Annotated in this window: 55 protein-coding genes, 1 tRNA gene, 2 pseudogenes and 1 riboswitch (2 of these 59 only partly in view); of the genes and pseudogenes, 31 read left to right on the top strand and 27 right to left on the bottom strand. The window is 71.8% G+C overall.

Annotation, left to right across the window (positions count from 1 at the left end; all coding sequences use genetic code 11):
• The 3 genes in view from ACF1GV_RS25050 to ACF1GV_RS25060 are tightly spaced (at most 26 nt apart) and all read left to right on the top strand, a layout consistent with a single transcriptional unit that may run on beyond the window.
• Positions 1-306, top strand: the 3' portion of a protein-coding gene (locus ACF1GV_RS25050; RefSeq protein WP_391684819.1) for a DUF2771 domain-containing protein. It extends 162 nt beyond the left edge of the window; the window shows 306 of its 468 coding nt (coding positions 163-468); its start codon lies beyond the left edge, outside the window; it ends in the stop codon at positions 304-306.
• A gap of 26 nt (positions 307-332) precedes the next feature.
• Positions 333-1,043: a futalosine hydrolase gene (locus ACF1GV_RS25055; RefSeq protein ID WP_391685102.1), complete on the top strand. Its 711-nt coding sequence runs from the start codon at positions 333-335 to the stop codon at positions 1,041-1,043.
• Positions 1,033-1,893, top strand: coding sequence for a 1,4-dihydroxy-6-naphthoate synthase (locus ACF1GV_RS25060; protein ID WP_391684821.1), 861 nt, complete (start codon positions 1,033-1,035; stop codon positions 1,891-1,893). The genes ACF1GV_RS25055 and ACF1GV_RS25060 overlap by 11 nt, the downstream gene beginning before the upstream one ends.
• A gap of 14 nt (positions 1,894-1,907) precedes the next feature.
• Here ACF1GV_RS25060 and ACF1GV_RS25065 read toward each other — a convergent pair whose 3' ends face one another.
• Complete coding sequence (locus ACF1GV_RS25065) at positions 1,908-2,291, bottom strand: cold-shock protein (protein WP_361631474.1); 384 nt, start codon at positions 2,289-2,291, stop codon at positions 1,908-1,910.
• A 151-nt stretch (positions 2,292-2,442) separates the two neighbouring features.
• Between ACF1GV_RS25065 and ACF1GV_RS25070 the strand changes: the two genes are divergently transcribed.
• The gene (locus ACF1GV_RS25070; RefSeq protein WP_363263545.1) at positions 2,443-2,706 is read left to right on the top strand and encodes a hypothetical protein; all 264 of its coding nucleotides are present in this window, start codon (positions 2,443-2,445) and stop codon (positions 2,704-2,706) included.
• Here ACF1GV_RS25070 and ACF1GV_RS25075 read toward each other — a convergent pair.
• Together ACF1GV_RS25075 and ACF1GV_RS25080 are read right to left on the bottom strand one after the other, a co-directional pair.
• Positions 2,670-3,317: an HAD family hydrolase gene (locus ACF1GV_RS25075; protein WP_391684824.1), complete on the bottom strand. Its 648-nt coding sequence runs from the start codon at positions 3,315-3,317 to the stop codon at positions 2,670-2,672. The two genes, ACF1GV_RS25070 and ACF1GV_RS25075, sit on opposite strands and share 37 nt — an antisense overlap.
• A 37-nt stretch (positions 3,318-3,354) precedes the next feature.
• Positions 3,355-4,323 carry a hypothetical protein gene (locus tag ACF1GV_RS25080; protein WP_391684826.1) on the bottom strand — a complete coding sequence of 323 codons (969 nt, stop codon included), beginning with the start codon at positions 4,321-4,323 and terminating at the stop codon, positions 3,355-3,357.
• Between the two features lie 212 nt (positions 4,324-4,535).
• On the opposite strand from ACF1GV_RS25080, the gene ACF1GV_RS25085 reads away from it, so the two are divergent.
• Positions 4,536-7,049, top strand: a complete 2,514-nt coding sequence (locus ACF1GV_RS25085; RefSeq protein WP_391684828.1) for a helicase-associated domain-containing protein — start codon at positions 4,536-4,538, stop codon at positions 7,047-7,049.
• Between the two features lie 70 nt (positions 7,050-7,119).
• Entirely contained in the window at positions 7,120-8,763 is a 1,644-nt protein-coding gene (locus tag ACF1GV_RS25090) for a DNA repair helicase XPB (protein ID WP_391684830.1), read from the top strand.
• A 117-nt stretch (positions 8,764-8,880) separates the two neighbouring features.
• Here ACF1GV_RS25090 and ACF1GV_RS25095 read toward each other — a convergent pair whose 3' ends face one another.
• A complete protein-coding gene (locus ACF1GV_RS25095; protein ID WP_391684832.1) occupies positions 8,881-9,099 on the bottom strand; it encodes a hypothetical protein in 219 nt (72 codons plus the stop codon).
• A gap of 339 nt (positions 9,100-9,438) precedes the next feature.
• Here ACF1GV_RS25095 and ACF1GV_RS25100 point away from each other — a divergent pair, with 339 nt between their 5' ends.
• On the top strand, positions 9,439-11,412 hold the full coding sequence (locus ACF1GV_RS25100; protein WP_391685104.1) for a HelD family protein: 1,974 nt from the start codon (positions 9,439-9,441) through the stop codon (positions 11,410-11,412).
• 132 nt (positions 11,413-11,544) lie between these two features.
• Here the strand turns inward: ACF1GV_RS25100 and ACF1GV_RS25105 are convergent, their stop codons facing one another.
• Both ACF1GV_RS25105 and ACF1GV_RS25110 read right to left on the bottom strand, forming a co-directional pair.
• Positions 11,545-12,222, bottom strand: coding sequence for a copper homeostasis protein CutC (locus ACF1GV_RS25105; protein WP_391684834.1), 678 nt, complete (start codon positions 12,220-12,222; stop codon positions 11,545-11,547).
• Between the two features lie 128 nt (positions 12,223-12,350).
• Positions 12,351-13,013: a maleylpyruvate isomerase family mycothiol-dependent enzyme gene (locus tag ACF1GV_RS25110; RefSeq protein ID WP_391684836.1), complete on the bottom strand. Its 663-nt coding sequence runs from the start codon at positions 13,011-13,013 to the stop codon at positions 12,351-12,353.
• Positions 13,014-13,060: 47 nt separating this feature from the next.
• Between ACF1GV_RS25110 and ACF1GV_RS25115 the strand changes: the two genes are divergently transcribed.
• Entirely contained in the window at positions 13,061-13,726 is a 666-nt protein-coding gene (locus ACF1GV_RS25115) for a hypothetical protein (RefSeq protein WP_391684838.1), read from the top strand.
• Positions 13,727-13,736: 10 nt separating this feature from the next.
• Positions 13,737-14,804 (top strand): GNAT family N-acetyltransferase, encoded by a 1,068-nt coding sequence (locus ACF1GV_RS25120; RefSeq protein WP_391684840.1) that lies wholly within the window; start codon positions 13,737-13,739, stop codon positions 14,802-14,804.
• 18 nt (positions 14,805-14,822) lie between these two features.
• Here ACF1GV_RS25120 and ACF1GV_RS25125 read toward each other — a convergent pair whose 3' ends face one another.
• Entirely contained in the window at positions 14,823-15,092 is a 270-nt protein-coding gene (locus ACF1GV_RS25125; protein WP_391684842.1) for a DUF4031 domain-containing protein, read from the bottom strand.
• The gene (locus ACF1GV_RS25130; protein WP_391684844.1) at positions 15,089-15,469 is read right to left on the bottom strand and encodes a hypothetical protein; all 381 of its coding nucleotides are present in this window, start codon (positions 15,467-15,469) and stop codon (positions 15,089-15,091) included. The genes ACF1GV_RS25125 and ACF1GV_RS25130 overlap by 4 nt, the downstream gene beginning before the upstream one ends.
• A gap of 55 nt (positions 15,470-15,524) precedes the next feature.
• Between ACF1GV_RS25130 and ACF1GV_RS25135 the strand changes: the two genes are divergently transcribed.
• The 3 genes from ACF1GV_RS25135 to ACF1GV_RS25145 all read left to right on the top strand — a co-directional run bounded on the left by ACF1GV_RS25135 (position 15,525) and on the right by ACF1GV_RS25145 (position 18,185).
• On the top strand, positions 15,525-16,412 hold the full coding sequence (locus ACF1GV_RS25135) for a MurR/RpiR family transcriptional regulator (RefSeq protein WP_363263558.1): 888 nt from the start codon (positions 15,525-15,527) through the stop codon (positions 16,410-16,412).
• Positions 16,413-16,538: 126 nt separating this feature from the next.
• Positions 16,539-17,477: an N-acetylmuramic acid 6-phosphate etherase gene (gene murQ, locus ACF1GV_RS25140; RefSeq protein WP_391684846.1), complete on the top strand. Its 939-nt coding sequence runs from the start codon at positions 16,539-16,541 to the stop codon at positions 17,475-17,477.
• 129 nt (positions 17,478-17,606) lie between these two features.
• Positions 17,607-18,185 carry a hypothetical protein gene (locus ACF1GV_RS25145; RefSeq protein WP_363263560.1) on the top strand — a complete coding sequence of 193 codons (579 nt, stop codon included), beginning with the start codon at positions 17,607-17,609 and terminating at the stop codon, positions 18,183-18,185.
• Positions 18,186-18,413: 228 nt separating this feature from the next.
• Here ACF1GV_RS25145 and ACF1GV_RS25150 read toward each other — a convergent pair whose 3' ends face one another.
• The 5 genes from ACF1GV_RS25150 to thrC form a co-directional block, all read right to left on the bottom strand.
• A complete protein-coding gene (locus tag ACF1GV_RS25150; protein WP_391684849.1) occupies positions 18,414-19,541 on the bottom strand; it encodes an NADH:flavin oxidoreductase in 1,128 nt (375 codons plus the stop codon).
• Between the two features lie 213 nt (positions 19,542-19,754).
• Positions 19,755-21,377, bottom strand: coding sequence for a chaperonin GroEL (gene groL, locus ACF1GV_RS25155; RefSeq protein WP_361631511.1), 1,623 nt, complete (start codon positions 21,375-21,377; stop codon positions 19,755-19,757).
• Between the two features lie 309 nt (positions 21,378-21,686).
• Entirely contained in the window at positions 21,687-21,890 is a 204-nt protein-coding gene (locus ACF1GV_RS25160; protein ID WP_004986573.1) for a cold-shock protein, read from the bottom strand.
• A 407-nt stretch (positions 21,891-22,297) separates the two neighbouring features.
• Entirely contained in the window at positions 22,298-22,576 is a 279-nt protein-coding gene (locus ACF1GV_RS25165; RefSeq protein ID WP_363263563.1) for a MoaD/ThiS family protein, read from the bottom strand.
• Positions 22,577-22,661: 85 nt separating this feature from the next.
• A complete protein-coding gene (thrC, locus tag ACF1GV_RS25170) occupies positions 22,662-23,939 on the bottom strand; it encodes a threonine synthase (protein WP_391684851.1) in 1,278 nt (425 codons plus the stop codon).
• An 18-nt stretch (positions 23,940-23,957) separates the two neighbouring features.
• Positions 23,958-24,099: riboswitch (SAM riboswitch) on the bottom strand.
• Positions 24,100-24,267: 168 nt separating this feature from the next.
• Here thrC and ACF1GV_RS25175 point away from each other — a divergent pair.
• Positions 24,268-25,212, top strand: a complete 945-nt coding sequence (locus ACF1GV_RS25175) for a glucosyl-3-phosphoglycerate synthase (protein ID WP_391684853.1) — start codon at positions 24,268-24,270, stop codon at positions 25,210-25,212.
• A gap of 40 nt (positions 25,213-25,252) precedes the next feature.
• On the opposite strand, the gene ACF1GV_RS25180 is transcribed toward ACF1GV_RS25175, so the two are convergent.
• Entirely contained in the window at positions 25,253-25,963 is a 711-nt protein-coding gene (locus tag ACF1GV_RS25180) for a hypothetical protein (protein ID WP_391684855.1), read from the bottom strand.
• Positions 25,964-26,144: 181 nt separating this feature from the next.
• Between ACF1GV_RS25180 and ACF1GV_RS25185 the strand changes: the two genes are divergently transcribed.
• Positions 26,145-27,542: a trehalose-6-phosphate synthase gene (locus tag ACF1GV_RS25185; RefSeq protein WP_391684857.1), complete on the top strand. Its 1,398-nt coding sequence runs from the start codon at positions 26,145-26,147 to the stop codon at positions 27,540-27,542.
• Positions 27,543-27,551: 9 nt separating this feature from the next.
• Here ACF1GV_RS25185 and otsB read toward each other — a convergent pair whose 3' ends face one another.
• From otsB to ACF1GV_RS25200, 3 genes are all read right to left on the bottom strand, one after another.
• Complete coding sequence (gene otsB, locus ACF1GV_RS25190) at positions 27,552-28,412, bottom strand: trehalose-phosphatase (RefSeq protein WP_391684859.1); 861 nt, start codon at positions 28,410-28,412, stop codon at positions 27,552-27,554.
• An 83-nt stretch (positions 28,413-28,495) separates the two neighbouring features.
• Entirely contained in the window at positions 28,496-28,744 is a 249-nt protein-coding gene (locus ACF1GV_RS25195) for a DUF3263 domain-containing protein (RefSeq protein WP_391684861.1), read from the bottom strand.
• A gap of 35 nt (positions 28,745-28,779) precedes the next feature.
• Positions 28,780-30,048 carry an ABC transporter substrate-binding protein gene (locus ACF1GV_RS25200; RefSeq protein ID WP_391684863.1) on the bottom strand — a complete coding sequence of 423 codons (1,269 nt, stop codon included), beginning with the start codon at positions 30,046-30,048 and terminating at the stop codon, positions 28,780-28,782.
• Between the two features lie 114 nt (positions 30,049-30,162).
• Here ACF1GV_RS25200 and ACF1GV_RS25205 point away from each other — a divergent pair, with 114 nt between their 5' ends.
• From ACF1GV_RS25205 to ACF1GV_RS25215, 3 genes are all read left to right on the top strand, one after another.
• Positions 30,163-31,131: an ROK family protein gene (locus tag ACF1GV_RS25205; RefSeq protein WP_391684865.1), complete on the top strand. Its 969-nt coding sequence runs from the start codon at positions 30,163-30,165 to the stop codon at positions 31,129-31,131.
• Positions 31,131-32,342: an N-acetylglucosamine-6-phosphate deacetylase gene (gene nagA, locus ACF1GV_RS25210; protein ID WP_391684867.1), complete on the top strand. Its 1,212-nt coding sequence runs from the start codon at positions 31,131-31,133 to the stop codon at positions 32,340-32,342. Before ACF1GV_RS25205 ends, nagA begins: the two co-directional genes overlap by 1 nt.
• A gap of 121 nt (positions 32,343-32,463) precedes the next feature.
• Entirely contained in the window at positions 32,464-33,393 is a 930-nt protein-coding gene (locus tag ACF1GV_RS25215) for a 1-phosphofructokinase family hexose kinase (protein WP_391684869.1), read from the top strand.
• Between the two features lie 5 nt (positions 33,394-33,398).
• Here the strand turns inward: ACF1GV_RS25215 and ACF1GV_RS25220 are convergent, their stop codons facing one another.
• Together ACF1GV_RS25220 and cdgB are read right to left on the bottom strand one after the other, a co-directional pair.
• Entirely contained in the window at positions 33,399-34,355 is a 957-nt protein-coding gene (locus tag ACF1GV_RS25220; RefSeq protein ID WP_391684871.1) for a carbohydrate-binding protein, read from the bottom strand.
• A 140-nt stretch (positions 34,356-34,495) separates the two neighbouring features.
• On the bottom strand, positions 34,496-36,172 hold the full coding sequence (gene cdgB, locus ACF1GV_RS25225; protein WP_391684873.1) for a diguanylate cyclase CdgB: 1,677 nt from the start codon (positions 36,170-36,172) through the stop codon (positions 34,496-34,498).
• 439 nt (positions 36,173-36,611) lie between these two features.
• On the opposite strand from cdgB, the gene ACF1GV_RS25230 reads away from it, so the two are divergent.
• Both ACF1GV_RS25230 and ACF1GV_RS25235 read left to right on the top strand, forming a co-directional pair.
• A complete protein-coding gene (locus ACF1GV_RS25230) occupies positions 36,612-37,103 on the top strand; it encodes a flavin reductase family protein (protein WP_363263727.1) in 492 nt (163 codons plus the stop codon).
• 53 nt (positions 37,104-37,156) lie between these two features.
• Positions 37,157-37,417 (top strand): annotated as a pseudogene (locus ACF1GV_RS25235) (GNAT family N-acetyltransferase); the annotation flags it as partial.
• A gap of 61 nt (positions 37,418-37,478) precedes the next feature.
• Here the strand turns inward: ACF1GV_RS25235 and arfB are convergent.
• Entirely contained in the window at positions 37,479-37,919 is a 441-nt protein-coding gene (gene arfB / locus ACF1GV_RS25240) for an alternative ribosome rescue aminoacyl-tRNA hydrolase ArfB (RefSeq protein ID WP_391684875.1), read from the bottom strand.
• Positions 37,920-38,136: 217 nt separating this feature from the next.
• Between arfB and ACF1GV_RS25245 the strand changes: the two genes are divergently transcribed.
• The 3 genes from ACF1GV_RS25245 (at position 38,137) to ACF1GV_RS25255 (ending at position 41,142) form a co-directional block, all read left to right on the top strand.
• On the top strand, positions 38,137-38,712 hold the full coding sequence (locus ACF1GV_RS25245; protein ID WP_031170907.1) for a TerD family protein: 576 nt from the start codon (positions 38,137-38,139) through the stop codon (positions 38,710-38,712).
• A 66-nt stretch (positions 38,713-38,778) separates the two neighbouring features.
• Entirely contained in the window at positions 38,779-39,297 is a 519-nt protein-coding gene (locus ACF1GV_RS25250; protein WP_391684877.1) for a GNAT family N-acetyltransferase, read from the top strand.
• 288 nt (positions 39,298-39,585) lie between these two features.
• Entirely contained in the window at positions 39,586-41,142 is a 1,557-nt protein-coding gene (locus ACF1GV_RS25255) for a M4 family metallopeptidase (protein WP_391685107.1), read from the top strand.
• A gap of 81 nt (positions 41,143-41,223) precedes the next feature.
• On the opposite strand, the gene ACF1GV_RS25260 is transcribed toward ACF1GV_RS25255, so the two are convergent.
• Complete coding sequence (locus tag ACF1GV_RS25260) at positions 41,224-42,624, bottom strand: M1 family metallopeptidase (RefSeq protein WP_391684879.1); 1,401 nt, start codon at positions 42,622-42,624, stop codon at positions 41,224-41,226.
• A gap of 159 nt (positions 42,625-42,783) precedes the next feature.
• On the opposite strand from ACF1GV_RS25260, the gene ACF1GV_RS25265 reads away from it, so the two are divergent.
• Both ACF1GV_RS25265 and ACF1GV_RS25270 read left to right on the top strand, forming a co-directional pair.
• Positions 42,784-43,284 (top strand): hypothetical protein, encoded by a 501-nt coding sequence (locus ACF1GV_RS25265; protein ID WP_363263579.1) that lies wholly within the window; start codon positions 42,784-42,786, stop codon positions 43,282-43,284.
• Between the two features lie 56 nt (positions 43,285-43,340).
• Entirely contained in the window at positions 43,341-43,787 is a 447-nt protein-coding gene (locus ACF1GV_RS25270; protein WP_391684882.1) for a hypothetical protein, read from the top strand.
• A gap of 209 nt (positions 43,788-43,996) precedes the next feature.
• Here ACF1GV_RS25270 and ACF1GV_RS25275 read toward each other — a convergent pair whose 3' ends face one another.
• Positions 43,997-44,662, bottom strand: a complete 666-nt coding sequence (locus tag ACF1GV_RS25275) for a pentapeptide repeat-containing protein (protein WP_391684884.1) — start codon at positions 44,660-44,662, stop codon at positions 43,997-43,999.
• 127 nt (positions 44,663-44,789) lie between these two features.
• On the opposite strand from ACF1GV_RS25275, the gene ACF1GV_RS25280 reads away from it, so the two are divergent.
• From ACF1GV_RS25280 to ACF1GV_RS25290, 3 genes are read left to right on the top strand one after another with little or no spacing between them, the layout of a single operon-like run.
• On the top strand, positions 44,790-45,953 hold the full coding sequence (locus ACF1GV_RS25280) for an FAD-dependent oxidoreductase (RefSeq protein ID WP_391684886.1): 1,164 nt from the start codon (positions 44,790-44,792) through the stop codon (positions 45,951-45,953).
• Between the two features lie 48 nt (positions 45,954-46,001).
• The gene (locus ACF1GV_RS25285) at positions 46,002-46,985 is read left to right on the top strand and encodes a zinc-binding dehydrogenase (protein ID WP_391684888.1); all 984 of its coding nucleotides are present in this window, start codon (positions 46,002-46,004) and stop codon (positions 46,983-46,985) included.
• Between the two features lie 56 nt (positions 46,986-47,041).
• A complete protein-coding gene (locus ACF1GV_RS25290) occupies positions 47,042-48,538 on the top strand; it encodes an MFS transporter (protein WP_391684890.1) in 1,497 nt (498 codons plus the stop codon).
• 63 nt (positions 48,539-48,601) lie between these two features.
• Here the strand turns inward: ACF1GV_RS25290 and ACF1GV_RS25295 are convergent, their stop codons facing one another.
• Positions 48,602-49,999 (bottom strand): NAD(P)/FAD-dependent oxidoreductase, encoded by a 1,398-nt coding sequence (locus tag ACF1GV_RS25295; protein ID WP_391684892.1) that lies wholly within the window; start codon positions 49,997-49,999, stop codon positions 48,602-48,604.
• An 11-nt stretch (positions 50,000-50,010) separates the two neighbouring features.
• Positions 50,011-50,664: a rhomboid-like protein gene (locus ACF1GV_RS25300; RefSeq protein WP_391684894.1), complete on the bottom strand. Its 654-nt coding sequence runs from the start codon at positions 50,662-50,664 to the stop codon at positions 50,011-50,013.
• Here ACF1GV_RS25300 and ACF1GV_RS25305 point away from each other — a divergent pair.
• The gene (locus ACF1GV_RS25305; RefSeq protein WP_391684896.1) at positions 50,663-51,607 is read left to right on the top strand and encodes an aminoglycoside phosphotransferase family protein; all 945 of its coding nucleotides are present in this window, start codon (positions 50,663-50,665) and stop codon (positions 51,605-51,607) included. The genes ACF1GV_RS25300 and ACF1GV_RS25305 overlap by 2 nt on opposite strands.
• Positions 51,604-52,080: a GNAT family N-acetyltransferase gene (locus ACF1GV_RS25310; protein WP_391684898.1), complete on the top strand. Its 477-nt coding sequence runs from the start codon at positions 51,604-51,606 to the stop codon at positions 52,078-52,080. Before ACF1GV_RS25305 ends, ACF1GV_RS25310 begins: the two co-directional genes overlap by 4 nt.
• 370 nt (positions 52,081-52,450) lie before the next feature.
• On the opposite strand, the gene ACF1GV_RS25315 is transcribed toward ACF1GV_RS25310, so the two are convergent.
• Positions 52,451-52,768: a hypothetical protein gene (locus tag ACF1GV_RS25315; protein ID WP_391684900.1), complete on the bottom strand. Its 318-nt coding sequence runs from the start codon at positions 52,766-52,768 to the stop codon at positions 52,451-52,453.
• Positions 52,769-53,083: 315 nt separating this feature from the next.
• Between ACF1GV_RS25315 and ACF1GV_RS25320 the strand changes: the two genes are divergently transcribed.
• Positions 53,084-53,641 (top strand): hypothetical protein, encoded by a 558-nt coding sequence (locus tag ACF1GV_RS25320; protein ID WP_391684902.1) that lies wholly within the window; start codon positions 53,084-53,086, stop codon positions 53,639-53,641.
• Between the two features lie 414 nt (positions 53,642-54,055).
• Here the strand turns inward: ACF1GV_RS25320 and ACF1GV_RS25325 are convergent.
• Together ACF1GV_RS25325 and ACF1GV_RS25330 are read right to left on the bottom strand one after the other, a co-directional pair.
• Positions 54,056-54,232, bottom strand: a pseudogene (locus ACF1GV_RS25325) (NUDIX hydrolase); the annotation flags it as partial.
• A 120-nt stretch (positions 54,233-54,352) separates the two neighbouring features.
• Positions 54,353-54,426, bottom strand: a tRNA-Thr gene (locus tag ACF1GV_RS25330).
• 218 nt (positions 54,427-54,644) lie between these two features.
• Here ACF1GV_RS25330 and ACF1GV_RS25335 point away from each other — a divergent pair.
• Positions 54,645-55,160 carry the beginning of an ABC transporter ATP-binding protein gene (locus tag ACF1GV_RS25335; RefSeq protein WP_391684904.1) on the top strand. Its footprint extends 573 nt past the window's final position, so 516 of the gene's 1,089 nt are visible here — the first part of the coding sequence; the start codon lies at positions 54,645-54,647; the stop codon falls past the right edge of the window.

Consider the following 55,160-nt stretch of genomic DNA (forward strand, 5'->3'; position numbering starts at 1 on the left):
GACGGCAAGGCGATCAAGACCTCCGAGCTCGCCAAGTGCCTGAAGGCGGACAAGTCGATCACCGTCGACCCGGACGAGACCGTGCGCTTCGGCGTCGATCCGGAGATCGCGGACAAGAGCTGGACGATCCTCATGAACGGTCAGCCGCTGACCGACGCCAGCAAGAAGACCTACCGCACCATCCCGGGCAGCGTCTTCTTCAACGCCCAGTACGGCGCCAGCGGCAACACCACGTTCGTCTCCATCAAGGCGGGCGAGAAGGACGTCGAGGGCATCTGGTCCTTCAAGCTCAAGAAGGGCGCCTGATCACGTCCTCGCCCACCCCGGCACGACTGCTCGTGGCCACCGCCGTCCCCGTGGAGCGGGACGCGGTGGCACGGGCGTTTCCCGGCCCGAGTGAGGAGCTGCGCCTGCCCGGCGTGACGCTGCACCGGGCCGCCTCCCCCGGGCTGGAACTCGACCTCGTCGCCGCCGGCGTCGGCCCGGCGCTCGCCGCCGCGTCCACGGCCGCCGCGCTGACCGCCGCCGCCCTCGCGGGCACCCCGTACGACCTGGTCGTCTCCGCCGGCATCGGCGGCGGTTTCGCGCCGCTCGCCCCCGTCGGCTCCCTCGTCGTCGCCGACGAGATCACCGCCGCCGACCTGGGCGCCGACACGCCCGACGGTTTCCTGGCCGTCACCGACCTCGGCTTCGGCACCGTCACCCACCACCCGCCCGCCGGACTGGTCCGGCAGGCCGCGGACGCCCTCGGCGCCCCCGCGGGGCCCGTGCTGACCGTGTCCACGGTCACCGGCACCGCCGCCCGCGCCGCCGCGCTGCGCGAGCGGCACCCCCGCGCCCTCGCCGAGGCGATGGAGGGCTTCGGCGTCGCCGAGGCCGCCGCCGCGCACGGCGTGCCCGTCCTGGAGATCCGCGCCGTCTCCAACCCCGTCGGCCCGCGCGACCGCGCCGCGTGGCGCATCGGCGACGCGCTCACCGCGCTGGCCGAAGGGTTCGGGAAGCTGGCGCCCGTCCTGGAGAGTTGGAACCCACATGACCGGTGAGCCCCTGCCCACGGCGTGGCAGATCGCCTACTCGCCCTGCCCGAACGACACCTTCGTCTTCGACGCCCTCGCCCACGGCCGCGTCCCAGGCGCCCCCGCCCTGGACGTGACCTTCGCGGACATCGACGTCACCAACGGCATGGCCGAGCGCGGTGAACTGGACGTACTGAAGGTGTCGTACGCCGTCCTGCCGTATGTGCTCGGCGACTACGCGCTGCTGCCGTGCGGGGGTGCGCTGGGCCGGGGCTGCGGACCGCTGGTGCTCAGCCGGGAGGCCGGCCTGGACCTCGCCGGCCGCACCGTCGCCGTGCCCAGCGAGAAGTCGACGGCGTATCTGCTGTTCCGGCTGTGGGCCGCGGATGTGGTGCCGGGCGGGGTGGGCGAGATCGTCGTCATGCCGTTCCACGAGATCATGCCGGCCGTGCGGGACGGCAAGGTGGACGCGGGGCTCGTCATCCACGAGGCGCGGTTCACGTACCAGCACTACGGGCTGCACAAGCTCGCCGACATGGGCGAGCACTGGGAGAACACCACGGGGCTGCCCATCCCGCTGGGCGCGATCATCGCCAAACGCTCGCTCGGCGCGGACGCGCTGAAGCTGATCGCCGAGTCGATTCGCACATCCGTCCACATGGCGTGGGACGACCCGAAGGCGTCGCGGCCCTACGTCATGGAGCACGCCCAGGAGATGGACCCGGCCGTCGCCGACCAGCACATCGGGCTGTACGTCAACGAGTTCACCGCCGACCTCGGCGAGGACGGCTACGCGGCCGTGCGCGGGCTGCTCACACGTGCGGCGGCCGAGGGGCTGGTGCCGCCCCTCGGCCCGGATGCGCTGGCTTTTCCCTGACCGCTGCCAGGGGTTCAGACGTCGAGCTGGTCCGCCACGGCGCGCAGCAGACCGGCGACCTTCTTTCCGGCGGTCTTCTCGGGGTAGCGGCCACGCTCCAGGGTCTGGGTGACGTTCTCCAGCAGGGTCGTCAGGTCCTGGACGATGGAGGCCAGTTCGTCCGGCTTCTTGCGGGTCGCGGCCGCGACCGACGGGGTCGGGTCCAGCACGGTCAGGGAGAGCGCCTGGTCGCCGCGCTGCCCGGCGACCACGCCGAACTCCACGCGCTGGCCGGGCTTGAGGGTCTCGACTCCGGCGGGGAGGACCGAGGAATGAACGAAGACGTCACCGCCGTCGTCGCGGGAGAGAAAGCCGAAGCCCTTCTCGCTGTTGAACCACTTGACCTTGCCGGTAGGCACGTCTGTCCTCGTCCTCGTACTCGTCGGAAAGCTGCTCAATAACAACCCAGGCGGGTCGACCTTGACCCGCCGGTTCCAAGGCTAATGGTCTTCGACCGGGTGACAAGACGTCGCCCGGCTGTTCCTTCGCGCTGGGAACTACCCTGGTCCGGTGCGTGACAAAACCCAACCGAATTCCGCCGCGCCCGGTGATCGGCTGATCCGTGCCGGTGCGATCGTCTTCTTCATCGGCGCTGTGGCCACACTGGTCACGGTCGCCCCGTTGTTCTTCGGAACGTCGCCTTTTCCGACGTACATGTTCGGATTGAGCATGCTCATGGCCGTCGGGTTCCTTCTCGCGGGGGCCGGCGTGCTGCGCTCGGTCGCGGCGGGACGGCGTCAGGCGCGGGCCGCCTCCGGCGCGTCGTCGAGGTAGGCCGAAAGCCACCGCGGGAACTCCGTGAGATCGGCGAGGACCACGTCCGCACCGGCCGCGCGGAGTTCCTCCGGGGCGTACGGGCCCGTCGCCACCGCCACCGACAGCGCCCCGGCCGTGCGGGCACCGCGCACGTCGCCGAGGTGGTCGCCGACGTACACGCTCGCGCCGTGCGCGCGCAGCGCCTCGGCCTTGCGCTCCGCCCACAGGTCGCCGATCACCGCGTCGGGGTCCAGGCCGAGATGACCGACGTGCAGTTTCGCGTTCGCCTCGTACTTCGCCGTGACGACGATCGCGCGTCCGCCGGCCTCCCGCACCGCGGCTATCGCCTCGCGGGCGCCGGGCAGGGCGGTGGTGGCGGCCACGGCGTACGTCGGATACATCGCGCGGTACAGGTCGGCGACCTCGGCCACCTCGTCCGCCGGGAACCAGTTCGCCAGCTCCTCCACGAGCGGCGGGCCCAGGCGGGTCACCGCGAGATCGGCGTCCACATAGGTGCCGGTCCGCTCCGACAGCGCCTGATAGCAGGCGCGGATGCCGGGGCGTGAGTCGATCAGCGTCATGTCGAGATCGAAACCGACGGTGGGCGCGGCGGAGGCCTGGGCAGTCATGGGGGACATTGTGACGGGTGGGGGCCGCGGCCCCGGATCACCGTTCTTTCTGTGAGCGCCACAGCAGGAACAGGGCCGACGCCACCGCCGCGCCGCGGACGACCCACGGCCAGGTCCCGGCGATCGCCTCGCTCATGTGTCCGTCGGCGACGGGGGTACCCCAGCGGCCCTCGGTGCGGCCCCACAGCCACACCAGGCCCGCGGCCACGGCCGCGCCGGGCAGGCCCATCACCGCCCACTTCGCCTCCGCCCGGGTCAGACGGCGGGAGGCGTAGGCGATCAGCCAGCCCAGCAGCAGCGCGAACCAGTTTCCGAGCACGGCGCCGGTGAGCAGGCCGGCCGCGGCGAGGAGAAGCAGGGGGTTCCTCCAGCGGCGGGAGGGCAGCGCGAGGAGGCGGCGGCGCCCGGGCGCGTCCGGATCGTCCTCCGCTTCCGTCTCCGGCGCCGGCACGGCCGGCTCCTGCTGGGCGTCCTCCTTCTCCTGCTTCGGCCGTGGGGGCGGCTTGAGCAGGTCGGGGATCTCCACACCGCCGGTGAAGCCGGGGACTTCGTCGCTGAAATCCGTGCGCCACCAGTCCAGGGGCACGGCCGGGCCGCCCAGCTCGGCGGCGCTCGCCAGGTGGGGCGGGGAGGCGGCGGAGGCGGAGGCCGCCGGCGGGGTGACGGGGCGCGGGCGGGGGACGAGACGGCTGCGGAGCGTGGACGGCTTGGCCTCGGCGGCACCCAGGTCGCCTTCGCGCTGCTCCGGTACGGCCGTGGGTGGCGGGGTGGGGCCGGCGGTGCCGCCGGCGGCCGTGACGATCTCGTCCGGGTCCCCGAGGCGTTCGATGATGCGGCGTACGGCGGCCGGGCTGTCGACCACGGCCTTGGCGCGGCGCTTGTCGATCTCGTCGCGCAGGGTGGCGACGAGGCGCATGCGGGTGGTGGACGGCAGCTGCCGCTGCTGCGCCACGTCGCCGACGCGGCTCAAGTACTCGTAGACGACCTTGTCGCTCTCGATCCCCACGAAGCCCCTCCGGGGGGTGCGCGTGTTTCTGGTATCCCGTTGGACGAAGGTATCGCGTCCCGCGGGGGTGGTCGTTCGTCCGCGGGTGGTGGGTGGTTGCTCGCTCAGTTCCCCGCGCCCTTGAGGCACCGGGTGCGGGCACCCGGTGCCTCAAGGCGCCGACGGCCACAGCAACCGGCTGCCGTCGGAGGGGACCCGCTAACGTGGTTCGGATGAGCATCGAGGACACTCCGGCCCCCCGCTCCCTCGCGGAAGCGCTCCGTGGGCGTGAGGACGCCTCCCTGGCCGCCCTCCTGCGCAGCCGTCCCGATCTGATCACCCCCGTCCCGACGGACCTCACGCAGCTCGCGACCCGCGCCGGTACCCGGGCGAGCGTGGTGCGGGCACTGGAGCGGCTGGACCGGTTCGCACTGCAGACCGCGCAGGCGCTGGCCGTCGCGGGTGACCCGGCGACGTACGAGGAGCTGCTGGGGCTGATGGCCGGTGACGAGCGGGACGCGGCCGTCGTCGCCGCGTTGCCGCACGCCCTCGGTGTGCTGCGCGAGCAGGCGCTGGTGTGGGGCGGTGACGACCGGCTGCGGCTGGTGCGCACCGCCCGTGAACTGCTCTCCCCCTCGCCGCAGCATCCGTCGCCGACCGGTCTGGGGCCGACCGTGCAGGAGGCGACAGCCGGGATGTCGCCGGGGCGGATCCAGGAGATCGTCGCCACCGCCGGGTTGCCGTCCACGCACGATTCGGTGTCCGCCGTGGCCGCGCTGACCGGATTGTTCACGGACCGCAAGCGGATGACCCGCCTGCTGTCGCAGGCCCCCGTTCAGGCGCGCGAGGTGCTGGAGCGGCTGCTGTGGGGGCCGCCGTACGGGCAGGTCACGGCCGAACCCGCGGCGCATCTGCGGTGGCTGCTGGACCGGGGACTGCTGCTGCCGACGGCGCCGGGGACCGTCGTACTGCCCCGGGAGGTGGCCCTGCACTTGCGCGGCGGGCGGGCGCACCGGGAGCCGGAGCCGGTGCCGCCGGTGGTGGCCGCCGACGCGGCCCACCGTCCACAGGTTGTGGACAGTACGGCCGCGGGGCAGGCGCTGAGCGCCCTGGCGACCGTCGAGGAGCTGCTGAAGGAGTGGGACGAGGGCGGGCCCGCCGTGCTGCGGGCCGGTGGGCTCAGCGTGCGCGACCTCAAGCGGACCGCCGTCGCCCTGGACGTCGCGGAGCCCGTGGCCGCGTTCTGGGTGGAGCTGGCGTACGCCGCCGGCCTGATCGCCTCCGACGGTGAGGCCGACGAGCGGTACGCGGCCACACCGGCGTACGACGAGTGGCGGGAGCTGCCGCCCGCCGAGCGGTGGGGGCGGCTCGCCGAGGCGTGGCTGGCGGCCACACGGACGGCCGGGCTGGTCGGCGGCCGTGATGCCAAGGAACGGACCCTCGCCGCGCTCGGGCCGGGGCTCGACCGGTCCGCGGCCCCCGAGGTACGGCACCGGGTGCTGACGCTGCTCGCCGCCCTGTCGGAGGGCGCGGCTCCGGTCGCCGGGTCGGTGCTGGAGCGACTGCGCTGGGAGCGCCCGCAGCGGCGGGAGGAGGATCTGCGGGCGCGGCTCGCCCAGTGGACGCTGAACGAGGCCGAGCTGATCGGGGTGACCGGGCGCGGGGCGCTGTCGGCTCACGGGCGGGCCTTGCTGGCGGTGCCCGCGGCGGAGGGGGCACGGGAGGAGCCCGAGGGGCCGGGGGACAAGCTGCCCGTCCACCATCACCGTCCGCGGTTCGTCGCTCCCCTCACGCCGGGTGAGCAGGCCGCCGCCACCGCCGCTGCCGCGCGCGTGCTCGCGCCGCTGCTGCCCGAGCCGCTGGATCACGTGCTGCTGCAGGCCGATCTGACGGCCGTGGCGCCCGGGCCGTTGCAGCGGCCGCTCGCGGACATGCTGGGCGTGCTCGCGGACGTGGAGTCGAAGGGTGGTGCGACCGTGTACCGGTTCACGCCCGCCTCGGTGCGGCGGGCGCTGGACGCCGGGCAGACCGCGGCCGACCTGCACGCCTTCCTCACCGCGCACTCGCGTACGCCGGTGCCGCAGCCGCTGGCGTATCTGATCGACGACGTGGCCCGCAAGCACGGGCATCTGCGGGTGGGGGCCGCCTCGGCGTATGTGCGCTGCGACGACGACGCCCTGCTGAACGAGATCCTCGCCGACCGGCGGGCCGCCGCGCTGCGGCTGCGCCGCCTCGCGCCGACCGTGCTGGCCACGCAGGCCGATCCGGCGGCGCTGCTGGAGGGGCTGCGCGCGATGGGGTTCGCGCCGGCCGCCGAGTCCGCGGAGGGGGATGTGCTGATCGCGCGGGCCGACGTCCACCGCACCCCGCCGCGCACCGCTCCGGAGCCGGTGCCGGACGGGCCGCCCGTGCCGGACGCCACGCTGCTGGCGGCGGCGGTCCGCGCCATCCGGGCCGGTGACCTCGCCTCCACGGCACCCCGCAAGCCGAGCGAGGGCACGGTGGTGCCGGGTGAGCTGCCGCGCACCTCTTCCGCCGAGACCCTCGCCACCATGCAGGCCGCCTGCCTGACCGGCGAGTCCGTGTGGATCGGCTTCGTCAACGCCGAGGGCGCCGCCAGCCAGCGGGTCATCGCCCCGGTCAGGGTCGAGGGCGGTTTCGTGACGGCGTACGACCACACCGCGGACGAAGTACGCACGTTCCCCCTGCACCGGATCACGGGCGTGGCGGAGCTCGCGGACGACTGACACGCCGGTGGGGCACACTGGACGTTTGGGCCGTTGCTTTCGGCCGTTGTGGAAAGGGTGTGTGCCGCGCGTGAACGGACCGCTGATCGTCCAGTCCGACAAGACGCTGCTCCTGGAGGTCGACCATGAGCAGGCCGACGAGTGCCGTCGGGCCATCGCGCCGTTCGCCGAGCTGGAGCGGGCGCCGGAGCACATCCACACCTACCGGCTGACGCCGCTGGGCCTGTGGAACGCGCGCGCCGCCGGGCACGACGCCGAGCAGGTCGTGGACGCGCTCGTGCAGTACAGCCGGTATCCGGTGCCGCACGCGCTGCTCGTCGACATCGCCGAGACCATGGACCGCTACGGGCGGCTGACCCTGCACAAGCACCCGGCGCACGGACTGGTGCTCACCAGCACCGACCGGCCGGTGCTGGAGGAGGTGCTGCGCTCCAAGCGGATCGCGCCGCTGGTGGGGGACCGGATCGATCCGGACACCGTCATCGTGCACCCCTCCGAGCGCGGGCAGATCAAGCAGACGCTGCTGAAGCTGGGCTGGCCGGCCGAGGACCTCGCCGGGTACGTCGACGGTGAGGCGCACCCCATCGAACTGCACGAGGACGGGTGGGCGCTGCGGCCCTACCAGAAGCAGGCCGTGGAGAACTTCTGGCACGGCGGCAGCGGAGTCGTGGTGCTGCCGTGCGGCGCCGGGAAGACCCTGGTGGGGGCCGGGGCGATGTCCCAGGCCAAGTCGACGACGCTGATCCTGGTCACCAACACCGTCTCGGCCCGGCAGTGGAAGCACGAGCTGGTGAAGCGGACCTCGCTGACCGAGGACGAGGTCGGCGAGTACAGCGGGACGAAGAAGGAGATCCGGCCCGTCACCATCGCCACCTACCAGGTGCTGACGACCAAGCGGAAGGGCGTCTACCCGCATCTGGAGCTGTTCGACTCCCGGGACTGGGGTCTGATCGTCTACGACGAGGTGCACCTGCTGCCCGCGCCGGTGTTCAAGTTCACCGCCGATCTGCAGGCGCGGCGCCGGCTCGGGCTGACGGCGACGCTGGTCCGCGAGGACGGCCGGGAGTCGGACGTGTTCTCCCTCATCGGGCCGAAGCGGTTCGACGCGCCGTGGAAGGAGATCGAGGCGCAGGGCTACATCGCGCCCGCCGACTGCGTCGAGGTCCGGGTGAACCTGACCGACTCCGAGCGCCTCGCGTACGCGACCGCGGAGGCGGAGGAGAAGTACCGGTTCTGCGCGACGACGGACACCAAGCGGAAGGTGACCGAGGCGATCGTGCGGCGCTTCGCCGGGCAGCAGATCCTCGTCATCGGGCAGTACATCGACCAGCTCGACGAGCTGGGCGAGCACCTGGGTGCGCCGGTCATCAAGGGTGAGACGTCCAACGCGCAGCGCGAGAAGCTCTTCGACGCCTTCCGGGCCGGGGAGATCAACGTGCTGGTGGTCTCCAAGGTCGCGAACTTCTCCATCGACCTGCCGGAGGCGACGGTCGCCGTCCAGGTGTCCGGCACGTTCGGGTCGCGGCAGGAGGAGGCGCAGCGGCTGGGACGCGTACTGCGGCCGAAGGCGGACGGCCACCAGGCCCACTTCTACTCGGTCGTCGCCCGCGACACCCTCGACCAGGACTTCGCCGCCCACCGCCAGCGCTTCCTGGCGGAACAGGGCTACGCGTACCGGATCATGGACGCGGACGAGCTGCTGGCGGAGGACTGAGCGGACGGCTGGTCAGCCGCGCAGGGCCGACCAGCGGCGCCGCCCGGGCAACACCCCGGCGGTGAGCCAGGCGCCGAAGGTGAGCGGGCTGCCCGCCCCGGACACCGGGTCGGGTACTCAGCCCGGCGGCGGTGTCCGCACACTCACTCGTGGTCCGTACCGGCGGCGTACGCCCGCCTCCTCTCCGTACTCGCCGAGGATGACTACGTCGAAGGCGGCTCGGGCGTAGACCCGTACCGCGCGCAGGGCGTCGCCGAGGGGGTGGCGGTGGCCGGTGGCTATCGGGGTGGCGCCCGGGGGGCGTCCGGGGGCTGGGCTGAACGTCGCAGTGGTCATGTCTCCATGGTGCGATTACGGACATAAAGGTGTCATCGGTCTCCGGGCTGCCGTTTCCCCTAGGCCGGGCGGGTCGCGGCCCCTAGGGGATCGGGCGCAGCGGAAATCCGCTGGCCCGGCCCACGCCCCCTCGCCTAGAATCTCCGCTCTTGCCCGCCTCCCCTCATCCGGGAGTGCCGCCGGCCGGTCGGCAACCGGCCGGAGAAGTCCAGGAGTCACCCCCGCGCAGGTCCTTCCGGAGGCACCCCCTTGTCCACGCCCGTGTCCCTGTCCGCCGACGCCGACCCCCTGGCCCGGGAACGTGCCCATCTCGCCTCCTCCCGTGCCGCATTGCGCGCGATGCGTGAGGACGTCGAGGCCCTCGACATCACCGACGTCGCCGCGAACTGGGTCAACGCCCAGGTCCTCGCCCGCCAGATCGACGACCGCATCAAGGCGCTTGCCGACCTAAGCGACACCCCGCTGTTCTTCGGCCGCCTCGACTACCAGCACGCGCCGGGCGCCGAGCAGGCCGAAGGAGCCGACGGGGAACGCTTCTACATCGGGCGGCGGCATGTGCACGACGCGGCCGGCGACCCCATGGTCATCGACTGGCGCGCACCCGTCTCGCAGCCGTTCTACCGGGCCTCCAAGAAGGACCCGATGGACATCGCGCTGCGCCGCCGCTTCGGCTACACCGGCGGCGAGCTGACCGCGTACGAGGACGAGCACCTGTCGGACCCGGCGGAGGCGGCGCAGACCAGCCGGCTGCTCCAGCAGGAGATCGAGCGGCCGCGTGTCGGCCCGATGCGGGACATCGTCGCCACCATCCAGCCCGAACAGGACGAGATCGTCCGCAGCGGGCTGAGCGGCACGGTGTGCGTGCAGGGCGGCCCCGGCACCGGGAAGACCGCCGTCGGCCTGCACCGCGTCGCCTATCTGCTGTACGCCCACCGGGAACGCCTCGCCCGCACCGGCACCCTCGTCATCGGGCCGAACAAGAGCTTCCTGCACTACATCGAGCAGGTGCTGCCCGCGCTGGGCGAGCTGACCGTGCAGCAGGCCACGGTCGACGACCTGGTCGCCGTCGTGGACGTCCGGGGCGTGGACGACGCGGACGCCGCGGTGGTCAAGGGCGACGCCCGGATGGCCGAGGTGCTGCGGCGCGCCCTGTACTCCCACGTCACCATGCCCACCGAGCCGGTCGTCGTGGTGCGCGGATCGCGCCGCTGGCGCGTGGCGGCGTACGAGATCGAGGAACTGGTACGGCAGTTGCTGGAGCGCGGCATCCGCTACGGCGCCGCCCGCGAGGCGCTGCCGCAGCGGATCGCGCACGCGGTGCTGGTGCAGATGGAACGCGCCGGGGAGGCCCCCGACGACCGGGTGCAGGACGCGGTGGCCCGCAACACGGCGGTGAAGGCGGCCGTGAAGGCGATCTGGCCGGCCGTCGACCCGGCGAAGCTGGTGCTGCGGCTGCTGTTCGACGCGGAGTTCCTCGCCGAGCACGCGGCCGGCGTCCTCACCGACGAGGAGCAGAAGACGATCCTGTGGGCGAAGCCGGCCCGCAGCGTGAAGTCGGCCAAGTGGTCGGCCGCCGACGCCGTACTGATCGACGAGGCGTCCGATCTGATCCTGCGCACGCACTCCCTCGGGCACGTGGTCCTGGACGAGGCGCAGGATCTGTCCCCCATGCAGTACCGGGCGGTGGGCCGGCGCTGCACCACCGGCTCGGCGACCGTCCTCGGCGACCTGGCGCAGGGCACCACGCCGTGGGCGACCCGGAGTTGGGCCGAGGCCCTGGCGCACCTGGGCAAGTCCGACGCCGTCGTGGAGGAGCTGACCGCCGGGTTCCGCGTGCCGACGGACGTCATCGCCTACGCCTCCCGGCTGCTGCCGCACATCGCGCCGGGCCTGACCCCGGTGGCGTCGGTCCGCGAGAACCCGGGCTTCTTCGAGGTCCGGGAGATCGACGGTGCCGACGGGGACACCGGCGTCGTCGCCGCCTGCGGGGAGCTGCTGCGCCACGAGGGCTCCATCGGCCTCATCGCCGCCGACGCGCGCGTCCCCGCGCTGGCCGAGGCACTGACGGCGGCGGGCCTGACGTATCTCGCCCCGGGCGAGGAGACCACCCCCGACACCCGCCTGACCCTGGTCCCGGCCTCCCTGGCCAAGGGCCTCGAATACGACTACGTGGTCCTGGACGAGCCCCAGGCGGTGGTCGACGGTGAACCGGACGAACGCACGGGCCTGCGCCGCCTGTACGTGGCGCTGACGAGGGCGGTCTCAGGCCTGATCGTCACGCACGCGGCGCCGCTGCCCGACCAGTTGGGGTGAGCTGGGGCGCACCGAGGGGCGCGGGGCCCGCGTCGCGGCCAACGGCTCTGCGGCCGACCTCAGGGGCGCGGGGAACTGCGCGACCGGCCACGACCGGCCCGCACCCGGCGATGAGACAGGACCCCCACCGCGCTACCCCGCGTCCAGCACCCTTCGCCACTCACGAACGGCCCCCTCCGACACCGGCCCCTCCCACCCCCCGGAGCGAGCCGCGCCGCCGATGTGAAACGCGTCGATCCCCGCGGCGCGCAACGCCGGGACGTGGTCGAGCCGTAGCCCCCCGCCCACCAGGATCTGCTGCTCGTACCGCCCCGCCTCCGCGAGCAGCGTCGGCAGACCCGCGTCGACGCCGGAGGCGGACCCGGCCGTGAGAAACGCGTCCAGCCCCGGCGACCCGTCGAGCGCCTTGCGCAGAGCGTCCCGGTCGGCGCAGTGATCAATGGCCCGGTGGAAGGTCCAGGGACAGCCGTCGAGCACGGCCACCACCCGCTCGACGGCCGCCAGGTCCACCCCGCCGTGCGCCTCGAGGAAACCGAGCACGAACTGGTCGGCGCCGGCCGCGCGCAGCTCCCCCGCCGTGTCCACCAGCCGCCGCGGGTCCCCCGCCGCGAAGCCGCCCGCGAGCCGCAGCATGACCCTCAGATCGATGTCGACGGCGGCGCGGATCGCGCGGAAGGTGTCCACGGACGGGGTGAGCCCGTCGGCGGCCATGTCGGTGACCAGCTCGAGGCGGTCCGCGCCTCCGGCCTGGGCGGCGACGGCGTCCGCGGTGTCGAGGGCGATCACCTCCAGGACTGCGCGCTTGCTCATGGGACCCCATTCGTCGGCTCGGACGGGCTGCTACAGGTCTAGTCCAATTTTACGATACGCCCCGCAGCTCCCGCGCAGCCCGTCGCACCCGCCGCCCGCCCGGCCGAAAAATTTCGCGGGACGGCGCGTCAGCCGAAGACGTTCAGCTCCTCCTCCCGCGCCCCCGCCAGCTCGTACCCGCCCGCCTTCACCGGCCGGCCCGCGTACAGCCGGACCAGGGTCGCGGAGTCACCGATGTAGCGGGCCGGCGGCCGCTGCGGCACGATCGCACCCAGCCGCAGCGGCTCGTCGACGTCGTCCAGGTCCGCGTGCAGCGGCAGATGCTCCCGCTCCTGCGTCCGTCGCACCAGCAGCGCGAGGGCGTACGGCAGCCCGGGCCCGCCGTACGCGCCGGGCTCCCCGAAGGCGTCCCGCACGTCACCGGCGTGCACCCACTCCCCCAGCGCGAGCCCGTCCAGCTTCCCGCCCGCCTCGGCGATCAGCGGCCCCGCCTCGGTCATGCCGCGCTCCAGCTCGTCCACCACCTGGGCGTTCGTCCACTCGGCGCGCTCGGCGATGTCGCGGTCGTTGGACTCCGGCGAGAACACGCCCTCTTCCAGGCGGCCCTCCACCACCCGCGTCAGGGCGGCCGAACAGTGCGCCAGCACATCCCGCACCGACCAGCCGGGACAGGCCGCCGCCGGCAGCGCGAAGTCGGCGTCGGGGCGGGAACGCAGCAGGGGGATCAGCACATCGCGCTCGGCGGTCAGCAGCCGTCCGGGCAGTTCCGGGTCATGTACGTCAGTCGTCATGTCGTCCACGCTAGGGGGCGGGCGGCGCGTGGCGGGAGAATGAACGCATGGCCGATCTCGATGATCTGCGTTCCCGCTGGTTGCGCGCCTTCCTCGCGGCACGCGACGACGACTCCTGCGTCATCGCTCCGTACCGTTACGCCGACGCCCTGCTGAGCCGCTGGCAGGAGCCCCAGCGGCACTACCACACGCTCACCCACCTCACCGCGGTCCTCGACCACGTCGACGTACTGGAGAAGTACGCCGACGACCCCGACCTGGTCCGCCTCGCCGCCTGGTTCCACGACGCCGTCTATCTGCCCGAGCGGTCGACGAACGAGGAACGCTCCGCCCGGCTCGCCGAGCGCGCCCTGTCCGAGGCCGGTCTCACCGCGGCGAAGACCGCCGAGGTGGCCCGGCTGGTGCGGCTCACCGCCGGGCACGACCCGGCCGACGGCGACCGCAACGGGCAGGTGCTGTGCGACGCCGACCTGGCGATCCTGGCCGCGCCGCCGTCGGCGTACGCCGCCTACACCGCGGCCGTCCGCGAGGAGTACCACTTCGTGCCGAACGACGCCTTCCGCGCCGGGCGGTCGGACGTCCTGCGGCACCTTCTGGCGCTGCCGCGGCTGTTCAGCACGCCGTACGGCCGGGAGCACTGGGAGGCGACCGCCCGCTACAACCTCCGCTCCGAGCTGGAAATGCTGTCGCCCTCCACGCAGCCGGATGCCTAGGGTGCCGTTCATGGAGACATGGGGCGGGGATCAGGTGGACGCGGCCGTGGCGAGCTGTCTCGCGGCGCTGCGGCCGGTGGCGGACCAGGACTGGACGGCGGTGAAGGCGGGCCGGCTGGAGTGGAGCTGTCACACCACGGCGTTCCACATCGCCGAGGATCTCTTCTCCTACGCCGGGCAGTTGGCGGGCCGCGCCCAGGAGGACTACGTACCCGTCGAGCTCGTCCTCGAGGGCGACCCGGGCAACTTCGGGCTGCTCCAGGTCATCGAGACGATGGGCGTGCTGCTGGCCACCACCGTGCGTGCGACACCGCCCGGGGTGCGCGCCTTCCACCCGTACCCGTTCCGCAGCGCCGACCGGGAGGGGTTCGCCGCGATGGGCGTGGCCGAGGTGCTGCTGCACACCCATGACATCGCCGAGGGCCTGGGTTTCGCCTACGAGCCGCCCGCCGAGCTGTGCGAGGACCTGCTCACACGCCTGTTCCCGCACGTCAAGCCGGGCCCGGCACCCTGGCCGACCCTGCTGTGGGCGACCGGCCGCGGTGAGCTTCCGGACCGTGCGCCGGTCACCGAGTGGCGCTGGCGCAACAACCTGGTCATCGAGACCGAGCGCCTGACGCTGACCGGCGTCCGCCCCGCCGCCGCGCGGGATCTGAACCTGGGCGGCGACGGCGGCTTCACCTGGAGCGAGGACGGGCCGTACGAGGGCACCCGCCGGGCGGCCGGGATGCTGGCGCAGGCGTACGAGGCGGGTGTGCACCGGCCGGAGTTCGGGATGTTCGCCCTCGTACGGCGCCAGGACGGCCGCGCGATCGGCGGCATGGGTTTCCACGGCGCGCCGGACGAGGAGGGCCGGGTGGAGGTCGGTTACGACCTCGTCCCCTCCGCCCGCGGCCAGGGCTATGCCACGGAGGCGCTGCGGACGCTGGCCCACTGGGCGCTGGAACGGGACGACGTACGGGTGGTCTTCGCCACCGTCGACCGGGGCAACGAGCCGTCCCATGCTGTGGTCACCCGGGCCGGCTTCACCCAGGTCGGCGACGACGGCACGCACGTCGCCTACGCGCTGCGCCGCTAGCCCGCGCTCCAGCCGCCGCTAGGCCCGCGCCCGCCCCTTGCGCCGGCGCAGGCCGGAGGCGATCAGCAGGCGTACCACCTCGCGGCTGCCGACCTCGACCGCCCCCGCGGCGACCGCGTCCGCATACCGGTGGGACGGGACGTCGTAGTGGTCGCGTTCGAACGCCCGCCGCGGTACGCCCAACGCGTCGGCGAACGCGTGCAGTTCGTCGTAAGACACATCGCTCACCAGATGCGACCACAGGCGGCCGTGGCCGGGCCAGGTCGGCGGGTCGATGTACACCGTCACGAGGAGTGCGCTCCGCCCATGGCCCCTAGGCGGCCCACCGCGGCGACCTTCACCCCCGCCTTGTGGCACACCCAGTGCGGATCGGGCCCCAGTTCGGGCTCGACGTCCAGGGCGTGCGGGTCACCTGAGCCGCACACCGGGCACAGCGGCCACCGGCCGTACCGCTCCAGCAGCGCGTCCTGCACGTCCTGCGCGACCAGCCCGGCGATGTAGGCCACTCCCTCCGGCCACTGCTCCACCCACCAGCGCCGCTGGGCGATCGAGTTCTCGACCAGCGACACCACGTCCGCTTCGGCGACCTCACGCGCGATCAGGTCGGCCATCACACGCGCACGCGCCGCGTGCAGGGCCTGCTCCAGGGGGCTGACGGGATTCATGTCCCCATTGTGCGCACTCTTGCCCCGGGCACCGAGCCGGAAATATCTTTCAGGGGTGAGCCAGGATGTGAAGGAAATTTTCGGTGGCGCGCTGGCCGCCAAGGTGCGCACGCTCGCCCCTTCGATGACCCGTTCCATGCAGCGCGTCGCCGAGGCCGTCGCGAGCGACCCGGCCGGCTGCGCCGCCCTGACGGTCACCGGCCTCGCCGAACGCACCGGCACCAGCGAGGCCACGGTCGTGCGCACCGCCCGCCTGCTCGGCTACCCGGGCTACCGCGACCTGCGCCTGGCCCTCGCCGGCCTCGCCGCACACCAGCAGTCCGGCCGCGCACCCGCCATCACCACCGACATCGCGGTCGATGACCCGATCGCCGACGTCGTGACGAAACTGGCCTACGACGAGCAGCAGACCCTCGCCGACACCGCCGCCGGCCTCGACACCGGGCAGCTCGGCGCGGCCGTCACCGCACTCGCCGCCGCCCGCCGCACCGACGTGTACGGCATCGGCGCCTCCGGCCTGGTCGCCCAGGACCTCACCCAGAAACTCCTGCGGATAGGCCTGATCGCGCACGCCCACAGCGACCCGCACCTCGCCGTCACCAACGCGGTGCAGCTGCGCGCCGGGGACGTGGCGATCGCCATCACCCACTCCGGTTCCACCGGCGACGTCATAGAACCGCTGCGCGTCGCCTTCGAGCACGGCGCCACCACCGTGGCGATCACCGGGCGCCCGGACAGCGCGGTCACGCAGTACGCCGACCATGTGCTGACCACCTCCACCTCCCGGGAGAGCGAGCTGCGGCCGGCGGCGATGTCGTCCCGGACCAGTCAACTGCTGGTGGTGGACTGCCTGTTCGTGGGTGTGGCGCAGCGGACGTACGACACGGCGGGGCCGGCGCTGGCGGCGTCTTACGAGGCGCTGGCGCACCGGCACCGGCGGTAGCTCAGCCGTTCAAGACCGTAGGACTGACGGTCGTGGGTGACTGCGGGTCCGTTGTGGTCGATCGCGCAGTCCCCGCGCCCCTTTGGGTCAGACATCCGCACCCCGATCGGAAAGAGCCGTTTCGCCATGGCCTCCAACCCCCACGCCCCCGACCTGCGCGCCGAACTCGACTCGCTGACCACCGAGGCGTTCCGGCCCGAGCTTGCCGGGATCGATCAGTTGCCCACTTCGGAGATCGCCCGGCTGATGAACGACGAGGACGCCCGGGTGCCCGGTGCGGTCGCCGAGCGTCTGCCGCAGATCGCCGCCGCCATCGACGCCGTCGCCGAGCGGATGTCCCGCGGCGGCCGCCTCGTCTACGCCGGGGCCGGCACCGCCGGACGGCTCGGCGTGCTCGACGCCTCCGAGTGCCCGCCCACCTTCAACACCGAGCCCGGCCAGGTCGTCGGCCTCATCGCCGGTGGCCCCGAGGCCATGGTCACCTCCGTCGAGGGTGCCGAGGACTCCAGGGAACTGGCCCGGGCCGACCTGGACGCGCTGGCGCTGACGCCGCAGGACAGCGTGGTCGGCGTCTCCGCCTCCGGCCGCACCCCGTACGCGGTCGGCGCGGTCGAGTACGCCCGCTCGCTGGGGGCGCTCACGATCGGGCTGGCCTGCAACGCGGGCAGCGCGCTCGCGGCGGCGGCCGACCACGGAATCGAGATCGTCGCGGGGCCGGAACTGATCACCGGCTCGACCCGGCTGAAGGCCGGCACGGCCCAGAAGCTCGTGCTGAACATGCTCTCGACGATCACGATGATCCGTCTCGGCAAGACCTACGGGAACCTGATGGTCGACGTGCGCGCCTCCAACGCGAAGTTGCGCGCCCGCTCCCGCCGGATCGTCGCGCTCGCCACCGGGGCGGGCGAGGAGGAGATCGAGGCGGCGCTCACGGCCACCGACGGCGAGGTGAAGAACGCGATCCTGGTCCTGCTCACCGGGGTGGACGGCCCGACGGCGGCCCGCCTGCTGGCCGAGTCCGGCGGCCATCTGCGCGCGGCCCTGGCGGCGGCCCACACGTCATGAACGGGGCGGCCTCCGACGGCCCCCGCCGTACATGCCGGGGTGCTCGGCATACGTCGGCTCCCCGTGCGCCCGCTGCCAGGCGCCCCTCTCGCGCACGCGAAGCGGCTGTCGCGGCCTACCCTCGAGTACATGAACCACGCGCAGCTCACCGCCCTCGGGCGCGCCCTCCGGCTCCTCGGCGAGCACGGTGAGGCGCTCACCGCCGACTCCCCGGACACCAAGCTGCACGAGGTGAAGACGGATCTGCGGCGGGCGCTGGACCTGCTGGAGGAGAGCGTGTCCTCGGCGCCGCCGACGACCCGCTGCGCCGAGCACCCGCAGGGCCCCGTGGACGAGAGCGCGCCGGACCTGTGCCTGCTGTGCGAGACACGGCGGCGGGCGGCCCGGCGGGCCGAGGTCGGCGGCGGGTACGGCCGGCCGCGTCCCCAGGACACCGCGGAGCGGATGCCGTCCCGCTACGGCGTGCGCGAGGACCGGCCGCAGCCGCAGCAGCGATGGCTGCCGGAAGCGTGGAACGGGCGGGAGTGGCAGCTGTGCGGCACGCCGCGCCACGACCGCCGGGAGGCCGAGCTGTATCTGGCCGCCCAGCGGCGCGGGCCCCGGCCGGCGATGGCGTACCGGCTGGTGCACGAGTTCACCGACTACGAGGTGCTGCGGGTGTGGGGCACGCCGGTGAAGGTGGACATCGAGCCCATGGGCAACCTGTAGCCGCGTCCCGACGCGAGGGCAGCGTGGCGGTGACCGGGGTGGTGGTCATCCGTTCGCGGCGGCCGTCTCGGACGGCTCGACCCGTTCCCCTTGCTCATGAAAATCCCTGGAGCGGTCCGGAGCGGCTCCCAGACACACGTCGGCCGGGGTGCCTCCGTTGTCCGGACACCCCGGCCGTCGCTCGGCGCGCACGCCTCTCGCTCAGCCCGGCGCGAGCGCGCCGCCGGGTCAGCTCAGCGTCTTCAGGGCCGCCGCGTCGTACGGCTTCAGCTCGTCGAAGCGGCCGGCCAGGACCTTCGCCGCCCACTCGGGGTCCTGGAGCAGGGCACGGCCGATGGCGACCAGGTCGAACTCGTCGGCCTCCAGGCGGTCCAGCAGGTTGTCGATGTTCTTGACCGGCGAGCCCTCGCCCTGGAAGGCGTGGAGGAAGTCGCCGTCGAGGCCCACCGAGCCGACGGTGATGACGCTCTTGCCCGTCAGCTTCTTGGTCCAGCCGGCCAGGTTGAGGTCGGAGCCGTCGAACTCCGGCAGCCAGTAACGGCGGGTGGACGCGTGGAAGGCGTCGACACCGGCGGCCGCCAGCGGGGTGAGGATGGCCTCCAGCTCCTCGGGGGTCTCGGCGAGGCGCGCGGTGTAGTCCTGCTGCTTCCACTGCGAGTAGCGGAAGATCACCGGGAACTCGGGCGACACCCTCTCGCGGACGGCCGCGACGATCTCCGCCGCGAACTTCGTGCGGGCCACCGGGTCACCGCCGTAGGCGTCGGTACGGCGGTTGGTGCCCTCCCACAGGAACTGGTCGACGAGGTAGCCGTGGGCGCCGTGGATCTCCACCCCGTCGAAGCCGATGCGCTCGGCGTCGGCGGCGGCCTGGGCGAACGCGGCGACCACGTCGTCGAGGTCCTGCTGCGTCATGGCCTTGCCGGTGGGCTCGGCGCCGGCCGTGACGAGGCCGGAGGGGCCCATGGCCGGGGCGTCCGGGAAGGGCGGCTCGCCCTGCTTGCGGACCATGCCGATGTGCCACAGCTGCGGCACGATCGTGCCGCCGCCCGCGTGCACGGCCTCGGCGACCTTCGCCCAGCCGGCCAGCTGCTCCTCGCCGTGGAACCGCGGCACCCGGTCGCTCTGCCCCGCCGACTCGTGCCCGACGTAGGTGCCCTCGGTGACGATCAGGCCGACCCCGGCGGCGGCACGGCGGGCGTAGTACGACACCACGTCCTCGCCGGGGACGCCGCCCGGCGAGAACATCCGGGTCATCGGCGCCATCGCGATGCGGTTCGGGACGGTCAGACCGTTGATCGTCGTCGGGCGGGACAGCAGGGCGGCCGCGCGGGCGGCGGCGGGCTCGGCGAGGGTCATGCGAGGCTCCTCAGGTGACCGGTGGGTATGTGCGCGCGCATTGTTGCACTCACTGAAGCAACCGATCACGCCCCGCCCCTCATTCCGGCGACGGGACCCGGCGAATGTGACCCCTGACACGCCCGAGGGCGGCACCTCCAGCCAGAAGCTGGACGTACCGCCCTCGGAAAGGCCTTCGCGAAGACCTGTGAAGGACAGGCGATCCCGGAAGGATCAGAAGTCCATGTCACCGCCCGGCATGCCGCCGCCGGCCGGGGCCGCGGCCTTCTCCGGCTTGTCGGCGATGACGGCCTCGGTGGTGAGGAACAGCGCGGCGATCGACGCGGCGTTCTGCAGCGCGGAGCGCGTCACCTTGGCCGGGTCGATGATGCCCTCGGCGACCAGGTCGACGTACTCGCCGGTCGCGGCGTTCAGGCCGTGGCCCGGGGTCAGGTTGCGGACCTTCTCCACCACGACGCCGCCCTCGAGGCCGGCGTTGACCGCGATCTGCTTCAGCGGGGCCTCGAGCGCGAGCTTCACGGCCTGGGCGCCGGTCGCCTCGTCACCGTCGAGCTCCAGCTTGTCGAAGACGTGGGTCGTCTGCAGCAGGGCCACGCCACCACCGGCGACGATGCCCTCCTCGACGGCCGCCTTGGCGTTGCGGACGGCGTCCTCGATGCGGTGCTTGCGCTCCTTGAGCTCCACCTCGGTGGCGGCACCGGCCTTGATGACCGCGACACCGCCGGCGAGCTTCGCCAGGCGCTCCTGCAGCTTCTCGCGGTCGTAGTCGGAGTCGCTGTTCTCGATCTCGGCGCGGATCTGGTTCACGCGGCCCGCGACCTGGTCCGAGGAGCCGGCACCGTCGACGATGGTGGTCTCGTCCTTGGTGATGACGACCTTGCGGGCGCGGCCCAGGAGGTCCAGGGTCGCGTTCTCCAGCTTGAGGCCGACCTCCTCGGAGATGACCTCGCCGCCCGTGAGGATGGCGATGTCGCCGAGCATGGCCTTGCGGCGGTCGCCGAAGCCCGGGGCCTTGACGGCGACGGACTTGAAGGTGCCGCGGATCTTGTTCACGACCAGGGTCGACAGGGCCTCGCCCTCGACGTCCTCGGCGATGATCAGCAGCGGCTTGCCCGACTGCATGACCTTCTCCAGGAGCGGGAGCAGGTCCTTGACCGAGGAGATCTTGGAGTTGGCGATGAGGATGTACGGGTCCTCGAGCACCGCCTCCATGCGCTCCATGTCGGTGGCGAAGTAGGCGGAGATGTAGCCCTTGTCGAAGCGCATGCCCTCGGTGAGCTCGAGCTCGAGGCCGAAGGTGTTGCTCTCCTCGACGGTGATGACGCCTTCCTTGCCGACCTTGTCCATGGCCTCGGCGATGAGCTCGCCGATCTGGGTGTCGGCGGCGGAGATGGAGGCCGTGGAGGCGATCTGCTCCTTGGTCTCGACGTCCTTCGCCTGCTCCAGCAGGGCGGCGGAGACGGCTTCGACGGCCTTCTCGATACCGCGCTTCAGAGCCATCGGGTTGGCACCGGCGGCGACGTTGCGCAGGCCTTCCTTGACCAGGGCCTGGGCGAGCACGGTCGCGGTGGTCGTACCGTCACCGGCGACGTCGTCCGTCTTCTTGGCGACTTCCTTGACCAGCTCGGCGCCGATCTTCTCGTACGGGTCCTCGAGCTCGATCTCCTTGGCGATGGACACGCCATCGTTGGTGATCGTGGGCGCGCCCCACTTCTTCTCGAGGACGACGTTGCGGCCCTTGGGGCCGAGCGTCACCTTCACGGCGTCCGCGAGCTGGTTCATGCCGCGCTCGAGGCCGCGCCGCGCCTCCTCGTCGAACGCGATGATCTTGGCCATGTGAAGTGGTCCCTCCAGGACTGGGGGTGATTACTTCGGACCGCGCCCGCGCCCGCGACGGACGGCCCCGACCGGAGGAAGCTCCTTGCCCCGCCCGGCCCTGGCCTCACCGACCCGGTCCTTACGTTGTCACTCTCACCTTCAGAGTGCTAACGCAATGATTAGCACTCGGGCATGGCGAGTGCAAGCGCCTCCCCCGCATCCGCCCCCCTCGTCAGCCGCCCGCGAACACCGCCGCACGGCGCCCTGGACACGCCGAAGGGCCCGCACCCTGTGCGAGGTGCGGGCCCTACGTGCGTGAAAGAACGTTCAGGCGGTGACGCGAACCATGTCGGCCTGCGGACCCTTCTGGCCCTGCGAGATCTCGAACTCGACCCGCTGGCCCTCCTCCAGGGTGCGGTAGCCGTCCATCTGGATGGCGCTGTAGTGGACGAAGACGTCCGCACCACCGTCGACCGCGATGAAGCCGTAGCCCTTCTCCGCGTTGAACCACTTGACGGTGCCCTGAGCCATGCCTAACTCCCCTATTACTGGCCCTTGCACAGATCCGCACTTCGCGGATCCGGGTCAGACCTCACCCCCCGATGGGTGGGGGCGTGCGCCGGAACGCGTCGACCGCGGCTGAATGTATCTGTCCAACTGCCGTCTGCAACAGGTCAATCGGACGAGAAATCTGGACGACCCGGGCCCGAAATCTCGCGAGAATTCACCTGAATTCCGAGCAAGTCGGGCCGTTCAAAGGGTGCAAAAAAGACAAAAGACCCGCATACTTTGGCTACTTCTTGTCGCCCGTGCAGCAGGTTCCAGAGATCACGCCCCGTCGATTCCGGGGCGCGTTCCCCAACTCTACCGCGCCTAATCACATGGAATTGCCCCCTCCGTTTCTCTCACGGAAGGGGCAGCCCGAGGAACTCTGTGTGTCAGCAGCCGCCGGCGACCGCCGGAATGATCGACACACCCGCGCCGTCCGGGGTGGCCGTCTCCAGACCCTGCTCGAAGCGCACGTCGTCGTCATTGACGTACACGTTGACGAACCGGCGCAGCTTGCCCTGGTCGTCCAGCACCCGCGCGGCGATGCCGGTGTGGTTCTTCTCCAGGTCCGCGATGACCTCGGCGAGGGTCGCCCCGTCGGCGGGAACCTCGGCCTGGCCACCGGTGTAGGTGCGCAGGATGGTGGGGATGCGGACAGTGACGCTCACGTGGAAACCTCCGGTGGGATAGGCGCCCTGAAGGGGCGCGGGGAACTGCGCGACCAGCCCCCCGCGGTCCGCAGACGATGGTCTCTCAGACGAGACCCGCGTCGCGGAACGAGTCGAGGGTGGGTCGGATCGTCGCGGTCAGTCCCGTACCGGCGACCGCGTCGAGGGTCTTCAGCCCATCACCCGTGTTCAGCACCACCGTGGTCTTCGTCGGGTCCAGCAAACCGTTCTCGATCAGCTTGCGGGTCACACCCACCGTCACCCCACCGGCGGTCTCCGCGAAGATCCCCTCCGTGCGGGCCAGCAGCTTGATCGCGTCGACGACCTGCTCGTCGGTGACGTCCTCCACCGCGCCGCCCGTGCGGCGCGCGATGTCCAGGACGTACGGCCCGTCGGCCGGGTTGCCGATCGCCAGCGACTTGGCGATGGTGTTCGGCTTCTGCGGGCGCACCACGTCGTGCCCGGCCTTGAAGGCCGTGGACACCGGCGAGCAACCCTCGGCCTGCGCACCGAAGATCTTGTACGGCTTGTCCTCGACCAGGCCCAGCTTGATGAGCTCCTGCAGGCCCTTGTCGACCTTGGTGAGCTGCGAGCCGGAGGCGATCGGGACGACGAGCTGGTCGGGCAGCTGCCAGCCGAGCTGCTCGCAGATCTCGTACGCCAGGGTCTTGGAGCCCTCGGCGTAGTACGGCCGCAGGTTGACGTTGACGAAGCCCCAGCCCTCGCCGGCCGGGTCGCCGATCAGCTCGGAGCAGAAGCGGTTCACGTCGTCGTAGTTGCCCTCGATGCCGACGAGCTCGCCGCCGTAGATCGCGGCCATGACGACCTTGCCCTGCTCCAGGTCGTGCGGAATGAACACGCAGGAGCGGAAGCCGGCCCGCGCGGCGGCGGCGCCGACGGCGCCGGCCAGGTTGCCGGTGGAAGAGCAGGACAGGGTGGTGAAGCCGAAGGCGCGTGCCGCCTCCAGCGCCTGCGCGACCACGCGGTCCTTGAAGGAGTGGGTCGGGTTGCCCGAGTCGTCCTTGACGTACAGACCACCGGTCACGCCGAGCTCGGCGGCGAGGTGGTCGGCCTTGACGAGCTTGGTCCAGCCGGGGTTGATGTTCGGCTTGTCGGCCACGTCCGCGGGGACGGGCAGCAGCGGGGCGTAACGCCAGATGTTCGCGGGACCCGCCTCGATACGCTTGCGGAGTTCCTCGGTGTCGTAGGCCGAGAAGTCATAGGCGATCTCGAGCGGGCCGAAACACTCCTCGCACGCGAAAACCGGGCCCAGCGGGACCCGGTGACCGCACTCGCGGCAGCTCAGGGCCGCGGCGGGACCGAGGTCGACGGTGGAGGTGCTGGTAACTGTCTGCGCAGCCATGTGAGGCGAGGCCCTTTCTCCTCATCTTCCCCACGACGCATCTCGCCGTGAGACGGAATTGGCACCTTCCCCGGCCGGGAGCCTCGCGTGAACGAGTCCGGAATCAGGGTGGTTGCCGGGGCTTCACCGGGCCGTGTCCCTCTGCCCCTCTGGATGAGCGGTATTCGGTTGTGAACGCGGGCGACCCCCGACATGCGATGGTCATCAGCGTTGTTCAAGACTGTAACCGAAGGCCAGGACAGTTGAGATAGTCGTCCGAACCGCGAGATGGATCACACGATCACCCGATGTGAGCCGGTGTGATCACGACAGTGAGGAGCCGCAGACCGTGCTTGAAGAAGTTGAGCGCTGGCTGAGCAGTCGCTCCTGGTCGGTGACCGATCGACCCCTGCACCAGATCCTGGCCGCCAAGCGCGCCACGGGGCAGACGGTCTCCGTCGTGCTGCCGGCGCTGAACGAGGAGGAGACGGTCGGCGACATCGTCGCGATCGTCCGGCACGACCTCATGCAGCAGGTTCCGCTGGTCGACGAGGTGGTCGTGGTCGACTCGGGCTCCACCGACCGTACCGCCGAGGTGGCCGCGGCCGCGGGCGCCCGGGTCGTCCACCGCGACGAGATACTGCCGCGCGTCCCCGCCGTCCCCGGCAAGGGCGAGGTGCTGTGGCGCTCCCTGCTGGTCACCGACGGCGACATCGTCTGTTTCGTCGACGCGGACCTGAAGGAGTTCTCCTCCGACTTCGTGACGGGCATCGTCGGCCCGCTCCTCACCGACCCCGAGGTCCAGCTGGTCAAGGCGATGTACGACCGCCCGCTGGCCGGCGCGGCGGGCCAGGGCGGCCGGGTCACCGAGCTGATGGCCCGCCCGCTGCTGAACATGCACTGGCCGCAGCTGGCGGGCTTCGTGCAGCCGCTCGGCGGCGAGTACGCGGCCCGCCGCAGCCTGCTGGAACAGCTGCCCTTCCCGGTCGGCTACGGCGTGGAGCTGGGCATGCTGGTCGACGCCCTGCACCTGGTCGGCCTCGACGCCCTCGCCCAGGTCGATGTCGGCGTGCGCATCCACCGCCACCAGGACGGTCAGGCCCTCGGCCGGATGGCGGCGGCGATCTACCGCACCGCCCAGCTCCGGCTGGCCCGCGGCCATCTGATCCGGCCGTCGCTGACCCAGTTCGAGCGGAGCGAGGACGGCTTCGAGCCGCGCACGTACTCCGTGGACACGGAGGAGCGCCCGCCGATGACGGAGATCGCGGAGTACGCGGCGCGAAAGGTGGCGTGAGGCGGGTCGCCCCCGGAAGGCGGCGTGCGATGGGTGTCCGTCAGCCTGCCTGGCCGTCGGACCAGCGCCAGCGGCCCGCCGAGTCCTGCTCACACGTCAGGTACTCGCCGCCCTTGCCGTAGGTGCTCAGACCGTGGTGGCGGCCGGCGCAGAACTGGCCGTCGGCGTAGCAGTTGCCCGCGGGGCTGGTGATCGCGCAGGTCCTGCTGCCGCCGCTGGTCGCACCGCTGGTCCCGCCGCTCGACCCCCCGCTCGTCCCGCCACCCGCGGCGGTCCTCGTCGGCTCCGGGGTGTGCAGCAGACGCCCGTCGCAGTCCCGCCCGTCCCGGGCGACGACGAAGGCGACGTCGAAGGAGGGGGTGCGGTCGGCGGGGTCGTCGATCTGCTCGCAGACCTTCTCGCCCGCGCCCCAGGAGGAGGCCGTCCGGCCGCCGCCGTCGAGGGAGGCCCCGGTGCCCTGGAGGTAGACGGCGTAGCGCAGGCCGCTCGCGCGGGCCGCGGCGACGGCCCGGCCGACAGCCGTCCCGGTGTGGTCGCTGATCGTGACGACGGTGGGCTCGGCCACCGGACTCGGGCTGCTGCTCGCCGGGGACGGCTCCGGCTTGGGAGCCGACGTGCTCGGTGCGGCTTTGGTCACCGGCGCGGTCTGCTGGACGGCCTTGCCGTCACCGCCGCCGCCCTGGCAGCCGGCGAGGGCCAGCGCGGCTGCCGTCACCAGCGCCGCGAGACCGGAGACTCCACGGCCCCCCACCCCACGTCTGTGGCCATGTATACCCATCATGATCAACCCGCCCCCCTGGCGTACCGGTCGTTCCGTGTAGAGCGCATCTTGTCCTGTTCACAGGATCTCCACAAGCGGTCGGCCGCATACGACCGGCCACCGAAACCGGCCATACGTTTGAGTTTTTCCGGTGCGGGCTAGGTTGAGGCGTATGGCTTCCACGCACGCTGCTGATCAGAAGGCTCGGGTGCTGGTCGCGTCCAACCGCGGCCCGGTGTCGTACTCGGTGGGCGACGACGGCTCACTCACCGCCAAACGCGGCGGCGGCGGGCTGGTGTCCGGACTGTCGGCCATCGGACCGGAGGCAGGGGCGCTGTGGGTGTGCTCCGCGCTGTCCGACGGCGACCGCGAGGCGGTACGGCGCGGGGTCGGCGAGCAGGGCGTGCGGATGCTGGACGTCCCGGCCGACGTACACGCCGACGCCTACAACGGCATCGCGAACTCCGTGCTCTGGTTCGTGCACCACATGCTGTACCAGACGCCGCTGGAACCGGTCTTCGACGCCGAGTTCCGCAGGCAGTGGGCGTCGTACGAGACGTACAACCGGGCGTTCGCCGAGGCGCTGGCCGAGGAGGCCGCCGACGGCGCGGTGGTGATCGTGCAGGACTACCACCTGACCCTGGTGCCGGGGATGCTCCGCGAGCTGCGGCCCGATCTGCGCATCGGGCACTTCTCGCACACGCCGTGGGCGCCGCCGGAGTACTTCCGGATGCTGCCGGACGACATCGCGCGGCAGGTCCTCGAGGGGATGCTGGGCGCGGACCGGCTCGGCTTCCTCACCCGGCGCTGGGCGGACGCCTTCACGGCCTGCTGCGAGCAGTTCGCGGACGGGCTCGGCAGCACCCGGATCGGGGTGCACGGACTCGGCGCGGACGCCGACTTCCTGCGCGAGCGGGCTCACCGGGCCGACGTGGGTGAGCGGATGGCGGCGCTGCGGCAGCAGATCGGCGCGGGCCGCAGGACGATCGTGCGGGTGGACCGCACCGAGCTGTCCAAGAACATCGTGCGCGGGATGCTGGCGTACCGGCAGCTGCTCGAGGACCACCCCGAGTGGCGCGAGCGGGTCGTGCACGTGGCGTTCGCCTACCCGTCCCGGCAGGACCTCGCCGTCTACCGGGACTACACGGCCGAGGTGCAGCGGGTCGCGCAGGAGATCAACGCCGACTACGGCACGGACGGCTGGACGCCGGTCGTGCTGCACGTCGAGGACGACTTCGCGCGCTCGCTGGCGGCGTACCGGCTCGCGGACGTGGCGCTGGTGAACCCGATCCGGGACGGGATGAACCTGGTCGCCAAGGAGGTGCCGCTCGTCTCCGACGAGGGCTGCGCGCTGGTGCTGTCGCGGGAGGCCGGGGCGTTCGAGGAGCTGGGCGAGGACGCGATCGCGGTCAACCCGTACGACGTGACCGGTACGGCGGCCGCGCTGCACGAGGCGTTGAGCATGCCGGTGGGCGAGCGCAACGACCGCGCCAAGCGGCTGGCGGCAGCGGCGACCGCACTGCCGCCGGCGAAGTGGTTCCTGGAACAGCTTCAGGCGTTGCAGGGGTGACCCGCGCGGCTAGGGCCTGGCCACCCGGTCCGCCAGTGCCGCCAGCAGTCGTACGACTCCCTCCGGGCCGTCGACCACCACGTCCGCCCGCTTCGACAGCTCGGTGACCTCCGAGCTGCCGCTGCACACCAGCAGACCCGGGACGCCCTCCAAGCGCAGTGCCTCGACGGCGGCGAAGGCGGGCAGGTCGCCCAGGTCGTCGCCGGCGTAGACGACGGACTCGGCGCCCACCGCGCGGACGTACTCCGTCAGCGCCACCCCCTTGTCGACGCCGGGCGGGCGCAGCTCCAGGACCAGGCGTCCGGGCTCGACGATCAGTCCGTGCCGCGCCGCAAGGTCCGCCAGCGGCTCGCGCAGCGCCTCGAACGCGGCCTGCGGATCCTCGGCGCGGCGGGTGTGCACGGCGACCGCGCGGCCCTTCTCCTCGATCCATGTGCCGCGCCAGGCGCCGACCGAGTCCAGCAGCCCGGGCAGCTCGGCGCGCACCCCCGCGACGCCGGGGTGGGGCGGCGGGGCGGTCAGCTCACCGGTGGCGGCCTCCCAGCGTTCGGCGCCGTAGTGACCGAGGACGACGAGGCGCTCCAGACCGGGCACGCCCGCGAAGCCGCCGTTGCGCACGGCGACCCCCGCGGGGCGGCCGGTGACCACAGCGATCGAGGCGACCTCGGGGGCGAGGCGGGCGAGGGCCGGTACCGCGTCCGGGTGGGCGCGGGCCTGATCGGGGTCGGCGACGATGGGGGCGAGCGTGCCGTCGAAGTCGAGGCCGATCACCGCCTTGCCGGGGCGGGCGAGGACGGCGTCGAGGCCCTCGCGGCCCTGCGCGGTCACCGGTTCGGGAAGGTCCGTGGCGTACGTGTCATGGCTGCCCATACCGCGAACCTATCCCCGGACGAGCCCTGCCGAACCTGGGGAACGGTCTCGCTGGGGAACGGTGTGGCCGGGAGACGGTGTCGTCACCGCTCGGCGCGGCGGGCGTCCCGTATCCGTCTGAGCCTGTTCACCGTCACCGGGTCGTGGGCGAGGGCGCGGGTGTCGTCCAGGAGGGCGTTGAGCAGCTGGTAGTAGCGGACCGGGGCGAGGCCCAGCTCCTCGCGGATGGCGCGCTCCTTCGCGCCGGGGCCGGGAAAGCCCCGGCGCTCCAGCGCGAGGACGGCCTGCTCGCGCTCGCCCAGCGGCGGCCGGCCCATCTCGGATGCGTCCATGCCCGAAACCGTACCGCCGCCCACTGACAGTCCCGCTAGGGCTGCGCGCTGTCCGCCGCGACCGCCGCCGACTGGATCTGCCCGAGGACGGACACGGCGCTGCCCGTGGGATCGACGGCCTGCCCGATCCGCTTCTTGATGTCGGCGCTGACCGACGCCCAGGACGTCTTGCCGACCGGGTACAGCTCGCTGAGCGGCAGCTGCTGCAGGAACGGGCGGATGTCCTTGTCCTGGTCGGAGCCGCTCATCGCCGCGGAGGCCGTGGTGGTGACCGGCAGCAGGTCGTAGGTGCGGGAGAAGTCGAGGACGTTCTTCTCGCTGTAGACGAAGTCGAGGAAGTCGCGGATCTGCTCGCGGTGGCCGTTCTTCTTGAAGGCCATCATCCAGTCGGCCACGCCCATCACGGACCGGCTGGGCCCGTTCACGCCCGGCATGGTGACCATGCCGAACTTCACGCCCTTCTTGGCGGCCATCTGCATCAGCGACGGATGCCCGTTGAGCATGCCGACCTCGCCGTCGGCGAAGGCGGTGAAGGCGTCGGCACGGTTCAGCTTGCCCGGCGCGACGGGACCCGTGAGGTCCTTGCCGACCAGCTCGTTCTTCAGCCAGGTGAAGGTCTGGACGTTCTGCGAGGCGTCGATGCCGTAGGTGCCGACGGTGTCGACGTAGCCGCCCCCGCCGCTGAGCAGCCACTGCATCGTCTCCGCCTGGGCCTCCTCCGGCCCGAGGGGCAGCGCGTAGGGGTACTTCACGCCCTTGTCCTTGAGCGCCCGGGCGTCGGCGGCCAGCTCGTCCCAGGTCTTGGGCGGGTCGATGTGCGCCTGGTCGAACAGGGTCTTGTTGTAGAAGAGCAGCCGGGTGGAGGCCGCGAACGGCATGCCGTACTGCACCCCGTGCACCTGCCCGGCCGACACCAGCTGGGAGACGAAGTCGGCCTGGGTGGAGATGGAGAGCACGTCGTCGGCCCGGTACAGCTCGTCCTTGGCGGCGTAGTCGGCGTAGGCGCCGATCTGGGCCATGTCGGGCGCCTGGCCGGCCTCGGTCATCTCCTTGACCTTGCGGTCGACGTCGGTCCACGAGTAGACGCTGACGTCGACCTTCACGCCGGGGTGCTGGGCCTCGTAGTCCTTGACGAGGTCGTCCCAGTAGTGCCGGGAGCTGTTGGTGTCGTTGTCGCCGTAGTCGGCGGCAACCAGCTTGAGGGTCACGTCACCGGAGCCTCCGGTGACGCCGCAGCCGGTGAGTACCGCCGTCAGGCCCAGCGCGGAGATCACCGCGATCGTCGTCGTCCTTCGCCGCTGCACCGCTCCGGCTCCCCACCCTCGTAGACGTCCGCCGACCTCTGGCACGCCGGACGTCTGAACCACTTTCCGATTAACGGATTAAGGTCTACACCATGCGAGTGGACTAGACCTCTCATGGGTGGTGGGGCCACACTGTCCCCCGTGAGACATGTCATCGCCCTCGACGTGGGCGGCACCGGGATGAAGGCCGCCCTGGTCGGGGCGGACGGCGCACTGCTCCACCAGGCACGCCGGCCCACCGGCCGCGAGCGCGGGCCCGACGCGGTCGTCGAGCACATCCTCGGCTTCGCCGCGGACCTGCGCGCCCACGGTGAGGCGGCCCTCGGCGAGCCCGCCGCCGCGGCCGGCGTCGTCGTCCCCGGCATCGTCGACGAACAACGCGGCCTCGCCGCCTACGCCGCCAACCTCGGCTGGCGCGACCTTCCTCTGCGCGACCTGCTCGCCAAGCGGCTCGGCGCACCCGTCGCCCTGGGCCACGACGTGCGGGCCGGCGGGCTCGCCGAGGGCCGCCTGGGCGCGGGCCGGGGCGCCGACCGCTATCTGTTCGTGCCGCTGGGCACCGGGATCGCCGGCGCCATCGGCATCGGCGGCCGGGTCGAGGCGGGCGCGCACGGCTTCGCGGGCGAGATCGGCCACATCGTCGTACGGCCCGGGGGTACCCCCTGTCCGTGCGGGCAGCGCGGCTGCCTGGAACGGTTCGCGTCCGCGTCGGCCGTCAGCCAGGCGTGGGCCGAGGCCTGCGGCGACCCGGACGCCGACGCCGCGGACTGCGCCAAGGCCGTCGCGTCCGGCGACCCGAACGCCGTCCGCGTCTGGCAGGAGGCGGTGGCCGCCCTCGCCGACGGCCTGGTCACCGCGCTCACCCTGCTGGACCCGCGCACCCTGATCATCGGTGGCGGCCTGGCCGAGGCGGGGGAAACCTTGTTCACACCGCTGCGCGACGCGGTCGCGCAGCGGGTCACCTTCCAGAAACTGCCGGAGATCGTCCCGGCTGCCCTGGGCGACACGGCGGGATGCCTGGGCGCAGGCCTCCTGGCCTGGGATCTCCTGGACACCACGACCGGCAAGGAGGAAACGCCCTAATGGCAACCCCCTCAGGGGCGCGGGGAACTGCGCGACCAGCCACGACGAACCCGCACCCCGCGGCGGACAGAACCCCCCTGGTGCTGTCCGGCGCAACGGTCGTCCTTCCCACGGGAGCCGTCCCGGACGGCCGAGTGGTGGTCGACGGCACCCGCATCGCCGGTACGGCACCGGCGAACGCCCAGGTCATCGACGTACGAAACCACTGGCTGATCCCCGGCTTCGTCGACCTGCACAACCACGGCGGCGGCGGAGCCTCCTTCACCTCCGGCACCGTCGAGGACGTCCTCACGGGCATCCACACCCACCGTCTGCACGGCACCACCACCCTCGTCGCCTCCACCGTCACCGACGACATGGACTCCCTGACGCAGCGCGCCGGGCTGCTGAGCGAGCTGGCCGAGCAGGGCGACATCGCCGGGATCCACTTCGAGGGGCCGTTCATCTCGCCGTGCCGCAAGGGCGCGCACTCCGAGGAACTGCTGCGCGACCCCGAGCCGGCCGAGGTGCGCAAGCTGATCGACGCGGCGCGCGGCCACGCGAAGATGGTCACGCTCGCCACCGAGCTGCCGGGCGGCATCGACTCCGTACGGCTGCTCGCCGAGCACGGCGTGATCGCGGCGATCGGGCACACGGACGCCACGTACGAGCAGACCCTGGAGGCGATCGACGCGGGGGCGACGGTCGCCACGCACCTGTTCAACGCGATGCCGCCGATCGGCCACCGCGCGCCGGGGCCGATCACGGCGCTGCTGGAGGACGAGCGGATCACGGTCGAGCTGATCAACGACGGGGTCCATCTGCACCCCGCGGCCCTGCAGCTGGCGTTCCATCACGCGGGTGCGGCGCGGGTCGCGTTCATCACGGACGCGATGGACGCGGCCGGCTTCGGCGACGGCCGCTACATGCTCGGCCCGCTGGAGGTGGAGGTCGCGGACGGGGTGGCGCGGCTGGTGGAGGGCGGTTCGATCGCGGGCTCCACGCTCACCCTGGACCGGGCGTTCAAGCGGGCGGTGACGGTGGACCGGCTGCCGGTGGAGGACGCGGTGCGGGCGCTGTCGGCCAACCCGGCGCGGCTGCTCGGGCTGGACGACCGCGTCGGCTCGCTGGATCCGGGCAAGGACGCCGACCTGGTCCTGCTGGACGAGCACTTCGACCTGAAGGGCGTCATGCGCCGCGGCGCCTGGGTGGTTGGCCCCCAACTGGCCTGATCCGTCCGCTCGTACGGAGGCGGTGGCCGGTCCCGGGGCTGGGCCGACCGCCGTCTCTTTGGCATGATCGACCCTCCGGAAGTCCACGTCAGCACACGTATGCGGGGGGAGGTCGGCCCAGGTGATCCTCACGGTCACGCTGAACACCGCTCTCGACATCACCTACCGCGTCCGCTCCCTGCGGCCGCACACCTCCCACCGCGTCACGGACGTCATCGAACGGCCGGGCGGCAAGGGGGTCAACGTGGCGCGGGTCCTCGCGGCCCTCGGTCACGAGGTGACGGTCACCGGCTTCGCGGGCGGCGCCACCGGGCGCGTCGTCCGTGACCTGCTGACGGACACGTCCGGGGTCCGGGACGCTCTGGTACCCGTCGCGGGCGCGACGCGCCGCACGATCGCCGTGGTGGACGGGCACAGCGGCGACACCACCCAGCTGAACGAGCCGGGCCCCCTCGTCGCGCCCACCGAGTGGGGCGCCTTCCAGGACCGCTACGAGGAGCTGATCGCCGGTGCGTCCGCGGTGGCCCTGTGCGGCAGCCTGCCGCCCGGTGTGCCGGTGGGCGCTTACGCGGGCCTGATCCGTACGGCGCGTGCGGCGGGCGTTCCCGTCCTGCTGGACACCAGCGGCGAGCCGCTGCGCCGCGGGGTCGCCGCCCGCCCGGACATCGTCAAGCCCAACGCCGACGAGCTGGCGGAACTGACGGGCTCCCACGAGCCGGTGCGCGCGACGCAGGACACCCGGCGGCGCGGGGCGCGCGCGGTGGTGGCCTCCCTGGGCCCCGACGGCCTCCTGGCCGCCACCCCGGAGGGCCGCTGGCGGGCCACTCCGCCGGCCCGCGTCCACGGCAACCCGACCGGTGCCGGCGATTCGGCCGTCGCCGGCCTGGTCTCGGGCCTGGTGGAAAACCTCCCCTGGCCGGACCGCCTCGCCCGAGCGGTGGCCCTGTCCACCGCAACGGTCCTGGCCCCGGCCGCGGGCGAGTACGACGCGCGTGCTTATGAGGAGCTGCTGGGGCAGGTGGCGGTGACGGCGGAGGCGACGGCGGCTTAGCGGCGTCAGGCCGAAGGAGGATCCGTCGTGAGCCACATCTGGTCCAGCACGGCGTTGCACTGGTTGCCCTGCTGGCAGGAGAGCTCGATGGTGTTCGTTCCCTCGGTCAGGTTCACGAGGGCCCAGGTCTCCTGCCAGCCCTTCTCCCAGACGCCCGCCGGTGTGCCACCGAAGTTCTTCATGTTCAGCGGCTGGGTCTTGGGAGTGCCGTTGACCGACACCGTGGCGTTCGCGTCGGTACCCGGGATGCCGTACCGCACGTACAGGCGGTAAGACCCCTTGTCCTTGACGCCGTTGACCGTCCAGGTGACCTTGGCGCCGACGGCGTTGAAACCGGCGACATAGACCCCGCCGTCCGCCTTGGCGCCCTTCACGTCCGACGCCAGCGTCGCCCCGCCCTCCAGGCGGAGCGCCTTCGCGTCGATCGTGGGCAGTTTCACCTTCGCGTCGCCGCTCGCGTTCGACGACGGGCTCGGCGTGGTGTTCTGCTGGGACTGGGTGGGGGTGGTGCCGGCCTGGTCGTTCTTCTTCTCGTCCGAGTCGCCGTTCATCATCACCACGCCGATGCCGACCACAACCGCCGCGACCACGGCGATAGCGCCGATCAGCAGGCCCTTGGTGTTGGGGCCCCGGCCTCGCCCGCCCTGGCCGGACCCGCCGACCTGGTGCTGCGGGGCGGTGGGGGCGCCGCCGGGGAACGTCTCGGGGGCCGCGTAATGCGCGTTGGTCCTGCCGTGGGCACCCTGGGCACTCTGCTGCTGCGGGACCTGGCCGTACGGCGCGGCGGTCGGCGCCTGCTGCCCGTACTGCCGTTCCCCGACCGTGCGCACCCGGCTGACGGAGTTCGGGTAGCCGTAGCCTCCCGAGGGCGGCTGCGCACCCCGGGCCTGTCCGTCGGCGTAGAGGTAGCCGAACGGGTCGTCGTCCTCGGGGGTGCTCGGGCCGTTGTTGCCGGGCGTCATCCCTTCGTTCTCCTCAACAGGTGGGGGCGGATGGGGTCCTTGGTGTGGGGTGTGGCAGAGGGCGAGCCTACCCGCTCTGCAAGACCCAAACGGGTGCTGCAAACCGCACCGTTTCCCCCGCGACCGGGCTGACCTGCGGATTACCCGGCGCGCCTGTGCTGTTTGGGACGAGATCGTTTCTCGACGTACATCCGTTCGTCCGCCGACTTGAGGACCTCGTCGGCCGTCATGCCGCAGTGCGCCCAGCCGATGCCGAAGCTGGCGCCCACCCGCACGGCCCGGCCCTCGGCCCGTATCGGCTGGATGATCTCGTTGCGCAGGCGTACGGCGAGGTCCTGCGCGTCGGCGCGGCCGAGGCCGTCGGCGAGGATCACGAACTCGTCGCCGCCGAGCCGGGCGACGGTGTCGCCGTCGCGCACACCGTTGCTGAGCCGTCGGGCCACCTCGATGAGGACCGCGTCGCCCGCGTTGTGCCCGAACCGGTCGTTGATCGACTTGAAGCCGTCGAGGTCACAGAAGAGCACCGCGAGCCCCTTGGCGCCGTCGTCCCGCTCCTCCTCGGGGGCGACGGTGTGCACATGGTGGTCGTAGGCGTCGAAGCCGTCGGGGGCGGGCCGGAAGTCGAAGCCGTGGCCGTTCGCGTCGAAGGCGGCGGGGTGACCGTGGGCGGCCTCGGCGGTGTCGTGGGAGTCGTACGCGTCGAGCGCGGGGTGGGCGGTCTGCGGCCGCCGGCAGAGGCGGGCGGCGAGACGGGAGCGCAGCTCGGCGGAGTTGGGCAGTCCGGTGAGGGAGTCGTGGGAGGCGCGGTGGGCGAGCTGGAGCTCGCGGCGCTTGCGCTCCTCTATGTCCTCGACGTGGGTGAGCAGGAAACGCGGGCCGTCGGCGGTGTCCGCGACGACGGAGTTGCGCAGGGACACCCAGACGTAGGTGCCGTCACGGCGGCCCAGGCGCAGCTCGGCGCGGCCGCCCTCGGCGGAGGTGCGCAGCAGTGTGCCGATGTCCTCGGGGTGGACCAGGTCGGAGAAGGAGTAGCGGCGCATCGCGGAGGCGGGCCGGCCGAGCAACCGGCACAGGGCGTCGTTGGTCCGCAGGATCCGGCCGTGCTGGTCGCCGCCCATCTCGGCGATGGCCATGCCGGAAGGGGCGTACTCGAATGCCTGGCGGAAGGATTCCTCGCTGGCGCGCAGGGCCTGCTGCTCGCGCTCCAGGCGGACCAGGGCGCGCTGCATGTTGGCGCGCAGCCGGGCGTTGGATATCGCGATCGCGGCCTGGAAGGCGTACATCTGCAGCGCCTCGCGGCCCCAGGCGCCGGGCCGGCGGCCGTTGCGCGGCCGGTCCACGGACAGCACGCCGAGCAGCTCGCCGCGCGGGCCGCCCTGCGCGCCGGGCGCGTACATGGGGGCGAAGAGCCGGTCGGAGGGGTGCCACTCGTCCTCGAAGCGCGGCGCGGGCCCGTCGGTGTACCACTGCGGGACGTCGTCGTCGTCGAGGACCCAGCCCTCGGTGTGCGGGATGAAGACCAGGTCGCCCCACTGCTCGCCCATGGACAGGCGGCGGTCCCAGGACGGGCGGGAGCCGACGCGGCCGGTGATCAGGGCCTCGGCGGCGGGGTTGCCGGCGAAGGCGGCGACGACCAGATCGCCGTCCGCGCGCACGAGGTTGACGCAGGCCAGCTCGTAGCCGAGGGCGGTGACCACGCCGTCGGCGACGGTCTGCAGGGTGTCCGCCAGGCTGCGGGCGGTGTTCATGTCCGCCATGACCTGGTGCAACTGCCGCAGGGACGCAAGACGGACATAGGGTTCCGACTCGGTCTCCATGCTCGCCCTCCCCCCGAGACTTCGCAGCGAATCAAGGGTTGTCGTCGGCGTATCGTCGTCTGAGCCTGGTGGCGTGTCTCTCTGCGTCTTTCGCCACTGAATCACAGCGCGCTGCTCACTCGGTACACAGGGTCAACATTTCCTTGCCCTTGTGACTCAAGTCACAGCAAAACGTGAACAATAAAGTGGAGTTTCTGTATTTTTCCTGTGCGTTAACCGAATGGACACTTTGCGAGTATGCGGCATCGGAGGCCGTTCGGGGCCGGAAGTCAGGCGGAAGTCCTAGGTCCGCACCCGGTCCGAGGTCCGATGCGAGGGCTTGCGAGCGGAGACTAGCGTTTCCGGCGTGCTGAAGACTTCCCCTGCCGTGCCCTCACCCTTCACACCCGCCCCTGCCGGGCATGCTGAGGGGGTGACCCACGACGAGTTCCGCGCCGCCATGTCCCGGCTCGCCGCGGGCGTGGTCCTGGTGACCGCGCTGGAGCCGCCGCTCGACCCGGACGACCCGGACGCGCCCACCGGCGAGGACGTCGGCATGACCGCCACCGCGTTCATGTCGGTCTCCCTGGACCCGCCGCTGGTCCTCGTCAGCCTGCGGGAGGGCTCACGGATGGACGACCTGCTGGCCGAGCAGCCGCTGTGGGCCGTCTCGGTCCTCGCCGAGAGCCAGCGCCACATCGCCGGCCGCTTCGCGATGAAGGGCCGCATCAGCGACCGCCTGCTCTTCGAGGACATCCCCTACGTCCGGGGCGAGGTCACCGACGCGCCCCTGGTGGGCGGCGCACTGGCCACCCTGGAGTGCCGCACCGAGCAGCGCGTGAGCGCCGGCGACCACACGCTGGTGATCGGCCGCGTCCTGACGGCCCGCGTCCCGAGCGCGGAAGGCGGGCCGCTGACGTACTTCAAGGGGCGGTACCGGCAGCTGGGGTGACGCCCGAAAACCCCTCGCCGGGGGCCGTGCGGCGTCCTTGGGACCTCCTCGGCATCGACCGGCACGGCGACGGCACCGTGCACCGCTCGGGCCTGTGGCGCCTCAACATCGCGGCCGACGCCCAGGGCCGCGGCTACGGCCGCTTCGCGGTCCGGGCGGTGGCGGAGGAACTGCGGCGGCGGGGCACCAAGGAGATGTACGTCAGCTGGCACCCCGGCCCCGACGGCCCGGAGGCCTTCTACCTGGGCCTGGGCTTCCGAAAGAACGGCGAGGTGAGCGGGGGTCAGACGGTGGGGGTACTGGAGCTCGGCTGACGCGGCGGCGTCCCGACGTCCCGGATCCGGGGAGGCCCGGGCGCCTGGGCGGGTGAGGCCTCTACCTCGTCCAGTCCCGCCCGGTACGGCCCCGCTTGGTCTCCGCACGCTGTTTCTTCTCGCGGAGCCGGCGTTCGTTGATGCCCCGCGGCACCCGCGTGGGCTTGCGCGGCCTCGGCGGCGGAGCCGTCGCCTGAGCGAGCAGCGCCGCCAGGCGCACCGCGGCGGCCTCCCGGTTGCGCCACTGCGAGCGGTGCTCGGTGGCGCGCACGCTGAGCACCCCGTCCACCAGCCGTGGCCCGAGCCGCTCCAGCGCACGCCGCTTCCACACCTCGGGCAGCGCCTCGGTGCGGGCGAGGTCGAAGCGGACCTCGGCGGCGGAGTCGGACGTGTTGACGTGCTGTCCGCCGGGCCCCGACGCCCGCGAGAAGCGCCACATCAGCTCGGCCTCGGGGAGCGCGACGGAACCGCGGATGAGATGGGGACCGGACATGCCGTCCATGTTCCCGTCCCGGCCCGGTCCACGTCATCCCATTTCCCGCGGGGCGTGCCGAGGCCCGGGCGAAAGCCGCCTCCGCTGCCCGGGCGGAAGGTGCGGGTAAAAAAGGTAAAGCGAGCTGGAACCATCCGCCGGGCCGCGACGTTCGTAGGGATGACGGTAGCTTCGTCCCCAGTGCGAAGCCTCGTACACACAGCGCATCGAGGAAGGACTCCCGACCATGGCAGTAAGCCTGTCCAAGGGTGGCAACGTCTCGCTCACCAAGGAGGCTCCGGGCCTGACCGCCGTCACCGTGGGCCTGGGCTGGGACGTCCGCACCACCACCGGCACGGACTTCGACCTCGACGCGTCCGCGATCGCGGTCAACGGTCAGGGCAAGGTCTACTCCGACGCCCACTTCGTCTTCTTCAACAACAAGCAGACGCCGGACAACTCCATCGTCCACACCGGTGACAACCGCACCGGCGAGGGCGCCGGCGACGACGAGGCCATCAACGTCAACCTCGCCGCCCTCCCGGCCGACATCGACAAGATCGTCTTCCCGGTCTCCATCTACGACGCCGAGAACCGCGGCCAGAACTTCGGCCAGGTCCGCAACGCGTACATCCGCATCGTCAACCAGGCAGGTGGCGCCGAGATCGCGCGCTACGACCTGTCGGAGGACGCGGCCACCGAGACGGCCATGGTCTTCGGCGAGCTGTACCGCAACGGCGCGGAGTGGAAGTTCCGTGCCGTCGGCCAGGGCTACGCCTCGGGCCTGGTCGGCATCGCCCAGGACTTCGGCGTCAACGTCTGATCCGACACCCCGCGTGCAGGAGCCCCCGGCCGAGCACCGGGGGCTTCGGCGCACTACGGTCCCGCCATGATGCTCGACCCGCTCCCCCGCACCCCTGACCACGACATCCCCGCCCCGCTGCTCACCGAACTCACCGCCCTGTACGCCTCCAACCGCGAGTTCCAGGCCCTCAGCGGTGACTTCCCGGACCCGGACGACATCCGGCCGGAGCAGGTGGCGGCCGCGCTGGCCGACGAGTTGGCGCATCCGGACGCGGAGGTGCTGGTGGCCCGCGACCAGGGACGGCTCGTCGGCGTGGCCATCACGCTCGCGCACCACCCCGACCCGGCCGACCCCGACCCGTGGATCGGGCTGCTGATGGTCGACGCGGGCGTGCAGCGGCAGGGCCACGGCCGCCGGATCGCCGCGGCCGTGGAGGCCCGTTTCCGCGAGGCCGGCCGCACCGCCGTCCGGCTTGCCGCCCTCGCCGACAACCCCAGGGCGCTGGCCTTCTGGACCTCCCTCGGCTACGAGGTGATCGACCACCGCCCCGATCGCCGGCAGGGCCGCGCCTGCGCGGTGCTGCGCAAGCGACTGGCGGTGTGACGCCCGGTGCGGCAATTCCGCTGTATCAACGAGGCCCTGACCACACCTCAGCCGTCCGCATAGCGGATACACGGCAACGGAATTCGGATACGAACATGTAAAGTCTTGACGGACCTCTGTCAAACAGCAGGTTCTCGATGTCACTCTCTCCTCGCCGCCGCAACCTGTGTCCCACCTGTGCCTCAACCCCACGAGGCCAGCGACGAAGGAGACCGAGTGAGACACCCCGACCGCCCCACCTCTCGCTCCACCCGGCTGCGCGCCGCCGCCCTGATCGGCTCGGCGGCGATGGTCGTCCTCGCCGTGCAGAACGGCGCCGCCACCGCGGCCCCCGCGCACACCGACGGCGCCACCGCACTCCCCCTCACAGCCGCCGCCCGCGCCCAGGCGATCAGGTCGGCGCAGGACGCCGCCCCGGCCACCGCCCGTGAACTCGGGCTCGGCGCCCAGGAGAAGCTCGTCGTCCGCGATGTGATCAAGGACGCCGACGGCACCGTCCACACCCGCTACGAGCGCACCTACGCCGGACTGCCCGTCCTCGGCGGCGACCTGGTCACCCATGTGGCCAAGTCCGGCGCGCTCAAGGGAGTCACCAAGGCGGCGAAGGCCCGCATAGCCGTGGCCTCCACCGACCCGGCCGTCTCCGCGACCACCGCCAAGGCGAACGCGCTGAAGGCCGCCGCCTCCGCGAAGGCCACCGCGACCAGTGCCCGCAAGGTGATCTGGGCGGCCGGCTCCAAGCCCGTCCTCGCCTACGAGTCCGTCGTCACGGGCCTGCAGCACGACGGCACCCCGAGCGAGCTGCACGTCATCACCGACGCCACCACCGGCAAGGAGATCTACTCCTACCAGGCGATCGACACCGGCACGGGCACCAGCCAGTACAGCGGCACCGTCCCGGTCAACTCCACGGCCTCCGCCTCAGGGGGCTACGACCTGATCGACGGCGCACGCGGCGGTCACAAGACGTACGACCTGAACGGCGGTACGTCCGGCACCGGCGCCCTCTTCCACGACGCCGACGACACCTGGGGCGACGGGACGGTGGCCAACCGGCAGACCGCCGCCGTGGACGCCGCCTACGGCGCCGCCGTCACCTGGGACTTCTACAAGTCCGCGTTCAACCGCAACGGCATCGCCGGTGACGGCAAGGCCGCCTACTCCCGTGTCCACTACGGCAACGCCTACGTCAACGCGTTCTGGTCCGACAGCTGCTTCTGCATGACGTACGGCGACGGCCAGGGCAACGTGAGGCCGCTGACCTCGCTCGACGTCGCCGGCCACGAGATGAGCCACGGTCTGACCGCGGCCACCGCCGGTCTCAACTACCGGCGTGAGTCGGGCGGTCTGAACGAGGCCACGTCCGACATCCTCGGCACGTCGGTGGAGTTCTTCGCGAACAACAGCGCCGACCCCGGTGACTACCTCATCGGCGAGAAGATCGACATCAACGGCAACGGCACCCCGCTGCGCTACATGGACAAGCCCAGCAAGGACGGCAGCTCCGCCGACTACTGGTCCTCGGGCGTCGGCCGCCTCGACGTGCACAACTCCTCCGGCGTGGCGAACCACTTCTTCTACCTGCTGAGCGAGGGCAGCGGCGCCAAGACCGTCAACGGCGTCTCCTACAACTCGCCCACGTACGACGGCTCCGCGGTCACCGGCATCGGCCGGGACAAGGCCGTCCAGATCTGGTACAAGGCCCTGACCACGTACTTCACCTCCTCCACCGACTACGCGGCCGCCCGCACCGGCACCCTGCAGGCGGCGGCCGACCTGTACGGCTCCGGCAGCGCCGAGTACAACGCGGTGGCTGCCGCCTGGAAGGCGGTGAACGTCAACTAGCCACAGGGCGGAGCGCGGTCGGCCTCGTCAGCGTCGACCAGCCGCCCGTGGCGGGGCGGCCGGGCTCGTGAGGAGCGTCTCTCACGGGTGGTCCGGCCGCCCCTCGCCGTACAGCCAGTCCCGCCAGATGCCGGAGAAGTCCTTGTCCGGTGCCTGCTGCTGCACGTACGCGGTGAAGTCGGCGGTGGAGGCGTTGCCGTGGCGGTGGGCCGCCGCCCAGCCCTGCACGAGGTCGTAGAAGGCGTCGTCACCGACGGTCTGCCGGATCTTGTGCAGGACCATCGCCCCGCGCTGGTAGACCGGGTTCGCCGAGATCACCGCCGCGCTGCCGGGCCTGCCCGGGGGGAAGTCCCACAGGTCCTCGAACTCCTCCTCCTCGCCGTGCTCGTACACCTCCTGGAACCGCTGCTGGGCGCTCGGGCCGCCGTGGTCCTCCGCGTACAGCCACTCCGCGTACGTCGCGAAGCCCTCGTTCAGCCACATGTCCCGCCAGGTCTTCGGCGTGACCGAGTCGCCGTACCACTGGTGGGCCAGCTCGTGCACGAAGGTCGTGGTGTCCGGGGCGCCGGGGAAGACGGGGCGGTTCTGGGTCTCCAGGGCGTACGTCGCGTCCCGCTTCTGTTCGACGATCACGCCGGTGGAGGAGAACGGGTACGGGCCGAAGTTGAGCTCCAGCCAGTCCATCACCTCCGGCAGTTTCGACAGCACGGCCCGGCTGTCCTCGGTGCTCACCGGGTCGACGGCGGTGTAGAACGGCAACCGGTGCTCGCCGACGGTGCCGCGGTGGACCTCGTACCGGCCGATGCCGAGGGTGGCGAGGTAGCTCGCCATGGGTTCGGCGGTGCGCCAGTGGAAGGCGGTACGGCCTTGCCGGGTGCTCTCTGCCACCAACTCCCCGTTGGACACGGCCGTCAGGCCCTGCGGCACGGTGACGGTGATGTCGTAGGCCGCCTTGTCGGAGGGGTGGTGGTTGCCGGGGAACCACGCCATCGAGCCGACCGGCTCGCCCAGGGCCAGCGCGCCGTCCTTCGTGTACAGCCAGCCCTCCTTCGACCCGTCCGCGTCGGTGATCGTCTCCGGGGTGCCGGAGTAGCGGACCCGGATGTGGAAGGTCTTGCCCTGCTGGATCTCGTCGTGCGGGCGGACGGTCAGCTCCTGGCCGGCCCGGCCGAAGCGGGCGCCGGCGCCCTGGACGGTGACGCCCTGGACGCCGAGGCCCTTGAGGTCGAGGTCGAAGGCGGACAGGTCCTGGGTGGCCCGTGCGGTGATGTCCGCGGTGCCGGTGAGCGTGCGCACGGCGGGGTCGTAGGCGAGGGTCAGGGCGTAGTGGGTGACGTCGTAGCCGCCGTTGCCGGCCTTCGGGAAGTACGGGTCGCGCAGGCCGGCGCCGCCCGGGGTACCGTCGACGCCGCCACCGCCCGTGCAGGCGGACAGGGCGAGCGTCAGCAGGAGCGCGGGGACGGCGGGCGCTTTTCGGGACACGTCGGGAATCCTATGGTCGTCGGGGTGTCTCCCTGACAGACCGATGCGGCGGCGGGGCGGTTTCGGATCGGGCGCGGCCGAGATCGGGCGGCGTCGGACGGGGCGGGGTCGGGTCGGGCGGGGTCCGGTCTTCGTGGGCGGGCGTGACACCATCGCCTGGTGCTCGACATCGGCTACGCCCTCTCCACCCGTTTCCCGGACCCGCCGCAGACGGACTACCGGCGCGCGGACGTCCGCGCCCTGCGCCACGACCTGTTCTGCGGGGATGTGTACCTCGCCGACACCAAGTCCGACCGGGAGTTGTCCACAGCCTGGGGATGGGTGCCGGTGCTGGACTTCGCGTGGGCGCTGTGCGACATCGTCGAGCGCATCGACCGCGACCCGGCCGGCTCCCGCGCCGCCCGGCCGCAGCGCGCGGAACTGGACTTCACCGAGTCCACCGACCGGATGCTCTTCGAGCGCCGCTTCGGCTGGGTGGACATCACCGCGGACTGGGTGCCGGCCGAGGAGGCTCCGCTGTCCTTCTCCCACACCGAACTGCGCCGGGAGGCACGGGACTTCCTGCACGACCTGGTCGCCGATCTGTGCGATCTGCACGACGACCTCGCGGACAATCCGGCGATCTGGACCCTCCAGGCGCGGTTTCCCCGGGTGTCATGAACCGCCTTGACCTTTCGTGGAGGGCCGCCCGGCGTTCCTCCTTTATGGTCATGCCCATGTCCCTCCACGAACGCTCCGCACTCACCGGGCTGGCTCCCGGCGAGCGACTTCTGGCTCATCACGTCGTCGTGCCGGTGAAGAGCGCCAAGGGCGTCAAGCTGAACGTCCATGGCCACGGCAGGCTGGGCGGACAGTTCGGCGACCATCTGATGCAGAACATCGGCGCCGCGAGCGGCGGCGCCGGCAGTGTCGCCGGCCAGCTGCCGCCGACCTCCGGTGCACTGCTGATGCGGGTCACGGATCAGCGGGTCGGGCTGGTCCGCGCCACCGACGGCGCGCCGGTCTGGGAGGTGCCGCGGGCGTGGGTGGTCCGTGTCGAGCGGCGGCCGCGGCTGCAGCTGATGGCTCGGTTTCGGGTGCACTACAGCGATGGGTCCTGGCTGGCGTTCTTGACGATGCGGCGACGGTGGATCGAGTCGTTGCGGGGCGTACTGGGCGGGTGACTGTGCCTGCCGGCGGCTCGGGCGGGGTGGGGTGGTCGTTCGGGTGCGGGGTGCGTTGTGGCTGGTCGCATTCGCCTGCGGCGGCCTGTGCGGCCTTCGTTGTGGCTGGTCGCGCAGTTCCCCGCACCCCTTTGTCCCCACCCCGTCCCCTTCCCGCCGTCCACGACTGCGGGCCGTCGTCACTGCGGGTGCGGGCGTCGCGTGGGTGGTCAGCCCTCCACCCTGAGGCCCAGGCCTGCTGCCAGAAGGGGGGCCAGGTCCAGGAGTTGGGCCGTGCTGATCACCGCGCCCGCCATGCCCTCCAGGCCGTGGGTGATGTCCAGGGGGGTCGCGCCGCGCAGGTCCACGTCCGTCAGGGTGGCGCCGGTGAAGTCCGCGCCCTTGATCGCGCAGTCGGTGAACTCCACTCGCTCGAGCCGGGCGCCCGCGAAGTCCGGTTCCACCAGTACGCAGCCGGTGAAGACGACGTCCCGGAGGCGGGCGCCGCGCAGGTTCAGGTAGTCGATCTTGCCGCCGAGGATCAGGACCCGCTCCAGCACCGCACCGTGCAGCTGTACGCCGCCGAGGCGCGGGTCGGTCAGCTCGACGTCCCGGAGGGTCGACTCCGCCAGGTCCGTGCCCACGCCCCGCACGTCCGACAGCACCGAGTCCAGTAGGCGCGCGTGGTGCAGTCGCGTCCCGTCCAGGGCGCAGCCTCTCAGGGCGCAGTCCATGAAGCGGGCGCCCGCGCCGTCCTGACCGCTCAGGTCGGCGGCTTCGAACTCCAGGCCGTCGTAGTCCCCGTCGGGCTCCAGCCCCTCTTCGTCGTACCGCTCCAGGTGCGGCAGGCGCACCTCCGGCCGCCGTGCCGCCTTCACACCCGTTCCCCTTGCCATGCCCCCATGCTGCACCCCGCCACTGACAATCGCTCTGACCTGCGCGAACGCGGGTGATGTCACAATCGGGCGTCTTCGGCGGTCATAGAGGTGCAAGCGGCGACCCGAGCAGAGGGAGAGACCCGACATGCACCGCATCACCGTCGTCGGCGGCGGATTCGCCGGCCTGACCGCCGCCATCACCGCCGCCGAGGCCGGTACCAAGGTCACCGTGTACGAGGCGCACCACACCCTCGGCGGCCGGGCGCGCACGGCCGAGGGGCCGTACCGGACCAACGAGGGACCCCACGCCCTCTACAACGGCGGCCCCCACTGGACCTGGCTGAAGCAGCGCGACCTGATCGGACCGCTGGCCCCGTTGCCGGCCCTGGAGGCGGCCCGGCTGCGGCTGCGCCACCAGGGCGTTGTGCGCCGCACCCCGCCGTTCGCGATGCTCAAGCTGCTGCGCCGCCGGCTGCCGCAGGCGCCCGTCGACACCGACTTCCTCAGCTGGGCGACCGGCATCGCCGGCGAGGAGGGCGCCCGGGCCGCCGCGAACTATGCCGCCGTCGCCGTCTTCCACCACGACCCGGGCTCGCTGTCCGCCGCCTTCGTGCAGGAGCGGCTGCGCCGGGCCACCAAGCTGCCGCCGGAAGCCCACTACCCGCGCGGCGGCTGGGCGAGCATGATCGACCGGATGGCCGGCCGCGCCTGGAACCTGGGGGTGCGGATCGAGACGCTCTCCCGTGTCGACACGCTGCCCACCGACACTCCGGTCATCGTCGCCACCTCCCTGGCCGCCGCCCGCCGGCTGCTGGGGGACGGCTCCCTGACCTGGCCCAGCGGCCGCACCGCGCTGATCGACCTGGCGGTGCGCACGCGGCGCGGCGACGCGTTCGCCGTGTCCGATCTGGACGCGCCCGGGTGGATCGAGCGGTTCACCGCCCAGGACCGCACCCTCGCCCCGGCCGGCGAGCAGCTGATCCAGGGGCAGATTCCGCTCGCCCCGCACGAGACCCGCGCCGACGGTGTCGCCCGCGCCGAGGAACTGCTCGACCTGGGCTTCCCCGGCTGGCGCGACCGGGTCACCTGGCGCGGCGAAGCCACCGCCGACGGCCGGACCGGGGCCGTGGACCTGCCAGGCACCAGCTGGCGGGACCGCCCGGCCATCGACCGCGGCAACGGCGTCTATCTCGCCGGTGACCAGGTCGCCGCGCCCGGCGTGCTGTCGGAGGTCTCCTTCACCAGCGCGCTGACGGCCGTATCACTGGCGCTGGGGCATCAACGCTCGCTTGACCTCAAGCGCGCTTGAGGTCCAAGAGTGGGCCTCGCACGGACACGTCGTCGAACGGGGAGCCCCATGCACGCGATCCGCCTCCACGCCTTCGGACCCGCCGAGAACCTGACCCACGAGGAGGTCGAGGACCCGGTCCCCGCCCCCGGCCAGGTCCGTATCGCCGTGGCCGCCGCGGGGGTCCACCTCCTCGACACGGCTCTGCGCGAGGGCGTGCGCGGCCCCCTGCCCGAGCTGCCCGCCCTGCCGACCGTCCCCGGCCGCGAGGTCGTCGGCACCGTCGACGCCCTCGGCGACGGCGTGGACCCGTCCTGGCTGGGCAAGCGCGTGGTCGCCCACCTCGGCTTCGCGCCCGGCGGCTATGCGGAGCTGGCCGTCACCGACGCGGCCCGGCTGCACGAGATCCCGGGGAACCTGGACCCGGCGCAGGCGGTCGCCATGATCGGCACGGGCCGTACGGCGATGGGGATCGTGCAGTTCGCGGACGACCTGGGCCCCGGCTCCGTGGCCGTGGTCCTGGCGGCCGCCGGCGGCATCGGCACCCTCCTGGTGCAGTACGCCAGGAACGCAGGCGCCGGCGTCGTGGGGCTCGCGGGCGGCCCGCGCAAGACCGCCCGGGTCCAGGCGAACGGCGCCGACCTCGCCGTCGACTACACCGAGCCCGCCTGGCCGGACAAGGTCCGCGCCTTCCTCGGCGGCCGGCCCGCCACCGTCGTCTTCGACGGCGTCGGCGGCGACACGGCCCGCGAGGCGGTCGCCCTGCTCGGCCCGGGCGGCCGGCACCTGGTCTTCGGCTGGTCCGCCGAGGGCATCCGCGACGGCGGGCCGTACCTCGTCGACGGCGTCTCCGAACAGGTGCTCGGCCCGGCGATGTTCGCCAGGGCGGGCGGTCCCGACCCCTTGCGCACCCTCGAACTGCGCGCGCTCACCGAGGCCGCAGCGGGCCGGCTCGTCCCGGCCGTCGCACGCTTCCCGCTCGCCGAGGCGGCCGCCGCGCACCGCGCCCTCGAGAGCCGACGCACGACCGGAAAGGTGGTCCTGGAGCCATGAAACGGCACCACACAGCCCGGGATGCAATACGTCCTGATTCGTGGTCTTCTGACCGGGTGACTGTCACCCGAACAGACCAACCCGCGCCGGGAGCGGACCCCCACCGCTGGTGGGGTCTGGTGATCATCGCGCTCGCCCAGCTGATGGTCGTCCTGGACGCCACCATCGTGAACATCGCGCTGCCCTCCGCCCAGCGCGACCTGGGCATGTCCGACGCCAACCGGCAGTGGGTGATCACCGCCTACACCCTCGCCTTCGGCGGGCTGCTCCTGCTCGGCGGCCGGATCGCCGACCTCGTCGGCCGCAAACGGACCTTCGTCTTCGGCCTGGTCGGCTTCGCCGCCGCCTCCGCGCTCGGCGGCGCCGCCACCGGCGCCGGCATGCTCTTCGGCGCCCGCGCCCTGCAGGGCGCCTTCGCGGCCGTCCTCGCCCCGTCCGCGCTCTCCCTGCTGACCACCACGTTCACCGATCCCAAGGAGCGCGGCAAGGCGTTCGGCATCTACGGCGCCCTCGCCGGCAGCGGCTCTGCGATCGGCTTCATCGTCGGCGGACTGCTCACCGAGTACCTGAACTGGCGCTGGTGCCTCTACGTCAACGTGCCCATCGCCGTCGTCGCCGTCGTCGGCGCGCTCACCCTGCTGCACGACCGCCCCGGCCACGCGGGCGTCCGGCTCGACGTGCCCGGCGTCGTCCTCGGCTGCGGCGGCCTGGTCGCGATCGTCTACGGCTTCAGCGAGGCCCAGCCGCGCGGCTGGACCGACCCGCTGGTCCTCGCCCTCTTCGCGGCCGGTGTCGTCCTGCTCGCCACCTTCGTCTGGTGGCAGACACGGGCGCCGAGCCCGCTGCTCCCGCTGCACATCATCAAGGAACGCAACCGGGCGGGCTGCTTCCTGACCATGATGCTCGCGGTGATCGGCATGTTCGGGCTGTTCCTGTTCATGACCTACTACCTGCAGGTCGTCCTCGGCTACTCGCCCGTCCGCACGGGCCTGGCCTTCCTCCCGCTGACCGCGGCGATCATCGTCGGCTCCACCCAGATCTCCGCCCGCCTGCTGCCCCACGTGGCACCGCGCACGCTGATGGTCCCCGGCATGGTGCTCGCCGCCGGCGGCATGGTGATCCTCACCCAGATGACGGTGGACTCCTCCTACACCACGGAGATCCTCCCCGCGCTGCTGCTGATGGGCCTCGGCATGGGGCTGACCTTCATGCCGGTGTTCTCCACGGCCACCGCGGGCGTCGCCCCGCAGGACGCCGGCGTCACCTCGGCGACCGTCAACACCTCCCAGCAGGTCGGCGGCTCCATCGGCACGGCGCTGCTGAACACCATCGCCACCACCAGCAGCGCCACGTACATCACCGCCCACCTGGCGAACCCCGGCGGGCGGGCGCAGATCGTCCGCACGGGCGTGGTGCACGGCTACACGGTCGCCATCTGGTGGGCGGCCGCGGTCATGCTGCTGGCCGGCCTGGTGGCGGGCCTGATGGTCACGGCCCGTCCCCCGTCGCACGGAGCACCCGCGCAGGAACCGGTACCGGAGTCGGTGGCCTGACCGCACAGGTACCGCCGCGCCTGCCCACCCGCACACGGGCGGCGGCCCGAGCCGCCGCGGGCGTCAGCCGCGCCCCGCCACCCGGTCCGCCAGCCGTGCCAGACGGGAGGACTCGGCGCTGTGGGTCGTCCGCTCCCGCCGGTCGGCCGCCCGGTACACGGCGTACATCCCCTGCACGCCCACCCACCGCAGCGGCTCCGGCTCCCACTTCCGCACCCGGTGCCCCACCCACGGCAGCTCGGTCAGCTCGGTGCGCCCGGACTGCCCGGAGTCCAGCTGCACCAGATCCCGCAACGTCCGCGCGGCCAGATTCGTTGTGGCGACGCCCGAGCCGACATAACCCCCGGCCCAGCCCAGCCCCGTCGACCGGTCCAGCGTCACCGTCGCGCACCAGTCCCGCGGCACGCCCAGCACACCCGACCAGGCGTGCGCGATGCCGACCCCCGCCAGCGACGGGAAGAACCGCACCAGGATCTCCCGCAGCGCCGAGATCGTCGCGTCCTGGGTGCGCCCGTCGTTGTCGGTCTGCGAGCCGAAGCGGTACGGCGCCCCGCGCCCGCCCAGCGCGATCCGCCCATCGGCGGTCCGCTGCGCGTACATGTAGGCGTGCGCCATGTCCCCCAGCGTCTCCCGGCCGTCCCACCCGATCTCCGCCCACCTCTCCTCGCTCAGCGGCTCGGTGGCGATCATCGAGGAGTTCATGGGCAGCCAGGTACGCCGCTGCCCCTTCAACGAGGCCGTGAACCCCTCCGTGCAGCGCAGCACGTAGGGCGCCCGCACGGTCCCGTACGGCGTCACCGCGTGCTGGGGCCGGATCTCGGTCACCGGCGTCGACTCGTAAAGGGTCACCCCCAGCGCCTCGACGGCCGCCGCGAGCCCGTTCAGCAGCTTCACCGGGTGCAGCCGGGCCCCGTGCGGCGTCCACGTCGAGCCCACCGCGTCCGCCACGCGGATCCGCTCGGCGGTCTCCTGCGCGCCGTACAGCTCACGGTCCTTCTCCCCGAAGGCGACCTCGGCGGCGTGGAAGGACTTCAGCCGGGCCAGCTGAGCCGGAGTGGTCGCCACCTCCAGCACACCGCCCTTGTGCAGGTCGGCGTCGATGCCCTCCGCCTCGGCGACCGCGATCACCTCGTCGACGGTGTCGTTCATCGCCTGCTGCAACCGCACCGCCGCTTCCCGGCCGTGCAGCTTCGCGTACCGGTCCCGGCCGGCGATGCCGTTGTACAGCCAGCCCCCGTTGCGCCCGGAGGCGCCGTATCCGCAGAACTTCTGCTCGAGGACGACGACCCGCAGAAAAGGAGCGGCCTTCTTCAGGTAGTACGCCGTCCACAGACCCGTGTATCCGCCGCCGACGATCACCACGTCGGCGGACGTGTCACCGGGCAGCGGCTCCCGCACCGGGGGAAGACCGTCGTCCGCGTACCAGAAGGAGATGCCGCCGTTCACGACACTGCTGCTCATGAGAGCGGACGTTAACCCGTCGGCGTGACGCCTGTCTCCTTCGGATTTCGTGGAATTTCCCGCCCCCGCACCACCGGATGACACGCCAGCCCGATCAGCACGGACGCGAAGTGCCCGAGGTCGGTGAAGGTCGGCCCGGCCGCCAGCGGAAGGCCGTAGAAGACCAGCACCACGAACACGTACACGTACCGCCACGGCCCCGGAATCCGGTACGTCAGCACCCCCACCACGCCCGCCAGCGCGTAACTCACCCCGATGTCCAGCGCGTCGGCCTCCGAGTGCGGTGCGAGCCCGCGCCGGATCGCCACGAGCAGCACCCCCTGGCTGAGGAGCGTGGCCAGCACATGCGCCGCCACGCACACCACCAGCCACCGCACCGTCCCCAGCCACCGCTCGGCCGGCGCGTGGAAGACGCTGTACAGCACGGCGTACGGCAGCCAGTGCCCGCCGTCGATCCACATCGCGCTGGCGATGAGCACCCGCACCGGGTTCTGCGACAGCTCCTCCAGATTCGTCGAGCGCTGGCGCAGGAACTCGCGCTCGAAGTCCGGCGACATGTGGTGCAGGGCGACCGTCGTGACGAACAGAATCCCCAGCCAGACGTACGTCCCCGGGGCGCTGCGCACATAGGCCCCGACCCGGCGCACACCCCGCGTGATTCGCATGAGCCGATTCACGCACAGCAGTATCGTCCGATCGGTGATCGACATTCCGGACGAGCTGGCGGCGTCACAGGCGGAGTACAACGGCGAGGCGGGCCGCGCCTTCGTCGCGGCCCTGCCGGACCTCGCGGCCACCTTCCTGCACCGCTGGCGGCTGCGGCTGGACGGCCCGTCGATGTACGGGGTGTGCGCGCTCGTCCTGCCCGTCGTCCGCGCCGACGGGCTGCGTGCCGTCCTCAAGCTCCAGCTCCTGGACGAGGAGAGCGCGGGCGAACCGGTCGCCCTGCGCCTGTGGGACGGCGACGGCGCGGTGCGCCTGATCGACCACGACGAGCCCACCGGCACGATGCTGCTGGAACGCCTCGACCCCTCCCGCATGCTGGCCCACCACCCGGACGTCCACGAGGCGGTCGAGGTGATCGCCGCCCTGCTGGCCCACATCAACGCCACCCCCGCCCCACCCGGCCTGCGCCGCCTGGGCGACATGGCGCGCGACATGCTCGACCGCACCCCCCGGGCGCTGCCCCGCATTCCCGACCCCGAGGCCCGCCGGATCATCGCCGACTGCGCCGCGGCCGTACGCGAGGTCGTCGCCGAACCCGGCGACCGTCTGCTGCACTGGGACCTGCACGACGAGAACGTCCTGGCCGCCGATCGCGCCGACTGGCTCGCCATCGACCCCAAACCCCTCGCGGGCGACCCCGGCTTCGAGCTCTGGCCGGCCCTCGCCAACCGCTACGACCCCGACGACATCCGATGGCGCTTCGACGCGATGACCGCCGTCATGGACCTGGACCGGGACCGCGCCCGCGCCTGGACCCTGGGCCGCCTCCTCCAGAACGCCCTGTGGGACATCGCGGACGGCCGCCCCCTTGACCTGGAGCAACTCGAGATCGCCCGCCGCCTGCGCCCGCCCATCCGCCCCCGACGAGAAGAGCCCCGATGATCCGCCGCGCCACACCCGCCGACGTCCCCGTCATCCACACCCTGATCCAGGAACTCGCGACCTACGAGAAAGCGCCGCAGGAAGCGAAGGCGACCCCCGCCCAGCTCCACGACGCGCTCTTCTCCGACCACCCGGCCGCCTTCGCCCACATCGCCGAGGACGACGACACCGAAGAGCCGGTCGGCTTCGCGCTGTGGTTCCTGTCCTTCTCCACCTGGCGCGGAACGTACGGCATCTACCTGGAGGACCTCTTCGTCCGCCCACAGGCCCGCGGCGCCGGCCACGGCAAGGCCCTGCTCACCGAACTCGCCCGCATCTGCACCCGCCGCGGCTACCAGCGCCTGGAGTGGTCGGTCCTCAACTGGAACGAACCCGCAATCGGCTTCTACGACGCCCTCGGCGCCCGCCCGCAGAACGAGTGGACGGTCTACCGCCTGACGGACGAGGCCCTGACAAACCTGGCCACGAATTGACAAAAGCCCAGGCCAGCACAGCTGACCTGGGCTTCCGGGGAAGCCCCCTGTCGGATTCGAACCGACGACCTTCGCTTACAAGTTCGGTCACCGGGCCGTGCGGCCTGCTCCGTCCCTCATGAGGCTGAGGGTTCCCGGTGCCCCTGTGGCTGTCTGCGGATCACTGATTAGGTCGTAGTCGTGCATCAGGAGCGCGTCGTCGTCCTCGGCAAGCAGGCACCGCAACGTGTCGACGTGACGCTCAGGGCTGGTGAGTAGCCGCTTCGACTCCAGCCACGCGGCCAGACCACCATCGTCGACGACTGTCGTAGTAGTCCTCGCCGGTCGGCACTGGGCGGCCTCGGACGGCCCAGAGACGGCCCAGCGGAGATCACTCGTCGGCTGCCCGCCACTCATCGAGCCGGACCTTGACCTGGTGGTTGTGAGCGGCGTGCCAGATGACCTCCCCGCTGACGAAGGCCCCGAGGGCTGGGAGGTCCATCCCGCGCGGCATGGCCGTGATCTCCGCCAGCGCTACGGCGTTCGGCACACCATCCATACGTATGAAGACCCCGAAGCGCTGGCGACCGATGACCTCGCCGGTGATCCGGGCCTCGACGGGCAGAGCGGCAACGGTTGCCTCCCAACTCTCCCGGACCAAGTCCGCGGCCGGCACTTCAGGGCCCGTGGGCCATGCGTACTCATCCATCGGTAGATCATGACGTCCTGCGAGTGGTGCTTAGAAGATACGGGCAAGCCTTGATGGGGTGGCCCGCCGGCACTCTGCCGCTCTTGTGCCGGGCCGCCGAACGCCGCGGCCGTCCGTCGTCGTTGCCGTCCGTGAGCCTGCCATGCCCGTGTACTGGTCAGCCCTCTGGCTGACCAGCTCAGATGCCGCGGGCTTGTGTCGTTGTCGGTCGACGTCGGTTGACCTCATGCAGCCCAGAGACGGCCCGGACCTCCAGGCCAGCCGCATGACCTCTTCGTCCAGAGCAACTTGGATGGTGTGTGAGGTAAACGGGTGATGCTTGAGAACAAAACAGTCACTGCCGCGTTGGACAGGGCGTCCATGGATAAACCCTGGCCGTTACTACTGGAGGTTCACATGCGCCTTGGCATGAAGACCGCCCTACTCAGTGCAGCGATCGGCGCGCTGACCGTCTCCGCTGTGGGCAGCGCCCACGCTGAGGATCTCCCCGCTGGGCACAATCGGGAATCCCGGCCCTCGCACGCCGGAGAGTCCCACCACAGCCACTCCGACGACCCGCTCCTTGTCAGGAAGCATCACCTCAAGAAGCACTTCAGCAGGGTCGAAGAAACCAGTCAGCCCGCCCCCGTCGCCACCGTACCCGTTCCGGCGGACGCCCTGTGCAGCCAGTCCGTCACTACCAGCGGCGGGGACGCGACAACTGGGGATGCGGCCGCTACGGGCGGGGCAGCAACCACCACCGCTACGCAGACCCAGACATGCAACATCACGGTGAACCTGCCGGCGGTCGGTTCGGGCGACTCAAATCAAATCAGGACGAAGACCCGCACGCAGAGCTTCTTCGAAGAGGACTACACGGAGATCCGCCGCTGAATCCGACTGAGTGATATCGGCCGGTCAGCTGTGTGGCGGTTCGCATTCCTACCGGGCGCCCTGCCACGTGAAAGCCCGAGGTTAGCAGCTAGGTCGGTGGAGCGGCTTTGGGCTGGAGCTGCTTTGGGGCGAGTGATCATGGCCCGGTAAGCTTCCGGCGAGTCGGGCAGTCTGTGGACCTGCCCGTTAAAGCACGACGTTGGGGCCATGATCTTAGAGGCTCGCCCCAAAGTGGCTGCCAAGAGCCGTGGAGCCGACCGGCCTCAGCCACAGAGGGTTTTCTCTGCTCCACCCGCTGCACGTAGCGCGCCGCCGGGCGCGGCCAGCCGGGGCGCAGACGGGAGGCAGGCCGCGCCGCAGAGGCGGCGCGCGCCCGCGCCGTGCGCGGGCCTTGATGAAGTGGAGAAAGCCTTGTCCCGCTGGGATGAGGCGCTTCCCGTCGTGGCTCCGCACGTGGGGGCCGTTGCCCTCCAAGGCGTCCAAGAGCCTGATCACGAAGACTTCGGCCATGCGCTCGCTGACCTCGTCGGGCGTGAGCCATTCGACGGCTGTCGACTCACTCGACGTGCGCTCGGTGCCGCCGGACGGCTTCATGGATCGCCTGCTCAGGCGCCGTGTCGATCGTGAGTGACCGCCCGGTTGATGTCACCCGTAGATGTCGAACGCCCCGGACCGATCATCGGCCGGGGCGTTCTCGCTGTTCAGCGTCAGAGCCCCCTGTCGGATTCGAACCGACGACCTTCGCTTTACAAGAGCGGCGCTCTAACCAGCTGAGCTAAGGAGGCCCGGGTCCGCGCTGGACGGACACGCCCGTGCAGTGTACCTACCTCCCGCGGCGGCCCGATCGAAAATTTCCGCGAAGTTCACAGGGGCTCGCCTACTGACAGACCAGGTGAACGCCAGGTACCGTCCTGTGCCAGTTCACCTGCGTGGACTACACCAACCACCTTCCTACAACGGATCGTCCGGCACGTTCCTGCCGGTAGAAGGGGGCCCATTCACCATGGCCACTGTCACGTTCGACAAGGCGACCCGGATCTACCCGGGTTCCGACAAGCCCGCCGTCGACGCCCTGGACATCGAGATCGCCGACGGGGAGTTCCTCGTCCTGGTCGGTCCGTCCGGCTGCGGCAAGTCCACCTCCCTGCGGATGCTCGCGGGCCTGGAGGACGTCAACGGCGGCGCGATCCGCATCGGCGACCGCGACGTCACGCACCTGCCGCCGAAGGACCGGGACATCGCCATGGTGTTCCAGAACTACGCGCTCTACCCGCACATGACGGTCGCCGACAACATGGGCTTCGCGCTCAAGATCGCCGGCGTCAACAAGGCGGAGATCCGGCAGAAGGTCGAAGAGGCCGCGAAGATCCTCGACCTCAGCGAGTACCTGGACCGCAAGCCGAAGGCGCTCTCCGGCGGTCAGCGCCAGCGCGTGGCGATGGGTCGCGCGATCGTCCGTGAGCCGCAGGTCTTCCTCATGGACGAGCCGCTGTCCAACCTGGACGCCAAGCTCCGCGTC

It is taken from the genome of Streptomyces sp. NPDC014006 (assembly GCF_043088925.1).
Classification (GTDB): domain Bacteria; phylum Actinomycetota; class Actinomycetes; order Streptomycetales; family Streptomycetaceae; genus Streptomyces.

Coding starts and splice junctions, on each gene's coding strand:
- ACF1GV_RS25060 (WP_391684821.1), top strand. CDS start 1,033: ATGACCGGTGAGCCCCTGCCCACGGCGTGGCAGATCGCCTACTCGCCC.
- ACF1GV_RS25075 (WP_391684824.1), bottom strand. CDS start 3,317: ATGACTGCCCAGGCCTCCGCCGCGCCCACCGTCGGTTTCGATCTCGAC.
- ACF1GV_RS25085 (WP_391684828.1), top strand. CDS start 4,536: ATGAGCATCGAGGACACTCCGGCCCCCCGCTCCCTCGCGGAAGCGCTC.
- ACF1GV_RS25095 (WP_391684832.1), bottom strand. CDS start 9,099: ATGACCACTGCGACGTTCAGCCCAGCCCCCGGACGCCCCCCGGGCGCC.
- ACF1GV_RS25100 (WP_391685104.1), top strand. CDS start 9,439: ATGCGTGAGGACGTCGAGGCCCTCGACATCACCGACGTCGCCGCGAAC.
- ACF1GV_RS25105 (WP_391684834.1), bottom strand. CDS start 12,222: ATGAGCAAGCGCGCAGTCCTGGAGGTGATCGCCCTCGACACCGCGGAC.
- ACF1GV_RS25110 (WP_391684836.1), bottom strand. CDS start 13,013: ATGACGACTGACGTACATGACCCGGAACTGCCCGGACGGCTGCTGACC.
- ACF1GV_RS25115 (WP_391684838.1), top strand. CDS start 13,061: ATGGCCGATCTCGATGATCTGCGTTCCCGCTGGTTGCGCGCCTTCCTC.
- ACF1GV_RS25120 (WP_391684840.1), top strand. CDS start 13,737: ATGGAGACATGGGGCGGGGATCAGGTGGACGCGGCCGTGGCGAGCTGT.
- ACF1GV_RS25130 (WP_391684844.1), bottom strand. CDS start 15,469: ATGAATCCCGTCAGCCCCCTGGAGCAGGCCCTGCACGCGGCGCGTGCG.
- murQ (WP_391684846.1), top strand. CDS start 16,539: ATGGCCTCCAACCCCCACGCCCCCGACCTGCGCGCCGAACTCGACTCG.
- ACF1GV_RS25145 (WP_363263560.1), top strand. CDS start 17,607: ATGAACCACGCGCAGCTCACCGCCCTCGGGCGCGCCCTCCGGCTCCTC.
- ACF1GV_RS25150 (WP_391684849.1), bottom strand. CDS start 19,541: ATGACCCTCGCCGAGCCCGCCGCCGCCCGCGCGGCCGCCCTGCTGTCC.
- groL (WP_361631511.1), bottom strand. CDS start 21,377: ATGGCCAAGATCATCGCGTTCGACGAGGAGGCGCGGCGCGGCCTCGAG.
- ACF1GV_RS25160 (WP_004986573.1), bottom strand. CDS start 21,890: ATGGCTCAGGGCACCGTCAAGTGGTTCAACGCGGAGAAGGGCTACGGC.
- thrC (WP_391684851.1), bottom strand. CDS start 23,939: ATGGCTGCGCAGACAGTTACCAGCACCTCCACCGTCGACCTCGGTCCC.
- ACF1GV_RS25185 (WP_391684857.1), top strand. CDS start 26,145: ATGGCTTCCACGCACGCTGCTGATCAGAAGGCTCGGGTGCTGGTCGCG.
- otsB (WP_391684859.1), bottom strand. CDS start 28,412: ATGGGCAGCCATGACACGTACGCCACGGACCTTCCCGAACCGGTGACC.
- ACF1GV_RS25195 (WP_391684861.1), bottom strand. CDS start 28,744: ATGGACGCATCCGAGATGGGCCGGCCGCCGCTGGGCGAGCGCGAGCAG.
- ACF1GV_RS25205 (WP_391684865.1), top strand. CDS start 30,163: ATGGGTGGTGGGGCCACACTGTCCCCCGTGAGACATGTCATCGCCCTC.
- nagA (WP_391684867.1), top strand. CDS start 31,131: ATGGCAACCCCCTCAGGGGCGCGGGGAACTGCGCGACCAGCCACGACG.
- ACF1GV_RS25220 (WP_391684871.1), bottom strand. CDS start 34,355: ATGACGCCCGGCAACAACGGCCCGAGCACCCCCGAGGACGACGACCCG.
- cdgB (WP_391684873.1), bottom strand. CDS start 36,172: ATGGAGACCGAGTCGGAACCCTATGTCCGTCTTGCGTCCCTGCGGCAG.
- ACF1GV_RS25230 (WP_363263727.1), top strand. CDS start 36,612: ATGTCCCGGCTCGCCGCGGGCGTGGTCCTGGTGACCGCGCTGGAGCCG.
- arfB (WP_391684875.1), bottom strand. CDS start 37,919: ATGGACGGCATGTCCGGTCCCCATCTCATCCGCGGTTCCGTCGCGCTC.
- ACF1GV_RS25245 (WP_031170907.1), top strand. CDS start 38,137: ATGGCAGTAAGCCTGTCCAAGGGTGGCAACGTCTCGCTCACCAAGGAG.
- ACF1GV_RS25250 (WP_391684877.1), top strand. CDS start 38,779: ATGATGCTCGACCCGCTCCCCCGCACCCCTGACCACGACATCCCCGCC.
- ACF1GV_RS25255 (WP_391685107.1), top strand. CDS start 39,586: ATGGTCGTCCTCGCCGTGCAGAACGGCGCCGCCACCGCGGCCCCCGCG.
- ACF1GV_RS25270 (WP_391684882.1), top strand. CDS start 43,341: ATGTCCCTCCACGAACGCTCCGCACTCACCGGGCTGGCTCCCGGCGAG.
- ACF1GV_RS25275 (WP_391684884.1), bottom strand. CDS start 44,662: ATGGCAAGGGGAACGGGTGTGAAGGCGGCACGGCGGCCGGAGGTGCGC.
- ACF1GV_RS25280 (WP_391684886.1), top strand. CDS start 44,790: ATGCACCGCATCACCGTCGTCGGCGGCGGATTCGCCGGCCTGACCGCC.
- ACF1GV_RS25285 (WP_391684888.1), top strand. CDS start 46,002: ATGCACGCGATCCGCCTCCACGCCTTCGGACCCGCCGAGAACCTGACC.
- ACF1GV_RS25295 (WP_391684892.1), bottom strand. CDS start 49,999: ATGAGCAGCAGTGTCGTGAACGGCGGCATCTCCTTCTGGTACGCGGAC.
- ACF1GV_RS25305 (WP_391684896.1), top strand. CDS start 50,663: ATGAGCCGATTCACGCACAGCAGTATCGTCCGATCGGTGATCGACATT.
- ACF1GV_RS25300 (WP_391684894.1), bottom strand. CDS start 50,664: ATGCGAATCACGCGGGGTGTGCGCCGGGTCGGGGCCTATGTGCGCAGC.
- ACF1GV_RS25310 (WP_391684898.1), top strand. CDS start 51,604: ATGATCCGCCGCGCCACACCCGCCGACGTCCCCGTCATCCACACCCTG.
- ACF1GV_RS25315 (WP_391684900.1), bottom strand. CDS start 52,768: ATGGATGAGTACGCATGGCCCACGGGCCCTGAAGTGCCGGCCGCGGAC.
- ACF1GV_RS25320 (WP_391684902.1), top strand. CDS start 53,084: ATGCTTGAGAACAAAACAGTCACTGCCGCGTTGGACAGGGCGTCCATG.